This window comes from Ruegeria sp. CG11 (assembly GCF_056537245.1).
The window spans coordinates 1-57,671 of record NZ_JBQFRE010000017.1; the positions used below are offsets into that span (position 1 = coordinate 1).

A 57,671-nucleotide genomic window follows, 5' to 3' on the forward strand; every position below is an offset into this window, starting at 1 on the left:
CCCGTCAACCGCGTCGACAACGCATACGGCGACCGTAACCTCGTCTGCACATGCCCTCCAATGGACGCATACCAAGACGCCGCCGAGTAAAAGGCACACAACGTAAAAGGCACACAACAACTACCCCCCGCCTTGGCGGGGGGGACAAACCCACGAATGGCAGGTGGAGGAACGATGAAACACTATGTCCTCGAAAACGACCACACGCGGCCAGCCAATAGAACGTCTGAAAGAACACGGTATATCGACGTTTTCCTGAATGATCCCACGGCAAAAGCTTCGGCCGAGATGATTGTCGAATTTTTCGACGCTTTGAACGATCTGGCCGAAGATTACTTTTACGTCGTGAATGTCCGATGTGCTGCAACCGGCTCTGTGGGCGCCCCCCTTTATTGGGCGGGTCGCACGGCGATTTTCTGGGGCGACATCCACAAAGCCTGGCCTTGTGACAGCATGGACAAAGCCCGGATATCGCAAGTACTGAACCTCGCGTCGCGGTCCATACTGGTCGGCGGAGCGGTGCTGCTGTTGGCGCAGGCCGGGCGGGCCGTTGAAACAACCGCTGCCATTCATCCAAATTTCGCCGCTGCGGCTCAGGAAATCGGGCTTTCAGACTGCCAAAGCAACACGCACTGGTCATCTGACAACCGCGTGCATAGCGCCGCAACCAAACTGAGTGCGCTCCGGCTGTTGTCGGATTGTGTGGCACTGGATCACGGAGAGCATCTGGCCGATACCTTGCGCGGTTATATCGGCCTGACCGAACCGGAACGCTCCTGCTCCAGCCAGCTTGCCACCCGCCTGATCCAACGGTCCGGGGCCGATCCGATGGTGCGGCAGGCGATCGGGGCAATGTTGGACAACGTGGAAGATCCGTTGAAGATATCGGATCTTTCTCTGGCCGTTGGCGCATCCACCCGCCAACTGCAACGACGGTTTCTGGGCAAGACGGGCGTCAAACTTCTGATCACCTATCGTGAGCTTCGGCTGGAGCGCGCCCACAGCCTGCTGCAACACACCAACATGCCGCAATCCGAGATCGCCACGGCGACCGGGTTTTCCTCCGCCGCTGCGTTGGGGCGGGCGTTTCGGGCGCAGTACAACCTGACCACTGCAGATGTCCGAAACCAGCGATTTGCCGGGGAATTGTCGGGGCACCGCCGCACGCACTAGGCCAAAAGACGGTTTTCTGCATATCTGCACGAAATCTGCACAACTGGTGCGGATTATCTGCAGGCCGCGCGTTCACCTTCGGGGAAACTCGAGCAGGAGAACGACATGCCCAAAGAACTCATCATCCGTGGATTGCCCTGGTCCCTTGCCCATGACGGCTGGTGGCTGGCCAGCGAAAGCGGCCCATCGAATGACCAGGTGCCCCCTTCGGCACCACCGGGCAACATACTGGACCATATCCACCGATTTCCCCGATTTGCCGCGTTGATCCTTCTTGTTCTGCTGGGGGATTTTCTGTTCTGGGGATACTGTCCCGGGCTTTCGTTAGCCCTCTTTGCATGGGGTATCTTTGCGGCGGTCAGTTTCGAAAGCCCGCCCTGCAACAAACAGTGGACCTCTGCCGGAGTGCTGCTGCTGGCGACCCTTCCCATTCTGGAACATGTGCAGCTTCTGTCGCTGATCTTCCTCACCGCCGGGCTGCTTTGTGCCGTGGTCCTGTTGCGCATACCGCCCGAGATCAAGGCACGCGAAAGCCTGCCATGGCTGGCAAACGCTGTCCTGCGTCTGATCAAGCGTCTTCCGACCGCCGGTATCGTGACCTTAGCGGCCCACATCCGGGACTGGCGCACTCGGGCCGCCTCTCACAGCTCGTTAAGCGGGACTTCTGTACGCGCTTTCCTTCGCAACTGGGCGTTTCCGCTGGGTGGTGTAATGGTCCTCAGCGCCCTGCTGATCGGCGCGAACCCCGTGCTTGAACATATGGTGGTGCGAATGCTTCGGGTGGATTTCGATCTGTTCGTACTGCTCCGACGTGCAATGTTCTGGTTCGGATTGGCGCTGTTGGTCTGGCCGGTCCTGACCGCCCCCACCCCGGATGAAGCGATTGCGCTGACCCTACCCGGCTGGAGTGTTCCGCGTCTTCTGAATGCCGGGTCGGTCTTTCGGGCATTGGTTCTGTTTAACCTGATGCTGGCTCTGCAGAGCGTACTGGATTTCTCGATCCTGTTCGGCGGCGCGTCTCTGCCCGACGGGATGAGCTTTGCCACCTATGCCCACCGCGGAGCCTATCCTCTGCTGGTGACCGCCCTGCTGGCCGGAGGTTTTGCGCTGGCCGCGCGCCCGTTTTCGGAACAAAACCCGGCGCTGAAGTCCCTTCTGCTTCTGTGGTTGACGCAAAACGTGCTGCTGACCCTGTCGGCCGCGTTTCGTCTGGACCTCTATATCAACACCTATGGCCTGACCTATCTGCGCGTCTACGCAGTGATCTGGATGGGGCTGGTCGCGATCGGTCTGGCAATGGTGGCGTGGCAGGTGCAGCGGGGCCGATCCTCGGGGTGGCTTTTGCTGCGGGTCGCCGCACTGGGCACGGGGACGCTCTATGCCTGTGCATTCATCAATTTCGCCGCCCTGATCGCAACCGACACGCTGGCGCGCGCGTCGGACTCGGACAACACGATCCCTACAGACTGGCTCTATCTGTGCAGCCTTGGGCATACCGCGGCCAAAGCGATGTCGACACAGGTGGCGCTGCAACCAATCCCCCATATCCCCGACTGGGCGCAAAGCTGTGTGCATCCTGACCCTACCGATCCCAACTGGCGCGAATGGGACTTTCGCACCGCGCGCGTGAATGGCTATCTTGCAGCAAACACGCAAAGCGAGGCGCAATGAAAATCCTGTTGGTTGATGATGACCCCCGCCTGCGCGAGCTGGTAAGTCTGGCGCTGGAACGCGCGGGATTTCAGGTGGTCACCGCCAGCGACGGTCAGATCGCGGTGATCCACGCCGCCCGCGAAGCGCCTGATCTGATCGTTCTGGATATCGGCCTGCCCGAGATGGATGGGTTCGAAGTATGCCGCCGCATCCGCGCCCGGTCCGAAGTGCCGATCCTGTTCCTGACTGCACGGGATGATGAGATTGACCGGATACTGGGTTTGGAAATGGGCGCTGATGATTACGTCACCAAACCCTTCAGCCCGAGAGAGCTTGTAGCGCGGGTGCGGGCAATCCTGAAACGCTCGGCCGGGCAGCGCACCAACGCGATCCTAACCCATGGCCGGATCACGCTGGACCCCAGCGCGCATATCTGCAGGCTGGATGAGGCCACGGTGCCGCTGACCGCGACCGAGTTTACCTTGCTGGCCACGCTGATCGAACGCCCCAGCCAGGTGCACAGCCGGGCGCAGCTGATACAGGCGGTCTGGGGCGCGCTGTCTCAGGTCTCGGACCGCACGTTGGACAGCCATCTCAGGAACTTGCGGGGCAAGCTGGCTCAGGCGGGCTGCTCGGGTGTGATCGAAACCGTGCATGGCGTTGGCATCCGCATTCAAGGCGCCGCGACATGAGACGCAAGTGGCGCCCGAGTCTTGCCTTTGTATTGGGCGGCGCCCTGTGCGGTACCTTGCTTTTGTCGCTGACCGGGCTGGTGGCGTTTCGCTATCTCGGGCCAGAGTTGGGCTATCGCAACGCCGCCGTTTTATTGGCGCTGATCATCACCGCCGCCACGGTCATTCTGGGTTGGCTGCTGGTCCGGTTGTTGCTGCGGCCGATCTTTGCGCTGGAGCGCTTTGCCACTCAGGTCGTACGGCACCCAGCCGACCCCCTTTCGCCACCTGCGCGGTTCGGCACTCAGGAGCTTGGCACTACCGCCCAAAGCGTCATCGATATGGCCGAAACTCTGCGAAATCGCGAGACAACGATCCGCAGTTTCTCGGACCACGTCACGCATGAACTCAAAACACCCGTCGCGACCCTGCGCGCGGCGACGGAACTGCTGCGCGATGATGAAACCCTCTCGGCCGAGAACCTGCGTCTGATTGATCAGATCGCCAGTGCGGGCGTGCAGATGGAGCATCAGATCGACGCCATGCGCCAAGTCGCCCGCGCACGCGAGTCGCGCCATGACGGGGTGACCTCGTTGATTGAACTGCAGGACGGGCTGGGCAGCGACTTCCCCACCCTTGATCTGCGGATCGAGGGCGGTGACGTGACCATCCCGATTGGCCCCAAGGGGCTGCAGGTCGTGCTGCGGCAATTGCTGGGTAACGCGTCTGAGCATGACGCGCAGGTCGTGCAAATGTCAGCCGAGCCAGACGAGGCACGGGTTGTCCTGACAGTGCGCGATGACGGACAGGGCATCTCTGCCGGCAACGCTGCGCGGGTGTTCGACCCGTTCTTCACCACGAAACGTGACCAAGGCGGGACCGGCATGGGGCTGGCCATCGTCCGCAACACGCTGCGCGCGCATGGCGGAGATATTGCCCTGCTGCCCGCCACCAACGGCGCGGCCTTTTCGATCTGGTTCGAGCTCAGATAGGCCGGGGCCGTTTTGCGCCCTAACTCCGGCAACCTCGCATCTGTTCCGCTTTCAGAACAATGGGGAATTCATCGCGCACCCGTGCGTCCTCGGCCCCGAGATAGTTGGGGAAATGCGCGCCCAGAATAGCCTGCGCCTTGTCGTGCGCACGCTGCAACAGATCGACCTTGCCCCCGTTCTCCCACGTATCGGTGCGTTCGCGGTCCATAAGCTGAGGGTATAGGAATTCCGAGTTCATAAAGCTCAGCGTATGCGGGTTGCCCAGAAAATGCCCCGGGTCGATGGCGCATTTGTGGATCACGTCAACGGCCATGGTCTCGTCGGTCACTTCGATGCCGCGCAGGGATCGCAGGATCATGCCGCCAGCCTCATCATCGATGACCATGCTTTCAAAGCTGCACCCCATCAGGCTGCCCAGCATTCCACCAAACTCACAGACCCGGTTGGCCCCTGCATGGGCGGCCAGCGAAAAGGTCAGCGCCTTTTCCAGCCCATATTGCGCGTCGGGCAGCTTGGCATCGGTCATCCCCGCCCCGACCGAGGTCGGCAGGCCGTAGAAATTGCCCATCTGTACCGCGGCGGCCCCGATCAGGGCCTGCTCGCCGCTGCCGCCTGTGAAGGACCCGCTGCGTAGATCGGTGATGAAGGGCCAGGCCGCAAAGCTAACCGGGCAACCCGGTGTGATCAGGTTGGCGATGGCAACGCAGGCCAGCGTTTCCGCCACCGCCTGCACCAGCGTTCCGGCCAGCGTTGCGGGCGCGGTGGCCCCGGCCTGCGGCGGGACGGCCAGATCGACGGTCAGGCCCAGCTTGGCGGTGTCGATCAGGATTTCCATATTCTCGCGCCCGATGCGCAGGGGCGACACGATAGGGCAGCCCCCAAACACCACCGAGGGCTTTTTCAGAAACGATCCCTCACCGCCCGAGGCCAGATCGAACATGCGGATGGCGTGCGGAATGTGACTGCGGTCCCGAAAGGCCAGACAGGCCGGTTTCTGGCTGGCCGACAGCATGGCGTAGACCATGTTCATGTCGTGGGTGAAATCGTCGGTCACATCGGTGGCCAGCACGGTGGCCCCCAGCATGTGGATATTGTCCAGCTTATCGACCAGCCGGGTGAAATCGTAGATATCGCACAGCGTGGACGGGCGATAGGACTTGGTCTGCGCGTCAAAGGTTGTGACTGCGGTGCCAGAGTTGGCGAAATACACGCTTTGCGCCGTGCAGTGCATATCGTCCTTGCCCGCACGCTCACCCCGCGCATGGACGTAGTATTCTTGCGCGGCGTTGGACAGCAGATCCTCGGTCAGCGCGCGGGGAAAGCACAGGCGGTTGTGGTCGTTCAGAACCGCGCCTTTGGGCAGCACCAGATCCAGTAGTTCCGGGAACGGATCGGCTAGGCCGGTCTGTTCCAACACGGCCAGGGCTGCACGGTGAATGGCCTGCATATCGGTCTGTGACAGAGGGCGATAGCGGCCACCGGCCAGCCCGCCGTGGACCGCCTCGTTTCCGGTGCTAGCCTGCTGTTGCGCGATACGTGCCGCGCGACCGCCGCCGCGACGGCGGGTTTTGGGAGCGATGGTCTGGATCATGGTGCCTCCTCTCGCAGGTCGGTGATTTCCCGGCGGAACCAGTCCTGTTCGGCCGCATCCCTGGGGCGTTCAAAGTCGCGCGTGGCGCGGTGGCCGTCGAATACCGCATCGGCAATCAGGCCCGGCGCGGCGGCGTCGCCGATCAGTTCAAGCGTCTTCAGCCCCCTGCCCTGCAACTGATCATAAAGGGTGGTATTGCGCTGCCGTTCGGTCACCAACACGGTCGCCGCGCATTCGACCTGCGACACCCGCCCGGAGTAGACGCAGGCCGTGGTCACACAGTCAGGCGCAATGCGGTCCAGCGTTTGGTTGCAGCGAATATCCACGTCCAGTTCGATCAGCCGCGCCTGAATGCGGTGCTGCTCCAACGTATAGGCCGAGAAGCTCGACACCGTGCTTTCCGGCGTCACGAAAACAACTTCGCATCCCAGTTGCACGAGCTTCTCGGCGATCACACCAGCCAGATAGATATGGTCATCGTCATAGACGACCACCCGGCCTTCGGGCTCGGACCCGGCCATGATGTCGTCCGGCGTGTAGACGAACGCCGAAGGGTCGAACAGCGGCGGTGAGCGGCGCGTATTGCGACCCAAACCGTCGGCGCGCCATGCGGCTCCGGTGGCCAGTAACACATGTTCGATGCCCAGTTCGATCACCTGATCCGCATCCAGTGTGCTTTCCGCGAACATCTGCACATTGGCGCGCTGGCGCAGGTCGTTCAGCCGGTAGTCGGCCACCCGGCCCCATGCGGCCAGCCCCGGCAAATGGCTTTCCCGCAGAACCCGCCCACCAAAGTCCATCGCACCTTCGGCCAGCGTGACTTCGTATCCGCGCCGCGCCAGTTGCATGGCGCATTCCAGCCCGGCGGGGCCGCTGCCAACCACCAGCGTCTGTGTCGCTTGGCCCTTAGGAGCGATGCGCTCGGGGTGCCAGCCGCGCCGCCATTCCTCTCCGATGGTGGGGTTCTGGGTGCAGCGGATCGGAATGCCCAACCCGTCCGAGGCGGCACAGATATTGCAGCCGATGCATTCACGGATTTCGTCGATGCGGCCTTCTTGAATCTTGCGCGGGATAAATGGGTCGGCGATCGACGGACGAGCCGCACCAATCAGGTCAACGATCCCTTTGCGCAGCATCGACAGCATCAAGTCCGGCGAGGTCAGCCGCCCGACCCCCACAACCGGTTTGTCGGTCACCTGTTTGACGTAAGACAGATAGTCGTTCTGATACCCGTCCTGAGGCTGAAACCGGGTAGTCGCGGAATCGTTGGCCCAGTCCGAGACATTCACATCCCAGATATCCGGCAGATCGGCCAGCAGCTCGACCACAGCCCTGCCTTCTTCGGCCACCTGCATCCCGTCGGGGCCGAGCATCTCATCGATCCCGAACCGGAAGGCCACGGCGCAGGTGTCACCCACGGCATCGTGCGTGTCCTCCAGCAGTTCGCGGGTCAGGCGCACGCGGTTCTCCAGCGATCCGCCATACTCGTCGCTGCGCGTGTTCAGATGGGGCAGCATGAACTGTTGGGCCGGCGTTATCCCGTGGCCAGCATAGACATAAATGATATCGAACCCGGCCTCTTTGGCGCGCAGAGCAGCCTCTCGGTGCCAATGCCGCAGCGCGCGGATATCGGTCTTGTCCAGCACGCGCCCCTGTTTCGGCTGACACGCTGAAATCGCCATATCCGAGGGCGCAAGCACCGGCGCGCGGGACAGCAGGTTGGTTGCATGACTGCCGTTGTGGACCAGTTGCACAGCCGCCAAAGCGCCATGTTCATGGACCGCATCGGTCATCAGCCGCAGCGCGGGAATATCGCGGGCGTCCCACAGACGCCCCTCGGCAAAATGAGCCAGGTCCGAGGTCGGGTGAATCTCGGTCTCTTGCGTGGAAACGACGCCCCAGCCGCCTTCGGCCTTCATCCCGCGCAGTGCGGCCTCTGCCCGCGGACGCACATAACCCAAACCGGTACAATGAGGCACCTGATAGAAGCGGTTTTTCGCAGTAACAGGCCCCAGACGAATGGGCTCAAAAAGTGGTGCGTATCTTTGAACGTCCGCCATGACGCGCCCCTTTCCTACGATTTGCCGGGAATGCCCGAGACCTCCGATCCTGCCGCCCCGCATGGGACAGCCCAGTAAAGTTACGCAATCTTCATGAAGCGCGCCCCGGCGGAAAAATTAAGAAAACCTCAGACGAGCTTAACGTTCGGAGGGGCTTTCGTCGTACCGCGCGCGCCGCAGGTCGTTGATCATGGCCTTGCCCAGCGCGACACACATCAGCAACAGGACGACACTGAAAGGCAGCGCGCCGATGATCATCGAATTGGTCAGCGCCTCAAGCCCGCCACCGCCCGCAATCAGCAGCGTCCCGATCACCAGGGTCAGCAAACCGCCCCACAAGATGCGATGCATGACCCCGGTTTCCTCGGCCCCACCCGACATGATCGTGTTCATCACCAGTATCCCGGAATCCGCCGAAGTGACCAGAAAGGTCATCGTCAGCACCACGCACATGAAACTGACGATCACCAGCATATGGCCCGAGATCATCTGGCTGAGGGTCACGAACAACGTGGCCGTGGTCGAGGCCGACAGGATGGCGCCATTGGCGTCTCCGTTCAGTTCCAGATCAATGGCCGAACCGCCCAGAATGGTCATCCACGCAAAACAGACCAGCGACGGCGCGATCACTGCGCCCAGAATGAACTCGCGCACCGTGCGTCCGCGCGAGATGCGGGCCAGAAACAGGCCGACAAAAGGGGAAAAGGCGATCCACCACGCCCAGTAGAACGTGGTCCAGCCCGATTGCCAGCCGAACAACCGACCCGGTGTTCCGGCCTCGTAAACGGCATGTTTCGTGGCATCAGGCAGGGCGGCGGCCTCGTCACTCAACCCGGCCAGAAAACTGTCGCGGGTGCCCCAGGCATCGATGGCACCGGGAAACAACTCGGCCACGAAGGGGGCGGCTTCGGGCGGCAGGGCCGAGGCGAACTCAGCCTCGGACATCGGGCCATAAGCCTGCAGGCTGAGCGGGACGAAATTGATGATGTAATCCACCAATGCCTGCCCATAGGTCGTCAAGGCAAAGGCAAATGAGCCGAAGACGATAAACACCGCCAGCAGGACCAGCGACAGGACCAGATTGAGGTTCGACAGGTATTTCACCCCGCGTCCCACGCCGGAAACCGCCGACAGGGTCGACACCAGCATCACGGTCGCCAGTGCAACGATCAGCCCTGCGGTCGACGGTTTCATCACACCGTCCATCAGCCATTCCGCACTGGTGATCAGAAACGCCCCGTCCACCAGTTGCGACACCCCATACCCGATGGTCACCGCCACCCCGAGGATCGTGGCGACAACGCCCAGAATGTCGATCACATGCCCCGCGATGCCGTTGGAGTATTCCCCTAACAAAGGCGTCAGCGCGGTGCGGATCGTCAGCGGCATATCGCGGGTATAGGCGTAGTAGGCGAGGCTCAGCCCCGTCACCACATAGATGGCCCAGGCATGAAACCCGGTATGCAGGAACGTGTATCGATAGGCCCCCTTGATCGCCTCTTGGCTTTTGGCGGCAACCTCGCCCGAGACGGTCAGCGGATTGGTCTCCCACAGGCCCAGTGGTTCGGCGGTAGCATAGACCATCAGACCAACACCCAACCCGGCCCCGAACATCATCGAAAACCATGAGAAGTTGGTGAATTCGGGCCGTTCGTCATCACCCCCCAGCCGCATCCGCCCGGTTGCCGGGATGATCGCTATGACGATCAGAAAGAACGCGAACAACGCGACCGAGAGGTTGTAGAAAATGTTGAACTCGCTCAGCAGGCCCGATTTCCATGACCGCAAGGTGTCATTGGCGCTCAGCGGCCAGACCAGCGCCCAAAGCACCAGCAGCGACACGGCGATCTTGCTGACCAGCGCAATCGGCAGGTTGTAGCCCTTGTAAAACCCGCTGTCCTGCCGTTCGATTTTCAAGTCCGTAAAGGGGTCTTGCAGCGACATGTTGCTTGGGCCCGCCTCGATTCCGGTGCCGTTCAGCATCCGGCAAACCCTGAAAGACTGCAACAATTTTCAGGCCTTGCGGCGCACCCGCCCAGGATTGACCAGCCATTCCCGCAAGCTTTGGAACGCCGCGTAGAGCACCGGGATCATCAGCAGCCCAAGTGTACTGTCTAGGATCATACCGCACAGAACCGGATAGCCCACCGAGACCCGCGCCGCCGCCCCTGCCCCGCTGGACAGCACCAAAGGCAGGACGCCGACGATGAAGCACAAACCAGTCATAGTGACGGGCCGGAACCGGATTTCCGCCGCTTTCAGGGCTGCTTCACGGATGCTGGCACCGCCTTCGCGTTGCTGGTTGGCGAACTCGACCACCATGATCGCCTTTTTCGCCGCCAGCCCGATCAGCAGCACCATCCCGACCTGCGCAAAGATATTGCTGTTCAGAAACGGCAGTAGCACCAGCGGGATCAGCGCACCCAACAGCGCAAAGACGGCTGAGGTGATGATCGAAAACGGCAGGATCCAGCTTTCATACAGCACCACAAGAAACAGGTATGCCAACACCAGCGCCGATAGCATGATGTAAGGAACTAGCCCCTGTGCTTTCACCTCTTGCTGGGTGACGCCAGACCAGTCGATCCGGAACCCATCCGGCAGGGTGTTGTCGGCAATCGCCTGCATCGCGATGATACCATCGCCGGAACTGACCCCGTCCGCCAGCTGCGCACTGACCGAAGCCGCCGTGAACAGGTTGTAGCGCGGCACCGTATCCGGCGCGAGAACCGGTTCGTTGATGACGAAATTACGCAGGGGCAGAGACTCTCCGGTGCTGTTTTTGACATAGATGTTTTCCACATCGTCCAGCGTCTGTCGGAATTCGGCCTCGGCAGAGATCACCACCCAATAGACACGCTCGTTCAGGATGAAATTGTCCACGAAATAGGAACTCAGATTGGCTTGCAACGCGGTGAAGATATCGGCCACGCTGACGCCCAGCGTCTCGGCCCGGTCGCGGTCCACGGACAGCTTGTACTGCGGGCTTTGGGCCGAGAAATTGCCATGCGCGCGGGAAAACTCGGGCGCGGCGTTCAGGGCGGTGACAAAGCCGGTCATCACCGCATCCAGTTGCGACCCGTCCCCATTGCCGAGATCCAGCAACTCCACCGAAATTCCCCCGGTCGAGCCCAGCCCGTGAATGGTCGGGAATGGGAAGACGTAGGAAACCCCCTCGGGCAGCGCTGCCAGCTTGCGCTCAAGCTGGTGCATGATCGCGAACCATTGCAGATCGGGGCTGGTGCGCTGATCCCAAGAGGTCAGCGTGACGATGACCATGCCCGCGTTGGGGCGCCCCCCGGCCAGCATGGAATGGCCGGAGACAACCGTGACATCCTCAACCCCCAGTGTCTGTTCGATCAGCGCGCCCGCCTTGTCCATGAACGCCTGTGTGCGCTGCAGCGAGGCCCCGTCGGGCAACTCCATCGACGCCATCAGAACCCCGTTGTCTTCCTGCGGGATCAGACCGGTGGGCACAGTTTTGAACAGGTACACCGTCAGACCCACGGCCCCGGCAAACACAAGCAGCGACACCGCCATATAGCTGAGCATCAGCGACACAAGGCGAAGGTACTGACGCCGCACCCAGACAATCACTGTTGGAACGACGGCCAGCGGCCCGATGGGTTTGCTATCGGTCCTCAGCATCATCGCGCAGAGCACAGGGGCCAGGGTCAAAGCGTTCACGGCCGACAGGACAAAGGCAAAGATGATCGTCAGCGCGAACTGAAAATAGATCGTGCCGGTCACGCCGGGGAAAAAGCACACCGGAACAAACACGGCCGCCAGAACAAAGGTCGTGGCGATGATCGGCCGGTTGACCTGCGACATCGCTTTCAGCGTTGCCTCGCGTGGCTCCAACCCCTCGTCCCGCAGGATACGTTCTGCGTTTTCGATAATGATGATCGCGTCATCCACCACCAGAGTAATCGCCAGAACCAACGCGAAAAGGGTGATCATGTTGGCGCTGAACCCGATGGCATAGATCAGCGCTACCGCACCCAGAAGCGACACCGGTATGGCAATGGCTGGAACAATGGTGGCACGCAGGCTCGCCAGAAACAGGAAGGTCACGCCGATCACCAGCCCCGCCGTCAGGGCCAGCGTGGTCATGATATCGCGGATCGACACGCGCACCGCGTCAGTGACGTCATAGGTGATCTCGTACGAGACACCTTCAGGGAACTTCGCCGACAACTCCTTCATCAACACGCGCAGAGTGTCGGAAATCTCAAGCGCGTTGGCGGTGCTTTCCTGATAGACTGCGACAGTAGCCGAGTCCTTGCCGTTCAGCTTGGTCGAGCCGGAATAGGTCGCGGCACCCAGCTCGATCCGGGCGATATCCTCTAACCGAGTAACGGAACCGCTGGGGTCCGAGGCGACGATGATCCGCCCGAACTCCTCGGCATCGCGCAGCAGGCCTTCGGCTCGGAGTTTGAATTGGAAGTCGGTCTGACCTTCGGCAAAAGGCGGCGCCCCGACTTGCCCCGCGGCGGCGATGACATTCTGATCCTTGATCGCGTCGGCAACCTCAGCCGCGGTGATATTCAACGCTGCCATGCGGACCGGATTGATCCAGACCCGCATGCTGTATTCCAACTGGCCGAACTGCGAGACCGATCCCACGCCCGGCAGCCTCTGCAGTGGGTCGTGCAGGAAATCGGCGGCAAAATTGCTGAGATACAACTCGTCCCGCGATCCGTCGGGCGAGGTCAGGTTGATCACCATGATCATGTTGCCTGACCGCTTGGTCACCTCGACCCCTTGCTGCAACACGGCCGAAGGCAACTCGGAACTCGCCAGCGCGATGCGGTTCTGCACTTCAACGGCGGCCACGTCAGGATCGGTGCCCAGCTCAAAGGACACGTTCAGCATATAGCTGCCGTCATTCGAGCTTTTGGAAGACAGGGACAACATGCCCGGAATGCCGTTCACGCGCTCCTCGATCGGAGTTGCCACGGATTCCAGAATGACCTGCGCATCCGCCCCCGGATACGAGGTATCGACGTATATCTGCGGCGGTGTGATGTGGGGGTATTCGGTGATCGGGATCAGGCGCACGCTGACCGCGCCGAACAGAACCATCAGGATCGCGATGACGGCTGCGAAATGCGGCCTGTTGATGAAATAACGCGCGATCAAACCGGCCCCTAACCCTGACTGTCGACCGCTTTCACGACCAGCCCGTCATGTATTTTCTGAAGCCCCTGCACCACCACGCGGTCACCCTCGGCCAGCCCCGACGTGACTTGCGTGCGGGTTGCGGTCTGGGTACCGATCTCGATGTTTTGTCGGTGGACCTTGCTGTTACCGTCGACCGAGAAAACAAAATACCCTTGCTTGTCGAACTGAACCGCGTTGCGCGGCACGGTCAGCACCTTGGGGTCTTCGGACCCCATCAGGCTAACGGTCACAAACTGGCCGGGGATCAGCACTCCGTCAGGGTTGGCGAAGCCGGCGCGCAGTTCGATCGTGTCGGTGTCCTGACTGACGCTGTCGCCGACAAAGATCACTTTGCCCGGGGTGGGATAGGTCTCACCATCAGCCAGCTTGATATCTGTCGTCAGCTTGATGTCACCCGGCGTGATCCGCCCTTTGCGCCGTTCACGCAGCAGAACCGGCTCACTGACATAAAAGCTGACCAGTATCGGATCAACGCTGGTGACCGTTGCCAGAACGCCGGTATCCGAGCTAACCAGATTACCCGCATCCACCGCTGACAACCCGATACGCCCATCAAGCGGGCTGAGGATTTCCGTATAGTCCAGATCAATCTGCGCGATCTTCAGATCGGCCTGCGCCTCATCCACAGCGGCTTTTCCTGCGGCATAGGTCGCCAGAGCCGTATCCAGAACAGCCTGCGGGATATCGCCCTTGTCGAACAATTCCTGCTGCCGGTCCAACGCCGCTTTTTCCAGCTGCGCGCTGGCCTCAGCACTTTTCAACGCCGCATGTGCACTGTTCACACTGGCGGCGTATTTCTTCTTTTCGATCCGGAATAGAATATCGCCTTTGGCAACCGTCCCGCCTTCGATAAAATTGACCTCTTCCAGAAACCCTTCGACGCGGGCCTGCAGATCGACACTTTGATCCGCCACGACACGGCCAACGAACTGGTCCTGTTTCTGCAAGTCCTGCAGTGTCACTGGCGCGACCATGACACTGGGTGGCGCGTCGGACTGGGCCGCTGCCGGGGCGGGCAGAAACAGGGGGATAAATGCGCAAACAAACAGAGCAGAAGGTTTCATGAGACCCTCGGGAGCTTGTAATTGCTTAACTATCCCCACATCCCCGCATTGGCGCAACGGTTTTCTAAGAACGTTCACCTGCGCATTTTCCAGCCATATCAACCCCTTTGACGCAGGGCTTGCCAGTCCCCGGTTCTTGGGATTTTCTGACGCCACACACCAACCAAAAGACCGGACCCGCATGAAACTCGAATTCCACCATATCAACTTTGTGTCCGATAATGTCGACCGGCTGCACCGTTTCTACACTCAGGTCCTTGGGCTGGATGATATCCCGATCGAGAATTTCCCCCGACCCGATGCAACCGAAGACAAGGGCTATAGCGGTAAAATCCGCTTCGCGACCGATGGCGGGATGCAAATGCATCTGGCCGAAAGAAACCTCGACGTCGCGTTCAAACATGGCGAGACGATCAACCCTGTCGAGCGTGGCCATATCGCCTTTCGCACCGACGACATCGAGGCGTTCAAGAAATTGCTGGACGACAACGGCATTCCCTATTCGGACTATGGCACCGCCTTCGCCAAGGAATGGCATCAGCTGTTCTTCCATGACCCCGAGGGTAATATCATCGAGGTTCACCAGGCAGTGTGACTAACGTCGGAGGCGCGTAATGAAACAAGCCGTACTGGTCGTCGATGTTCAACCCAGCTTTGACCCGCCGGACTGGCTGGTCGAGCGCAGCCAGTTGTTGGCATCGAATTTCCCTTCCATCGCCACCGTTGAACGCAATGACGAAGCGAAAGTGCCCTTTTTCCGACAGCTTGGGTGGAAGCCCCGCTCAGTCGATGACAGCCTTGTTCAGGCCGATCGCACCGTTCTGAAATACGGCTATGGCCCACCGCCCGAGGTGATCAACCAGTTTCATGGCTGGAAGGTCGACCGCGTTCTGGTCTGCGGCATTCAGGCCGACACCTGTGTTCTGGCCGCAGGATTCGCCCTATTTGACGCGGGCCTGCAACCGACCATAATTGCGGATACGGTCGTCGGGTCTTCGCTGGATCGCAGCGGCACGCTGGGCGTGGACCTCTGGCGGCATCATTTTGGCCAGGTGATTGAGAAGCACTCGGATATTTTGTGACGGCGCAATCCCTGTCCGTATTGGAGAGGAGAGCCCATTATGACCTCGAAACACATTCTCGGAAGAACGGCCATTACCCTTCTTGTGGCCAGTAGTTTTGCACCCGCACATGCAGAGAGTTTTTCGCTGACCGGCCAGTATGAAGGCATGTATGCCTGCGACAGCACCACGGGTGGTGTGCCGTCAAGCTGGTCAGACCCTATGACTGCAGGAATAGTTCAGGACGGGGATCGCATTTCCATCGATCTGCTTTACACCGACAAACAAGAGCTTGGGGCGGAGTATTCGCTCTATACCGGGTCGGTTGCTCTGGCACCCAATGGCACGCTGGTCAGCGGGTATTTCGAAGCCTGCGGCGGCACTTTTCCATCAAAGGAACTGGCCCGGATATTTCCCGCTGCCACGGATACGCCGTTCAGTTTTTCGGTCACCAGTGTCTGGGCCTCGGATCAGGTGCCAAATCTTCCCGGCCTGACCGTACAGACCTGCACATGGAGCCTGAAACGGGTGTCTACGGATACCCCCAAAGTCAGGCCGTGCGAGACGGCAGAGCGCTAGGCTCAAAACCTCATCTGGACTTATTTGTTAAGTCCAGATGTTTAAATTGGATCCAAAGTGCCCATATAGCGCCCAATCTTGCAACTTAACCGTGCCTGATCGGGAGTATCCATTACCCGGCAGGCCCCCAGTCAAACAGGATGGTCCCGATGAATTTTATTCTACGCGGTAGCCTGGTTACGCAAATCATCATCGGCCTTGTGGCCGGTGCCCTACTTGCCACCCTCTGGCCCGCCGCTGGTTCGGCTGTTGGTCTGTTGGGCGATTTCTTTGTCGACGCGCTGAAAGCCGTTGCGCCCGTGCTGGTGTTGATCCTTGTCTGCGCCGCAATCACCAATCACAAGAAAGACAGTCAGGCCCGTATGGGCCCAGTGGTTCTGCTGTATATCCTCGGCACTTTCGCGGCTGCGCTGGTTGCGGTCGTGGCCAGTTTCATGTTCCCGGTCACCCTGCATCTGACCGGCACGCCCGAGCTGATGGACGCCCCGGACGGTCTGGCCGAGGTAGTGAAAAACATCCTTCTGAAAATCGTGGACAACCCGGTGAACGCGCTGGCACAGGCCAATTATATCGGCATTCTCGCCTGGGCTGTTGGCCTTGGGCTGGTCTTCCGGCACGCCAGCGACTCGACCAAAACGCTGATGTCCGACCTGGACGGTGCCATCACCAAGATCGTGTCTGTTATCATCCGGATCGCGCCGATAGGTATCTTTGGCATCGTGGCTTCGACCATTGCAGAGACCGGCTTTGAAACGCTTGCCAGTTATGGCCAATTGCTGGCCCTGTTGATCGGCTGCATGGCGTTCATGGCGCTAATCGTGAACCCGCTGATCGTATTCCTGCGCATCCGCAGGAACCCCTATCCGCTGGTCTTCACCTGCCTCAGGGAATCCGGCATCACCGCGTTTTTCATGCGCAGTTCGGCGGCCAACATTCCGGTCAACATGGAACTGTGCCGCCGCATGAACCTGGATGAGGAAACCTATTCAGTCACCATCCCCATCGGCGCGACGATCAACATGGCCGGTGCCGCGATCACCATCACGGTGATGACGCTGGCAACCGTGCACACCATGGGCATTCAGGTCGATTTCATGTCAGCCCTGTTCCTGAGCGTCATCGCATCGATTGCCGCCACCGGAGCCTCGGGCGTGGCCGGTGGATCGCTGTTGCTGATCCCGATGGCCGCCAGCCTGTTCGGCATCGACAACGCAACCGCCATGCAGGTGGTCAGCATCGGCTTTATCATCGGCGTCCTGCAGGATTCCGCGGAAACCGGATTGAACTCGTCCACCGATGTGCTGTTCACGGCAGCCGGATCCTACAAACGCGGCGATCCGTACCCGCGCAAACTGCCAACGGAAGAGGTCGCCGCCTAAGCGACCCCTCCCCCCCAACCTTCTCACAACCGCGCGGTTTCACGGCGCGGTTGTGGCCCCCGTACTGACCCACACTGTGCTCAGACATTGGCAACAATGCAGGTCCGTAGAAATTTCCGAGTTAATATCATAATGTTTCAATGTGAGATCGCCCCGCGACATCAACGTGGGGCACGTCTGACGAGGGGGAGGAACATGGAATGAAATTGAATTGGTTGATTGCGCTTTCGACGGGTCTTGCGGCCGCACCGGCCCTGGCACAGGAAAATCCCATTCAACACGATGCGGAGTTTTACATCCTTCAGGCCCAACACGGCGAACAATGGGCGCAGGATGACGCCACCGTGGATGAGGCTCTGGCCGCGTTTCGGGACGGCAACGGGGGCAAGTCCCCGAACATCGTCAGCGTGCTAATTGACGATGTGGGCTTTGGCGACATGGGCATTCCCGAACTGAATGCACTGCGGGGATACGAAACCCCAAGCATGAACGCTTTTTCAGATGAAGCAATGCGGTTGGTCCGTATGTATACCGAACCCTCCTGCACACCTACGCGCGTGGCCCAAATGACCGGACGTTTGCCGGTACGAATGGGGATGGGGAATACGTCGGTCGACATTTCGGGTTTCGGCCTGCCGGGAAGCGAAGTCACCCTCGCCGAAGTTCTGAAGGGTGCGGGTTATGCGACCTCTCATGTCGGAAAATGGCACATGGGCGACATCGTCGAAAGTTGGGCCATGAATCAAGGGTTTGACTACGCTCAACATGCCGTACACCAGCAAGGACAGCTGGACGTTTTCAACGATGACGGCATTCGCGAACAGGTGTCCGTCGGGATCGGAGACTATGACCCAGTCTACACGATAGACAATTGGTTTCGGCCCGATCCCGCCGCGATGGTAACCGTGATCGAAGGCGAGGCCGGCGGTCCCATTCGTGAAATACGGATGGAATCTGGCCAACGTTGGGGCGCAGAAGAATATGACGAAATGAACCAGGCGTTCCAGGATAAAACGCTGGAAGAACTGCAGCGCCTTTCCGCTGGTGACGAACCCTTCTTTCTCCAATACTGGCCCATGATCCCGATTGACAGCACACGCGCCGGACGAACCGGCCCGGATAGTGCCAATGCGGGTCTTTTCGTCGACAAGATGCAATTACTGGACCAGTGGTTGGGCGACCTTTTTGCAGAAATCGACGCTTTGGGTATCGCCGAGAACACAATTGTGGTCGTGATGGGCGACAATGGGCATTTCACCAAATATTCGCCGCAATCCGGATTTTCAGCGATGATATTCCGCGGTGGCAAAGGGGATACCAGCGAAGGCGGCATTCGTGTCGATGCCTTTATCCGCTGGCCCGGCATGATCGAAGCAGACGGAATGCTGAACAGCATCGTTCATGTCTCGGACCTGTATACGACGCTGGCCCGGTTTGCCGGGGCCACCGAACATATCCCTCGAGACCGGCTTGTGGATGGCGTTGATCAATCAGCGGCGATCCTGTTTCAGGACGAACAAAAAGCCCGCCGCGACAGTGTGATCGCGTATTCAATCAACTCTCCCGAAGCTATTATCAAGGACCAGTTGAAACTGATCTTTCCCGGATCGATCGAAAACGCAATTTTGGCGGATTTCTACAACCTCTACCGCGACACACGAGAAGAGTACCCGATATCGACCGAAGTCGGCGCGTGGGGTGGCGCTGAGTTCGTACGCATCCTTGGCCGTCACATGGCGCGGAAAGAGAAATTCCCAGACACACCTCCGGCCTATGGCGTACCCTATGAGGGGATCGAGAACCTGCGCCCCGAAACTCTGCAGGCAGTTGAGGCGTTCATGACCAAACGCGCCTCAACTCAACAATAGAACCCGGATCAGGAGGCACACATGGTCGGCAATATACTCTTCGCTCTTGGCTTGATCATCTCGCTTGGAATCGGGTTCGTCTATTTCCGCGATCTGGGCGACATCTCGCAGATGCTGCTGAAGGTGAAACGCCAGAACATGGTGCGTTTCATCCGGCACGAATACCGTCTGATCGGGATCGGGTTGGGCGCGTTTGCCGTCGCAACGCTGGCGCATTTCATTCTGGGTGGCGGGCCGCTCTGGCTGTGGATCGTCTCTGCGTTTTTGGTGCTGTTTCTTTACGGGTTTCCCTATGTCTGGGTGCATCTGGGCCTACGCAACCAGATGAATGACGCAGCCTTCTTTCCCATCAGTGAAGCCCAGAAATATGTCGGCCCCACGGCGCCGGTCATCGTGATCGAGAACAATGGCCACGCCCGCGCTCATCCCGATGCGCAGATCATGCGGCCTCATCTTGCGGGCGATGTGGACGGGCTGGGCGGTCAGGACGTGGTCATGACCTATTGTGCGATGGCCAATCTTGGGCAGGGCTACGCCCCCCGGATCGAAGGTAAGCGGCTGGACCTCGAAGTCCTAGCCCAGCACGGCAACAACCTGATCCTGCGCGACAATGAATCCGGTGAGCCGATCCAGCACATCTATGGCTTCCGCGAGGTAGACCGCGACCCGAATACCAACGGCCCCGCCTGTCCCGTGCGCCCCGAGGCGCAGATGAAGCCATGGCCAACTTACCGAATGACCTTCCGCGGGTTCCAGAAGGCCTTCCCCGATGGCGAGGTGTTTCTGAACATGCCGTCCTCCAACCCCCTGCTACGGCTGCTGGACATTGTGACAGAGATCACCTTTGGCTGGGGTATCGGCCGCCAGCATCAGGAAGACGCGCCGGTGATGGATAATATGGACCGTTCGGACGACCGGTTGCCGAACAAGACCCATGTCTGGGGGATCACCATCGGAACGGACGCCGCCTGCTGGACCGACGATTTCGTCGTGGACAACAACTGGGTCGTCAACGCCACAGTCGGCGGGCGGGATGTCGTCGTCAGTTTGGACCCGAAATACGAAAGCCTCGGGGTCTGGTACAATGACAGCGGCAAACCCGTTACGCGCTGCGATTTCTGGGGTATGTCGGATCAGGGGCAACTGCACCGGGTAGAAACTCTGCGCGCCGGCGTCTTCTGGCACGTCTGGTCCGAGTTTTTCCCGAACACCGACATCAATCGCGTGGGCTCGCGCGCGGAAACACCTGATACTGTGGCAGCTTAACCCCGCGGGATCTGGCCAACACAGACGACAAAAAACGGAGGGACGGAATGGCACTAAAACAAAGATTGAACGGCTGCGTTGCAGCAGCCGTGCTTGCGTCAGCAGCAACGATGGCTTCTGCGCAGCAATCCGATTGGTCATACGAGGCCACGATTTATCTGTACATGCCCGAAACCGACACCAGCATTGAGACCCCGTCCGGCACGCTTGAAGGGACGCTCAGCTTTTCCGACGCGCTGGATAACCTGGACTTTGCCTTCATGGGCACGATGGCCGCAACAAACGGCCAATGGAGTGTGCTGGCCGACTATAACTACACAAATCTGACCTTCGACAATACCGCACCCGGTCCAGCGGGGGCAGAATTGGAGACCTCGGTCAAGACGCAGTTTCTGACTGCTTTATTAGGATACCGGGTGCGCAATGACCCGTCCTTAAAGGTTGATCTGACAGGCGGCTTCAGATGGTACAGCACCGACACGGAATTCACCCTGACCCCGGGTGGCGCGCCATCGCGGACCAGCTCCGCCGATGCCAGTTGGTTCGATCCGGTGGTAGGTGTACGCGGCCGGTATTTCTTTACCGATGCGTGGTCCGGAACTGCCTATGTCGATTACGGAGGATTCCGCAGCGGCAGTGAAACCTGGTCCGTTCTGCTGACGGCGGATTATGCCATTAATGACAGGTGGTTGCTGCGGGGCGGGTATCGCTATATCTCGTTTGATCACGACATTGACGGCAGCAACTATTCGTTCGATCAGTCCGGGCCACTGATCGGGGCCACCTACCGGTTCTGAAACGCGCGATCAGACGCCTACGTATTTCTCGGAAATATCTGGGGTCAGGTCCGTCATGGCGCCGGACCAGACTGTTCGCCCTTTTTCAAGAATAACGGCCCGGTCAGACACCGCCGCCAGTTCCTTCAGCGATTTGTCGATCAGCAGGATCGCCACGTTTGTTTCTTGCCGCAGGCGGTTCAGGGCTGCCCAGATCTCCTGCCGGACAATCGGGGCGAGGCCTTCAGTGGCCTCGTCCAGTATCAGGAGGCGCGGATTGGTCATCAGCGCCCGGCCAATCGCCAGCATTTGCTGCTCTCCACCCGACAACGAGGCGGCGCGCTGACCCTTCCGCTCTCCCAGCCGGGGGAACAGCTCGGTCACGCGGCGCAGGGTCCAGTCGCCGGGACGCGCGGCCGCAATCAGGTTTTCGCGCACGGTCAGATCGGCAAAACAGCGGCGGCCTTCCGGCACCAGCCCTACGCCCTTGCGGGCTACCTTATGGCTGGGTAGTGCGTGCAGGTCCTGACCGTCCAGCATCAGCGTGCCCTGCGAACGGATCATCCGGCAGATTGCCTTTACCGTGGTGGTCTTGCCCATCCCGTTACGGCCCATCAGAGCGGTCACCTCGCCCTGCGCCATCTGCAGATCAACGCCGAACAGCGCCTGACTGTCACCATAGCTGGCCGTAAGGTTTTCGATCCGCAGCAGGGTCATGCCGCATCCCCCAGGTAGGCGTCGCGCACCTCGGGGCTGGTGCGGATTTCATCGGCCGTACCGGTGGCGATGACCTTGCCGTAAACCAGCACGCTGATCCGATTGGCCAGAGCGAAAACCGCATCCATATCATGCTCCACCAGCAAAATGGGCGCTTCCTGCCGTAAACCGTCCAGAAATCCGGTCAACCGTTTCGACCCTTCGGCACCAAGCCCCGCCATCGGCTCGTCCATGACAAAGGCTTTGGGCGACAGGGTCAGGGCCACCGCCACCTCCAATTGCCGCCGTTGGCCGTGGCTAAGGTTGGCGCAGCGCGCGTCGCGCTCATCGCTAAGGCCCACGCGTTCCAGCGCCGCCTCGGCCCGGTCGCGCAGTTCGGGCCGTTTCAGGGCGGACCGCCAGAAGTGCCACGCCATGCGTTCCGCACCCATCGCGCCCAGCACCACGTTCTCCAGCACCGTATCTTCCATACACAGCTGCGAAATCTGGAAGGTACGCCCCAGCCCGGCCTGCGCCCGCGCCTGTGTAGAATAGCCCGAGACATCCTGACCGTTCAGCAGAACCTGCCCTGAATCGGGTGTCAGCCCGCCGCATATCTGCTGGATCAATGTCGACTTACCGGCACCATTCGGGCCAATGATAGCGTGGATTTCTCCGGCCCTAAGATCAATTGAGACATCGTCGGTGGCCTTGAGGGCCCCAAAGCTCTTGTTCAGGTTCAGCGTGGCAAGAACGGGATCAGACATGCGCCCCCTCTTTCCCGGTCAACAGGCCGATCAGGCCACCACGGGCGAACAGCACGATGCACAAAAGGGCTACGCCCAGATAGACGTGCCAGAAGTCGGTAAGCTCGCCCAGAAAGTGCTCCAACGCGACAAAGACGCAGGCTCCGATGACCGGCCCCATAAGGCGCCCAACCCCGCCGATGATAATCAGCACGATCAATTCCCCCGACAGTTGCCAGCTGAACATCGAGGGCGAGACAAAGCGGTTCAGGTCGGCAAACAGCGCCCCCGCCAGCCCCGTGATCGCGCCTGAGATCACGAAGGCCAGCAGTTTCAGCCGCATCGGGTTCAAACCGACAGTTTCGACCCGCACGGAGGTCTGCCGGGCCGCGTTCAACGCCAGCCCAAAGGGCGAGGCCTGAAGGCGCGCAAACAGAAACAGCACGATACAGAGCAGCATCAAACAGACGGCGTAGAACTGGATCGGCACCAGCGTATTCAGGCCGGGAAAGCCGTTGCGGACATAAATCGACAGCCCATCCTCGCCACCATACTGTGCCCAGGAAATCGCGAAATAGAAAAACATCTGACCAAAAGCGAGCGTGATCATGATGAAGTACACTCCGGACGTGCGCAGCGATAACAGTCCGATGAAGAACGCAACCAGCGCCGACAGGATCATCGCAACCAGCCAGATCACCGGCATAGACTTCGTGCCATCAGTGGCGAACAGTCCCAGATCAAGCGCCGTGTAGGTCTGCGCGTGATAGGCAAGGATGCCCATCGCATAGCCTCCGATCCCGAAGAACACCGCATGGCCAAAGCTGACCATACCTCCGATCCCCAGGATGAGGTTCAGCCCCACCGCCGCCAGCGCAAGGATCACCGCCCGTGTCACCAGCGTAATCGCAAACGGCTGATCCGCCATGACAGCCCAAAGCGGCAACGCCAACAGACCCACGACCACCAGCGCATTCAAGTAGGTTTCATTCAACCTCATGTGCGGGCTCCGAACAGGCCGGTGGGTCGCCAGATCAGCACCAGCCCCATCAGCACGTAGATGCCCATCGAGGCCAGCGCCGATCCGGTCTTTTGCGCCGCGCCGTTGTCCATGAACAGCTTGAACAACTCGGGCAGGAACACCCCGCCCAGTGTATCGGTCAGCCCGACCAACAGCGCGCCAATGAAAGCGCCGCGCACCGAGCCGATACCGCCAATGACGATGACCACAAAGGCAAGGATCAGTACCGGCTCGCCCATCCCCACCTGAACCGACTGGATCGCACCCACCAAAGCGCCCGCCAGTCCGGCCAGTGCCGCGCCCAGCGCAAAGACCAGTGTATAGAGCTTCGAGATATCGACACCCAGCGCCGCGATCATCTCGCGGTCATTCTCACCGGCGCGGATCTGGATGCCTAACCGGGTGCGTTCGATCAGCGCCCAAAGGCCCACGGCCACGGCCAGCCCAATGCCGATCAGGGTCAGGCGGTAGAGCGGGTATTCGATGCCACCGGGCAGAGTAACCGGCCCCGACAGCGCATCGGGAATGTCCAGAAACAGCGGGAACGAGCCAAAGACCCAGCGTGTTCCTTCTGAAAAGATCAGGATCAGCGCAAAAGTCGCCAGCACCTGATCCAGATGTGGCGCGTTATACAGCCGTCGGATCACTACCATCTCGACAATCGCCCCGGCCAGCGCTGCAGCGGCCAGTGCGGCAACCAAAGCCAACAGGAAAGACCCAGTTGCGCCCGCCACAGCCGCCGCCGCAAAAGCCCCCACCATATAGAGCGAGCCGTGGGCCAGATTGATCAGACCCATCACGCCGAAAATCAGCGTCAGGCCAGCCGCCATCAGGAACAGCATGACGCCGAACTGCAGCCCGTTGAGGATCTGCTCGATAATCAGGATCGAGGACATGGAAGCTCCGGTGATCTGCCCGCCCCTCGATCGGGGGCAGGCAGATGGTCAATTACATTTTGCATTCGGCCCCGTAGGCATCAAAATGGTCTTCCAGAGCGACACCGATGATCTTGTTGGTGAAAACGTCACCTTCCTTGATCACTTCGCGGGCATAGATCGTCTGAACCGGGTGGTGGTTCGGGCCGAACTTGAAATCGCCGCGGGTGCTGTCGAACTCGGCCAGACGCAGCGCGTTGCGGAAGGCCCTCGCATCTGAAGGATCGGCCTTGTCCAGCGCAGACAGCAACAGATTGGCAGTATCGAACCCTTGGCTGGCGTAAAGCGAGGGCAGACGACCATATTCGGCTTGGAAACTTTCCACAAACGCCGCGTTGGTCGGGTTGTCGATATCCTTGTTCCATTGCGAGGTGTTCACCACACCCATCGCCGCATCGCCGACCGCCTGCAGAATACCCTGATCAAAGCTGAAGGCCGGACCGACCACGGGCTTGTCGATGCCGCTGTCGGCATATTGCTTCAGGAAAGAAATCCCCATACCGCCAGGCAAGAAGAAAAACACGCTATCCGCGTCGCTGGCACGGATCTGCGCGATCTCGGCTGCGTAATCTGTCTGCCCCAGCTCGGTATAGACCTCACCGGCAAGTTCACCCTCGAAGAACCGCTTGTAACCGGTCAGCGCGTCCACACCCGCCGGGTAGTTGGGGGCCAGAATAAAGCTGTTCTTGTAGCCCGCGCCATTGGCATAGGCGCCTGCGGCCTCGTGCAGGTTGTCATTCTGCCATGCGACGTTGAAATAGTTCTGATGGCAGCCTTTTCCGGCCAAAGGAGACGGGCCCGCGTTGGGCGACAGGTAGAACACGTTCTGGTTCACCGCAGCCGGCACAACCGCCATCGCAAGGTTGGACCAGATGATGCCGGTCATCACATCAACACGTTCAGACTGGATCATCTTGTCGGACAGTTGCACGGCGATGTCCGGTTTGCGCTGGTCATCCTCAATCACGACCTCGATATCATCCCGGCCCGATTGCGCGATCGCCAGCATGAATCCGTCGCGCACGTCGATACCCAGCCCGGCGCCGCCGCCCGAAAGCGTGGTAATCATCCCGACCTTGACCTCGGCCAAAGCGCCGGTGGCGCACAGCGCGGAAACCGCAGCGGCTGCTAGAAACTTCTTCATCTTCATCTCCCTTCGCTGGTCTTTTCGACGCAACTTATGCCCGCCATCACGGCGTTTAGTCTATTTCTTTGACTGAGCGGTCTTTTTCCGCCCGGTCAATCGTCCAAACAATCACCGATCACACCCCCGCCGTCGAGGGCGATTTCAACCTGAACCGCTGAATTTTCCCAAAAAATGGCCCGCCTCAGAAGGCCAGAGTGATCATGATGGCGTAGTTGTCGGCCAGTATCTCAGCATCTGCTCGGTTGAACTTGACCGACGGCAGCGCTTGCATGTCGATCTGCGCCGTCCCGTCGAAGAACTTCGCCAGATCGACGATCAGGTGCACCTCGGGGTCGTCGCTCGCGAAAACGTCCGGCGGCAACGTGAACTCGACCTCGCGGGCGTTTTCGGAAAACCCGACATGATAGACCAGCGGGGATACGTTCTCCCCTTGTTTCAGGGCGCCTTCCACAACCACGAATTTATACCCGACCTCCCAGTTCCATGCCATCTGGCTGTTAGGGTCCAGATCCCCCCGCACCTCGATCGAGCCGTTCGCAGCGGGATCAACCCCGATCAGGAATTGCATGGTATCAACGGATTTCAGGGGCACCTCGGGCAGAGTGATCGAATGCGTCTTATCCTCATTATCAAAGCGTAACAGGTGATAGCTGTCCGGTTCGGCATAGGATTTCCCCCCCTGCGTCAGGGAAAGATTGCTGAGGTAGAACCTGAAATCCCGAACCCTGAACTGCCCGTCCCCGCCCGGGTTGTCATAGACAAACTGATCATAGACCAGAGGCTCATCCCCCATATGCGCGTGAAAGGTCAGTGTGATCGGTGTGGTTTTCCGCTGTCCGGACGTCAGAAGGAACCACCCCGCGATCAGGGCTGCTACGGCCAATACTCCAAGGGTCAGTCTCATCAGGAGCCTCCTTCAAACGGGTCGGAAAACTTCGGGTTGGTCAGAAACGCCTCATCCGTGAGCGTGTGCAGAAAGGCGATGATGGCCTGTATTTCCTTAGGCGTCATGCGCAGCCCGACCGTGCCCTTTGCGGGCTCGGGTGCGTTGTCCGCCTCTAGGATCAGGGGGCTGAGCGTGTCACTGACCACGATGCCGTCATTATAGTGGGCCATGACGTCCTCAAGCGTTTCAAACCGGCCGTCATGCATGTAAGGCGCGGTGACAGCGATGTTGCGCAGGGTCGGAACCTTGAAGAACCCCTTGTGCGCCGGGTTTCCCGTCACAGCCATCAGGCCGTCAGGCAGGGTATCGTCCGGGTCCAGACCGTTGTTGGAGAACCCGTCCAGCGCATCGCGAAAGCCCGAAGTCAGAAACTGGCTGTGGCAGTCGATGCAATTGCCACCCCGCAGCGAGACCTTGGTGTCGGGATGCGCCATGAACAGCTTGCGCCCGTGTTCCTCCTGCGCTGTTAGGCGGGCTTCGCCGCGCAGGTATTTGTCGTATTTCGACTCGGACGAAATCAGCATCCGCATGAATGTGGCCAGCGCCTTAGCCGTGTTTTCCGGTGTGACCGCGCCATAGGCCTGACGAAACATGCGGCGATAGGTGCCAGATGCCTCGAGCTCGGCCATCAGGGCGTCGATATCCTGCCCCATCTCATCCGGATGCTGGATCGGTATCAACGCCTGTTCCTCAAGCGAGGTCACGCGGCCATCCCAGAAAAACCTCTTTTGCCCCCACAGAAGGTTTGCAAGGCTCATGGCACTGAAATCCAGCTCACCCCCTGACAGGGACGGCGATTTCGCGCGCCCGTCGGTGAAGGCCATTGCCTGCACATGGCAGGTGGCGCAGGACACCTGATTGTTGCCCGACAGGATCGGGTCATAGAACAGGTGTCGGCCCAGCACGAAGGCCTCTTCGGTCAGTGGATTGTCGGGCGGCACGGCGAACCGACCGAACACAAACGGTGCCGAGAAGTCGGCAATCGGCGTCGCCACCGGGTGACGCGTGCGATCCCAAATCATCCACCCCGCCACCGCAAGACCTGCAGCGGCGAGGATCAGCAGTACCCAGCGCATAACGCCCTCCGGGCCGCTAGTGGTGGTGAACGAAGCCTGATCCGAACAGGCCTTCTAGGTTCTCTATCCCCTTGTTGTAACGATCCTTGATATTGACCGTGGCCAGACGCTCACCGGTTTCAAGATCATGGACCGAGATCGTGTGGCTGTTCAGACCGGCGATGAAATCCACATCTGTCGGGTCATTTTCAGCGCTGTTGCCCAGATTAAGCAGGTTGTTTTGAATAGCGATTAGGTCCCGCCCCGAGGCCGAGGTGAAAAAGATCATGTGATGCGCGCCGGGATCGGCCACGATGTCCGGCCCGCTGGATACCAGCTCGGGCAAGGCTGCCAGGTCATAACGCTTCACCACGCCGGGCAGAGCGTGTGAGATGAACAGCTCATCCTCGGTGCCGTAGAATTCCAGCGGTACGGCGGTTTCATTGGCTACGCCGCTATAGATCACCTCGGCCTCACCAAAGGTCTTGGAACTGGCATCATACGGCACTTTCCACGTCTCGAACCCAAACATGGTGTTGGCCAGAATGGCCGGTTCGATATCCGGGTGCATATCGGGGCGCGCAAACAGCACCTCGACCGGAGAGGACGGGAAGTTCAGCGGTTTTTCCTTCTCGACCGTGATGTTTTCGATGGGCTCCAGCGTGTTCAGATCGATGATCGTCAGCGCATTGCCGACCCCTGTGGACAGGTCTGGATGCACTGTCGACGTCACAACCATACGGTCGTCAAAGGCCGAGATGCCGTGCGGATACATGATATAGGGCGCGCCCTCGCCCACCTGACTTTTACGCGCTTCGATGACCTTGACGACCTCATTGGTCTGGGCGTCGAATACACCGACCGAGCCGCCGTCATCCCCGCCGGTTCCGCCCAGGAAGGTCACGAACATGTACTCCTGACCGTTCGAGTTGGCCCACATGATATCTTCGCCGACCATCTGCCCCTGCGTGTCCAGACAGTCAAAGCCGGATATCACCGGCGCACCGCCCGCATCGCGGGACAGCCCGACCTCGGCCAGACTGCAGGACGGATCAAGCCCTGTGGAATAAAGCCGGCCATTGGGGCTGTAGTAGAGATGGTGCAGCGGATGAACCATCTCGGGCTGTTCTACTTCGCTGAGGATCTCTCCGAACCGTTCCGATTCCGGGTCCAGTTCGATGATCGCGATGCTGTGGCTGGTGTCCAGCGTCGGAAGCCCGCGCAACAGCACCATGCCCTGACTTTCCTCGCGGTCTTGCGACAGCGCCGGAGACAGGCCCGCCAGTATCAGGCCCGTGCCGATCAGAATGCTTTGTGTAAATTGATTGAGTTTCATGACTTACCCCCTTTGTGATGAAATTTCGAAACATTTCTGAGTGGGATGCGCCGCACCCTTTGTCTTATCATATTTTGGATTTTGCACCAAACCTGCGCATCCCTCGAATGAGGTGTTGACGGAAGGGTCTTTCCTCGCCCAATGTCGCGGTCATCAGACGACGGGGAACTGAAGCTGTGGCAACCAACCTTCGACAACCGATGATGCGTTGCGAAACCGGGTGCGATCTGGTCGCCTGACCCGCGGGGAACAGTCCGTTTTCACCTGACCCGCCTTCGGGTCTGTTCCACCCTTTCAGGCTGATACTCTTATGAATCAAACAGTTGGATTGCGTATGGCAATCGACATCGGCGGCACGTTCACCGATACCGTGCTGCTGGACAGCGCGTCTCAGGTAGTGGCGACCACCAAAACACCCACCACACCGCACCGACCTGCCCTTGGTGCGGTTGCTGGCGCCACGCATGTGCTTGAGGCCGCTGGCGCCAACTGGCGTCGTTTATCCATGGCACCACGCTTGCCACCAACGCTCTGGTCGAACGCCGCGGGGCTGTCACGGCCACAATCACCACGCGTGGGTTCCGCGATATCCTCGAGATCGCGTATGAGCGGCGCTATAGCCAATACGCGATCGATCTGGTCAAACCCGATTTGATCGTGCCGCGCACCCATTCACTGACGATCAGCGGGCGTATGAATGCCAGCGGGCATGAGCTGGAACCGCTGGACGAGGCTGGTATCGGCCCCTTGGTGGCCGAATTGCAGGCGCTCGAGGTCGAGGCCGTCGCCATCTGCCTGCTGCACGCTTATGCCAACCCGGCGCATGAGCTGGCGCTGCGCGACTTGCTGGCGCAGCAAATGCCAGACCTTGTCATCTCTCTCAGCCACGAGGTCAGCCCCGAAGCGCGCGAGTTTGACCGGCTCTGCACCACGATTGCCAACGCCTATGTGCAGCCGTTGATGGCTGGGTATCTGCAGGACTTCGAGGCTCGGTTCCGGCAAATGGGGCTGGCCTGCCCGATCCTGATGATGACGGCGGGGGGCGGCATGACTACGCTGGACACCGCCGCCCGGCTGCCGATCCGTCTGGTGGAATCCGGCCCGGCCGGGGGTGCTGTTCTGGCCGCCCGCATCGCCGAAGCCACGGGTGAGGCCGAAGTGTTGTCTTTTGACATGGGTGGTACCACCGCCAAGCTGTGCCTGATCGACGACTTTCGCCCGCAAACCGCGCGCAAGTTCGAAATCTCGCGGGCCGAGCGCTTCATCAAGGGGTCCGGGATGCCAGTGCGCATCCGGTGATCGAGATGTTCGAAATAGGAGCGGGCGGCGGCTCGATCGCCAGCGTTGATCGTTTGGGCCGTATTCAGGTCGGTCCGCACAGTGCGGGATCAGACCCCGGCCCTGCGGCCTTTGGCAAGGGTGGCGACAAGCCGACGGTTACAGACGCCGACCTTACGCTGGGCCTGATCGAACCGGGTCGGTTTGCCGAAGGGCGGCTGCGGATTGATCCGGATGCCGCAACGCAAGCGATGGCACAGGATGTGGGTGACCCGCTGAGCCTCAGCCCCGATCAGGCCGCTTTTGCGGTCAGTGAGATTGTCGATGAAAGCATGGCCAGCGCAGGCCAGATGCATGCGGTCGAATCCGGTAAGGACTTAAGCAACCGGTTGATGATCGCGTTCGGCGGCAACGGTCCGTTGCGCGCCACCCGCGTGGCCCGACGCGCCCAGATGCGGCGGGTGCTGATCCCGCGTGATCCGGGTGTGGGTTCGGCGGTCGGTTTCCTGTTCGCGCCCGTGTCGTATGAGGTCATCCGGTCACGCTATGCCCGGTTGGACGGTCTGGATATCAACGGGCTGAACCACTTCTTCGACGCCATGCAGACCGAGGCGGAACAGGTCGTCCGTGCGGGAGCACCCAAAGGTGCACTGTCGCAGCGCCGGGTCGCCTATAAGCGGTATCACGGACAAGGGCACGAGATCGAAATCCGTTTGCCCGACCGGGCTTTGACCGCTTCGGACCTCACCGCTTTGCGAGAGGCTTTCGAAACGGAATACAGCCGCCAATTCAGCCGGATCGTGCCCGGCATGACCATCGAAATCCTGAACTGGGGGCTGTCCGTTTCGTCCCCCGCCCCCGCACATGAGGCCTATCCAGACAACCCGGCGAAACACACCGCCACGGCAACCGAACACCGTGAAATCCTGTGCGATGTCACTGGCGCGTGGCGCCCGGCGGGCGTGTTCAACCGCTCTGACCTGAAGCCCGGAGCGGCCCTCAACGGTCCTGCGTTGATCGTCGAGGCCCAGACAACAACATTCGTCAGCGCCGATTTTAGCGCCAGCGTCGACGGCCAGGGCAACATCTGGCTGACCCGGCAAGAGGAGGACAAAGCATGATCCAGTCAGATACACGCCTGCAGGTGATGTGGAACCGGCTTTTGGCCGTGGTCGAAGAGCAGGGGCAAGCGCTTATCCGCGCCGCCTTCAGTCCAATCGTGCGTGAATGCGGTGACATCTCGGCCGGGATATTCGATGCGCAAGGCCGGATGCTGGCGCAGGCCGTCACCGGCACGCCCGGGCATATCAACACCATGGCCGAGGCGGTCAAAACCTTGCGTGCGCGCTTTGCCCAAAGCGACATGAAACCCGGCGATATCTACATGACCAACGACCCGTGGATCGCCTCGGGGCACCTGAACGACTTTCTGCTGATGATGCCGGTGTTCTATCAGGACACGGTAATCGGCTAAACCGCTTGCACCTCACATCTGGTTGATCTGGGCGGGCTGGGCATGGGGCCCGAAGGATCAGATATCTATGACGAAGGCCTACTGATCCCGCCCTGCAAACTGGTCAGCGAGGGTGACGTGAATGCGCTGTTGCTGGACATCGTCAAAGCCAACTCGCGCGAGCCCATCGCCAATGAAGGTGACATCTATGCCCTGATCGCCTGTTGCGAAGCCGGAGCCGAACGGCTGGTGCAGATGATGCAGGAGTTTGGCATCACCGACCTAGATGCGTTGGCCGACTACATCATCGACACCTCCAGACGTGGCACGCTGGACGCCATTGCTGCCCTGCCCAAAGGCACGTGGCACCATGTACTGCGGGTGGATGGCTATGACGACGAAATCGAGCTGCACGCCGCCCTTACCATCGCAGAAGACCACCTGTTGCTGGATTTCGAGGGCACCGCGGCCTGCGTCGGCAAGGGGATCAATGTGCCGCTGAACTATGCCACGGCCTATTCCGTCTTTGCCCTGCGCTGCATCATCGGGGCGGATATCCCGAACAATGCAGGCTCGCTCGATCCGTTTCGGGTGACCGGCCCCGAGGGCTGTATCCTGAACGCACAACCCCCGGCCCCGGTGGCGATGCGGCACACGCTGGGGCAGATGACACCCGATCTGGTCTATGGCTGCCTGTCGCAGACCATGCCCGACAGAGTCCCGGCCGAGGGGGCCTCCTGCATGTACGACCTGCCCCTGCGCCACGCGCCCGAGGCGGTTGACCGCGGCGATGACCTCTTTGCGCTGGAGCTTGTCTTCAACGGCGGTACTGGTGCCCGGCCCCGGCTGGATGGCCTATCGGCCACTGCCTTTCCCAGCGGCGTCTGGGGCAGTCAGGTCGAAACCACCGAGGCCGTCGCGCCAGTCCTGTTTCACCGCCGCGAGCTACGGCCGGATTCCGGAGGAGCCGGGCGTTTGCGGGGCGGTCTGGGGCAGCAGATTGAACTCAGCGCATCCAAGGAACAGGACCTGATGCTGTTTCTGTCAGTCGAGCGGATCAAGAACCCTGCCAAGGGCCGTGACGGCGGGTTGGACGGCGCGCCCGGACGTATCACCGTACAGCCCGGAAACCGCCACCTGCCCGGCAAGGGCGAGGTTCGGATCAAGGCCGGTGAAACACTGACGTTCGAAACGCCCGGCGGAGGTGGGTTCGGTCGGCCCGAGGAACGCTCGGAAGACGCGGTGCAAAACGACCTTCGCGCGGGGTTGGTCACCCCGGACATGGCCCGGACCCAATACCGGAGGCAGACATGACCAGCCCGCATCCACATATCGCGCGCATGTCGCCCTATGCGCTGGCTGACCTTGAAGCGCCCAAGGGCAAAACCCTGATCTCGCTGTCCCAGAACGAGAGCCTGCGCCCGCCCAGCCCAAGGGCGATCGAGGCGGCAGCGCATGCCATGGGTGCGTCGATGCTGTATCCCGATCCGGACTGGACGGACCTGCGAAACGCCTTGGCGAACCTGCACGGGATTGATGCGGATGGGATCTTGTGCGGCAACGGATCGCTCGACCTGATCGGGTGCCTTGCGCGTGTGTACGCCGGACCGGATCGAGCAGTACTGGCGCCGGCCCATGCCTATCCCTTCTTTCAGACGGCGGCGCGCATGGCCGATGCGCGGTTCGACACCGCCCGTGAAACGGATGCCACCGTCAGTGTAGATGCCTTGCTGGCAGCGGTCCGACCGGACACCGGGATCGTCTTTGTTGCGAATCCAGGCAACCCAACCGGCACCCGCATCCCGAAATCCGAACTCGTCCGATTGAGGCAAAGTTTGCGGCCCGACATCCTGCTGGTGATCGACGAGGCCTATGGTGAGTTCTCAGACCATCTGGGTGAGCGGTGTTTTGACATGGTCGCCGAGGGCAACACGGTCGTGCTGCGCACCTTTTCCAAGGCCTACGGCATGGCCGGGTTCCGCGTCGGTTGGGGGCTTTTTCCCCCTGCTATCGCAGCAGAGATGCGCAAGGTGATGAACCCAAACAACATCCCGGCCAGTGCACAAATCGCCGCCGCGGCGGCGGTGCAAGACGACGCCTATATGCGTGAAACTTGCGAGATGACGGCTGCTCTGCGCGATCAGGCGGCAGTCACGCTGAGGGACGCTGGTTTTACCCCTTACCCCAGCTTCACCAACTTCCTGCTGTTGAACATGGGCAGCCCCGAGGCCGTGGCAAGTGCCGACCGAATGCTACGCTCCGAAGGCGTCTTCTTGCGCCCGCAGGGCGGTGCGGGTCTGCCGCATACCCTGCGCATGACCGTCGGACCGCAAGCTTCAATGAACACAGCAATAGAAATCCTGACGCAATGGAAACAGGAGGGTCAGCCATGAGCACATCCCGAGGCCGCGCCCGGTTCGGGGTTCTTGTCCCCTTTACCAACACCAATCTGGAACCCGATCTGGCGTTGATGGCCCTGCCGAGTATTTCGCTGCACGTGGCCCGGATGGGTGGATATGACGAAGATGAAATCCCTGACGAGGCCCAGATGCACGATCTGGGGGCCGCCGATCTGGACGAACCCCTGCGCCTGTTGATGGGGGCAAAGCCGGATGTGGTCTTCTACGGATGCACCTCGGCCACCCTGACCCACGGCCCGGAGTTTGACCGTGATCTGGCCACACGGATCAGCGCCGCCAGCGGGGCCAAAACGGTCACTGCGGCCGGGGCTTTGGTTCATGCTCTGACCACGCTGGGCGCCCGGCGCATCGGGTTTGCCTCGCCCTATGTGCCCGCGATTAACGATATGGCGATTGGCTTTCTGTCCGAGCTGGGCTTTGAGACCATTCAGCGCTCCGAGGTGACCGAGGCACTGGACAACGAAGGCCAGGGCGCGTTGGACCCCCAGGCGGTCTTTGAACTGGGCCGTGCGGCGGATCATCCCGAGGCCGACGCGCTGGTTCTGTCCTGCACCGACATGCGCAGCGTCGAGGCTCTGGCCCGGCTTGAGGAGAAGGTCGGCAAACCGGTGATCAGCTCAAACCAGGCAATGCTGTTTCAGGCACTGCAGTTTTTGGACATCAAAGAGCCTATCATCGGGTTCGGTCAGCTATTGGAACAGGCGCGGTAAAACGGCCCTGAAGGCGCGGAAGAAGCATAATTTCCGCGCCTTGATTTCCTCACGCCTGAACGGCCTTCATGAACCGATCACGGATCACCACCGGGTCCATCGTGATCGGCGGCATCTTGGCGTTGCCGCTTTCACACTTGCTGACGATGATAGTCATCTGAGTGGCATCCAACGCCTCTTGCAGCACCCGCCCGGTGTCTTCGGCGGGGCATTCGATCACGCGATCGCAGCCTGCGGCCTCGGCCATTTTCGCCAGCGAGGTTTTCCGCCCCGCATAGGTCGGCTGGTCCCCGGTCGACCCGTAAGAGCCGTTGTCGATGATCAACAGGATGTAGTTGTCGGCCACATTATTCGCGATGGTCGGCAAGGTGCCCAGATTGGTCAGCACAGACCCATCCCCATCAATCACGATCACCGGCTTCGGCTGCGACAGCGCTAGCCCCAGCCCGATGGATGAGGCCAGACCCATCGTGCCCAGCATATAGAAATTGGTCGGCTGATCATCGATGGCGTGCAACTCCTGGCTGGGGATGCCGATATTGCAGACCACCAGTTGATCACGCAGGATCGGGGCGATTTCGGTCAGGATTTCAGAACGGATCATTGGTCGCCATAGCCTCCCCAGAAATTGGCGTCGGTCAGGATGGCGACCGGCTTGTTGCACATGAATGTGTATTTCAGGATCGCATCCAGCTCGGCCACATCCGACTGATGGTGAAAGTGGTAGGTCGGGATGTTCAGCTGCGCCAACAGGGCCTTGGTATGCACCGCCATTTCCACCTGACAGGCGATGGGTTCACGCAGCTCTCCGCGATAGGAAATCAACATGGGCAGGGGCATCCGGTAGTACTGGATCAGCGTCGCCAGCGTGTTGATCGTCACGCCGATGGCGGTGTTCTGCATGATGATGGCGGGACGTTTGCCGCCCATCCACGCCCCCGCGCATAGGCCCATGCCCTCGTCTTCCTTGTTCGAGGGGATGTGATAGATGCCGTCGCGCTTATCGATTTCATCGATGACCCCGGCCAGCTGCTTGCACGGCACGGTGGTGACAAACGAGATATCGTTTGCGACCAGATCATCCGTGATCTTCTTGTCTATGTTCATATCCGGTCTGTCCGTCCTGCTTGGGGCGCCGGGGCGCGATTGTGGGTTCAGATCCTGCGATGCACATGCACGGCACAGCCGGCATGACGCACCACACGCGATGCGGTCGAGCCCAGGAAATAGTCGCTGAGCCCCGGCTTGTGCGAGCCGATGACGATGCAGTCAAAATCATTGTTGTTGGCATAGTCGATGATGGTCCGGGCAGTATGACCCTTGACGATTTCGGGCTGGATGCCTTCGAGTTCCTCAGTCTTTTCGCGCAGCAAGCTGGCCGCAGCGCGAAACCCGTCGGCCACAGCGTCCTTGTCCAGATAGGCACTGACCGACCCCTGCGGCATCTCGTAGACATGCAGCGCAACAATTTCGCTGTCCGCTGCCGACAGCGCACGGGCCACTTCCAGCGTGTGCTGCGAAATTCCGTGATCCAGCGCCATGGGAACAAGAATTTTCTTATACATGAGTCCCTCCGTTTCTGTTGGACCTTGGCCCACAGACGGCCTTCAAAATGACCCGCACGGTCTGTTGGAAATCCTCGGCCGTATTTGCATACGGTGCCGATAAAAGTGATTTCCCGCAAGGTATTGCGGCGTGATTCCGGCCTTAGGTACCTGTGGCGGCTGGCTGAAGAGCATCCGGCTCACCCATCCGCCTGCAGATCAAACTGTTCGTCGGGGAAGTACTTGGCCAAACGCACATCCGCGGCGCGGGCGTGACCCTCCATGCCTTCCAGACGGGAAATACGGGCGGTTGCAACGGCCACGGACTTTGATCCTTCGCGCGTCGCCCGCTGCCAAGTGACGATCTTCATGTATTTGTGGACGCTCAACCCCCCCGTATAACTGGCCGCCCCCGACGTCGGCAGAACGTGGTTGGTGCCGGTGGCCTTGTCGCCGTAGGACACGGTGGTTTCTTCACCCAGAAACAGTGAACCGTAGCAGGTCAGCCGGTCCAGCCACCAATCCAGATCCTCGGCCTGAACGGTCAGATGCTCGGGGGCGTATTCATCCGAACAGGCTGCCATTTCCTCACGATCCGAACAGACGATCACCTCGGCATAATCGCGCCACGCGGCGGCGGCGTTTTCACGGTTCAATTGGGGCAGGTCATCGATAAGCTTTGGCACCAGCACCATCACCTTCTGCGCCAAATCGCGGTCATCGGTCACCAGCCAGACGGGCGAATTGTAGCCGTGCTCAGCCTGGCTGACCAAGTCGGTGGCCACCACATGCGCATCCGCACTGCTGTCGGCAAGGATCAGGCTGTCCGTGGGGCCTGCGATCATGTCGATGCCGACCTTGCCGTAGAGAATGCGCTTGGCCTCGGCCACGAACTGGTTGCCCGGGCCTACCAGGATATTGGCGCGCGGCAGACCGAACAGGCCATAGGTCATCGCGGCCACGCCCTGAACCCCGCCCATGGCCAAGATGCTGTCAGCCCCGCAAATATGCGCGGCATAGACAATCGCAGGCGCAACCCCTTCGCCCGGGCGCGGCGGGGAACAAGCGGTGATGTGGCGGCACCCGGCAACCTTGGCCGTGGTGACTGTCATGATCGCGCTGGCGATATGGCTATAACGCCCGCCGGGCACATAGCAGCCCGCCGCGTCCACCGGGATCGCCTTTTGACCAGCAACAAACCCCGGAACGATCTCGGTCTGCACGTCGGCCACGGTCGCCTTCTGGGTTTCGGCAAAGCGGCGCACATTGTCGTGGGCAAAGCGGATATCGGCCTTCAGCTTTTCCGGAACCCGTGCGATGGCGGCGTCGATCTCGTCCTGCGTCATCAGGACATTGCCGTCGTACTTGTCGAACTTGGCCGCATATTCCAGCGCTTTTGCATCCCCGCCCACCTCGATATCGGCAAGGATGGTCCTGACCGTATCGTGCACCTCAGAGGCGTGGGATTGCGCCGTCAAAGTCGCTTTTTTCAAATAGTCACGAGGCATGGGCAGCGGCTCCTATTCTCTGGCCTTTTCCCGGATTCGGCTCATCAAGGTTTGTAAGCGCTTACATCAAAAATGCAAGCGCTTACATTTCCACTTTTCTTAAGTTTCACTTGAGGTTAGGCTTTTTGGCAAAAGCAAATCTCAGGTTTGAAAATGCCGAAACTTCGATCCGCGCCCACACTGGATGATGTCGCCAAAATGGCTGGCGTTTCGACAGCGACCGTATCGCGCTGTCTGAATGATCCCGACCGGGTGGTTGAGGCGACGCGTCAGCGCGTCTTGTCAGCAGTGGACAGGCTGGGATACACGCCGAACTTTGCCGCGCGTGTGATGGCGGCCAAGCGATCCTGGACGATCGGCGCGATTATTCCCACCATGGAGAACGCAATCTTTGCACGGGGTCTGCAAGCCTTTCAGGAAGAACTGCATCAGCGCGGTTACACGCTACTGGTCTCAAGCTCGGCCTATGATCCCGCCCTTGAAGAAGAGCAGATCCGGACTTTGGTTGCGCGCGGTGCGGATGGGGTGCTGCTGATCGGACATGACCGCAATCCGAAGATTTACGAGGGCCTCGCGCGCCGCAACATCCCGGTGATGATCGCGTGGTCTTTTCTGGCAGATGCACAGGTTGCCTCGGTCGGCTTTGACAATCGCGCGGCGATGGCCGAGCTGGCAAACCGTGTGATCGGGCTGGGTCACAAACGGATCGGCGTGATTTCCGGTATCACCGCAGGCAATGACCGAGCACGTCTGCGGGTCGAGGGGATACAGGATGCAGTCAGGCAACACGGCCTTGCGTCATCGGATTTGACGATCCTCGAAACCCCCTACCAGATCGAAAACGGTGCCGAAGCGTTTTCCAAGCTGATGTCACAGGGCGTCCGACCCACAGCGATCCTGTGCGGAAACGACGTGCTGGCCGTCGGCGCGCTGCACCGGGCGCGCGAGATGGGATTGAACGTGCCAAAGGATGTGTCCGTCACCGGGTTTGACGATATCGAGCTGGCCCGGATCGCCACACCTGCGCTGACCACCGTACATGTGCCACACCGGGACATGGGCCGCCGGGCCGCGCAGGCACTGATTGATATGTTGGAAAACCGGACCCCGAACAGTGGCACGCGACTGGCCACGCATATCGTCGAGCGTCAATCCTTTGGACCGCCGGCCAGCGCCTAAGCGGCCTCGGCCTCCATGGTGCGGAAATCATCCCTCAACCAGGAATGCGCCTCACACATCGGGTCGGTGAAATGCTGCCGGATCAGCTTAGCCATTACCTTCTGGATCAGCTTCGAGGTCGTCTCGGGGTACACCTCGGTCGTAAACAGGGACACCGTGCGCACGAAGTTTCGCCCCGGGAACGGAAGCGCCCGGACGCTGTCATGGAACCTTTGCGCGCGGTGGAAACAGGCGGCGGTCGTGATCGCCCAGCCGCTGCCCTCGGCTACCAGACCGATGATCGACTGGTTACACTCCATTTCGAACCGGTTGGGTAGATTGTATTTGCTGCGGGTCAATTGAATTTCGATCTGCTTACCGATCATGTAGTCCCGCGAATAGCGTAACAGGGGTAATTCAGCATCCGGCTTTAGCAGGTCTTCGGGTTCGCCGCGGAACGTGTTGGGCAGGATCACGATAAATGGGTCGCGCATCAGCGGGTATTCGATCAGCCCCTCGGTTCGATCCGAGGGGCGCGTAGCGACCCCAGCGTCCAGCTTATGCTCTTGGAGATTGGTGATGATCTCATGACTGGGGCGCGTGTAGTGGCGAAAGCTACAGCGCGGCAGAGCTTGTGCCAGAAAACGGAACAGGTCCGGCGCGATCTGGTTGTCGAAGTCGTCGATCAGGGCCAGCCGCAGATCCGTTGCGTGCTTCCAGTTGCCGGAACGAATTTCAGCCTCGCCCCGCTTCAGCACCGTTAGCCCATCGCGGACATAGCGTGCAAACACCTCGCCCGCCGGAGTCAGCCCCATCGGACGCCGGCCGTGATCGACCAGATCAACGCCCAGCGCACCCTCAAGACTGCGCAGATGGTTTGAGACGGTGCTGATCGACAGCCCCGTTTCCGACGCGACCTGTTGGATCGATCCCGATTTGGCGACCAGTCGGAAGACTTCCAGCCAGCGAAGGCTCAGAGATTTGGACACCGCACACCCGTTGTTTCGATTTCTTCGAAACAAACCAAGCAAAGATTGATGCAAACGGCAATGGTGAAGTTGGCTGAGGGGTCAAGCTTTCATACGGTTAAAGCTCGGATCATAAGGCGATGGCGGTATGACTGTCGCACGCACGCGCAGGCCGCAGGAATCCAACTCCATCTCGGTCCCGACATCGGCCAGTTCGGGCCGCACGAACCCATGCGCAAGGTTCAGGCCGGTACGATGCCCCCAGTCGCCCGAGGTAATCGTACCCACGACCAGTTCGCCCTGCATCAACGACGCCCCGGGATGGGCAGGTTGCTGCGTGGCGTGAGTTTGCAAGGCGACCAGCTTTTTACGTGACCCCCCGGCCTGCCGCCGCAACAAGGCATCTCGTCCGATGAAGTTACCCTTTTCCAGTTTTACAAAGCGGTCGAGGCCGGTTTCAAACGGGTCGAATTCCGTGATCAGATCGGCTTTCCAATGCAGAAAGCTCTTTTCCATTCGCATGGACTCCACCGCCCGCGCACCGAACAGTTTCAGCCCATGGGCTTCTCCGGCCTGCCGCAACGCCAGATAGGCGGCATAGAGCGAGGCGTTGGGGGCATGGATTTCATAAGCCAGCTCACCCGAGAAACTGACGCCCATCACCGTTGCCGGGGCGATCCCGACGAAGCACTCGCGCACGCTGAGCCACGGGAAAGCTTCGGCGGACCAGTCGCCGCGCGCGCAGGCGGACAGGACATCGCGCGCCTTGGGCCCGGCCAGCACCAGAATGGTCTGGTCGTTGGTCAGGCTGCGCAACTGCACGTCCTCGTCGGCCCGCAAGTGCTGGGTCAACCAATCCATGTCATGAAACTCGCTGGCCGCGGCGGACCCGTACCAAAGGCGGTCCGGCCCCCGGTCGCTGGCAGGCAGGTTGGCAATTGTTGCTTCGGCCTTGATCATGCCATGGTGGTTCAGCAGATAGCCAAGCCCGACCCGACCATCGCGCCGCGTGATGGTGCCGCAGAACATTCGGCCCAGAAAAACATGCCGGTCCGCGCCAGTGATCTCGATCCGGTTGAACCCGTTCACTTCGGCCAACCCGACGCCGTTTTGCACATTGGCCACCTCAGCCGCGACCAGATCGAATGTTTCGTCAAAATCGAAACTGAGGGACGGTGAGAAATCAGGGGTGGGCTTGATGTATTCCACCCTCTCCCACCCATTGACCACGGTGAACTCCGCGCCCTCAGCGGCCAGAATGGGGGTCAGAGGCGTTGTCTTCGCCGGCCGTCCGGCAGGGCGGTGTTCGTGCGGGAAGTGAAAGCGGAACTCGTTCTGATAATCTTCGATGGCCTTCAGCGCCGTCAGTTCCACATTTGCATGGCCGGTGAACCGGCGTGGATCGAGACACCACGTGTCATAACACGCTTCGCCATGCACGATCTGCTGGGCCAGCAGCCAGCCGTGGCCGCCACCCTCACCTAGCCCAGCGCGCAGGCCAATGATACAGAACGCATTACGTTTGCCCGGGATCGGTCCGACCAGAGGTGCACCGTCGATCGTATAGGTTATCGGCCCGTTGACGACTGTGTGGACCCCGACCTCCATCAATGCGGGCATCCGGGCAAATGCGCCCTCCAGCACATCGGTCACCCGATCCAGATCATCGGGGCAAAGGGCGTTGACGAAATTCGGATCAATCCCGTCCATGCCCCATGTCTTGCAATCCTGTTCATAGAACCCTAGCAGCAACCCATTCTTTTCCTGTCGGCAATAGTAGTCGCTGATCGGGCACCGCAGCAGAGGCATCCTGTGGCCCGCATCCCGAATGGCCGGGATTTCTTCGGTCAGGAAATACTGGTGCTCCATAGACGAGACCGGATGATGCACCCCCATCATCGCGCCGACTTCGTTCACCCGGTAGCCGCAGGCATTCACAACGATATCGCAGTCGATATCACCATGTTCGGTGTGAACGGTCCAGGTGTCGTCGCTGTGTTGGGTCAAGCCAACGACAGGCGTGTTGCGGTACACTTCAGCCCCGGCCTTGCGCGCCCGGCGCGCCAGCGCCTGACACAGCTGCGCCGGGTCGATATCCCCATCCATCGGGTCCCACAAACCGCCAATCAGGTTCTCAGTCGAGATCAGCGGGTGGCGGCGGGCGCATTCTTCGGCGTCGATCACTTCGAACTGCACATCCATCCCGCGCGCCATCGAGGCGAAATGGCGATAGCCCTGCATCTGCGCCTCGGTATTGGCCAGACGGATGCCGCCATCCCCGTGGTGGTAGTTGATCGGATAATCCGGGTCCTCGGCCAGTTCCTTGTACAGCCGGATCGAGTGCGACTTCAGCCCCACCATCGTTTGGTTCATGCCGAAGTTCGTCACCTGCGCCGCAGAATGCCATGTCGTGCCCGAGGTCAGCTCGTTGCGCTCGACCAGAACCACATCCGTCCACCCCTCTTGCGTCAGGTGATACAGTGTCGAACAACCGGCTATCCCGCCTCCGATCACAACAACTTTGGTGCGCGACTTCATTGGCTCTGCTCCCTCTGACCCGGGACAAGTTTTGCGGAAGAATGGACCAAGCCGACAATATGGGCAGTGACTGTATTGAAAAATCGAAACTGCGATTGAGGATTCTGATATTCGCAGTTCCCCTTTGCGGCAGGGCAGAGTTGCCGCTTAGTGTGCCCGAAGGAATTGCGGGAAAGGATTGGGATGTCCTCGGAAGGTGGCAAACGAAGCGGTCGGCGGGCACGGCACACCCAGCGCGCGGCCAAACCTGTGGTCGATCCCTGCCCGCCCGGTCAAAAGGGGGGCACATTCCAACCTCTCACGCCATCTGAGATCGAGAAAATCTACGACACGGCCCTGCGCCTGTTAGAGACGCTTGGCATGGGCAACGTGCCGGATCGGCTGGCTGCTGACCTGCAGGCGGCGGGCGCGCAACCGGGTCAACAGGATCGGCTGGTCTTTCCTCGCGAGATGGTAGAGCGCACGATCCAGAGCGCCGCCAAGACATTTACTTTTCACGGCCGGGACGAAACCCGCGCCATTCAGGTGGGTGGGGACCGCGTATACTTCGGCACCGGAGGCGCCGCCGTGCAGACCTTGGATATCGACAGCGGGCTCTATCGTCCTTCCACGCTGGTCGATCTGCACGACTTCACCCGGTTGCAGGACACTCTGGCAAATGTTAGCTGGTTTACCCGCTGCTGCGTGGCGACCGATGTACCCGATGTACGCGATCTGGACGTCAACACGGCCTATGCGTTGGTGCGCAACACCACCAAACCGGTGGCCACTTCGTTTACATTGGCTGAAAACGTCGCGCCCATCGTCGAGATGCTGGACATCGTGGCCGGTGGACCGGGCGAATTCGCCAAGCGGCCCTTCCTGAAGGCCCATATCAGCCCGGTGATTTCTCCGCTGCGCTATGGTGAGGATGCGGTGGACGTGGTCTACGAATGCGTTGCCCACAACATCCCCATGTCCTGCATCACTGCCGCGCAGGCCGGCGCGACGGCCCCCGCCACTCTGGCCGGGTTTCTGGCACAGTCTCTGGCAGAAACGCTGGCCAGCCTTGTGATGGTCAACGCGATTCAGCCCGGTTTTCCGATGGTGTTTTCCAACTGGCCGTTCATCATCGATCTACGCACCGGGTCTTTCGCTGGCGGCAGCGGAGAAACCACCATTCTGAATGCAGCCTCGGCACAGATTACCAATTGGCTGGGTCTGCCCTCGGGCGTGGCTGCCTCAATGACGGACGCCAAAGCCATCGACGCGCAATATGGTGCTGAGAAAGGGATAACCTCTCTGGCCGCCGCGCTGGCCGGGGGCAACCTGATCTATGAAAGTTCAGGTATGACGGCATCTCTGCTGGGGGCCAGTTTCGAAGCGTTTGTTCTGGACGACGAAATGCACTCTCACACCTACCGGGCCTTGCGTGGGATCGAAGTGACCGAGGAAAACCTGGGTTTTGACGCAATCTGTCAGTCGGTTCTGGGGGATGGGCATTTCCTTGGCAGCGCCCACACCTATGCCGCAATGGAGCGGGACTATTTCTATCCAACCCTTGCCGACCGGAATGAACCCCGGACTTGGCAGGAGGAAGGCGCAACCGACGCGTGGTCTGCCGCGCGTGAAAAAGCCAAAGAGGTTCTGGCCACCCATCACCCCAAATACCTGACCGACGCGCAGGACGCCGAAATCCGCAGGCGCTTTCGCATCCTGATCTAAGTGCACCATCCCATTTCCAAGTCACGAAACTGCCGCTAGGCTCGCGCCAGAGTCAGCAAGGGGGAACCACATGACCAATTCGTTTTTTCAGCCGGTATCGGCGATGGAGCTTGCCCGGTTTGCTGGTATCCCCACCTTCATGCGCCTACCCAGCCTGACGCTGGACCACGACCGTATTGCAGAGGTTGAGCTAGGTCTGGTCGGTATCCCGTGGGACGGCGGCACCACCAACCGCCCCGGCGCCCGACATGGGCCACGTCAGTTGCGGGACTATTCGACGATGATCCGCGCAATGAACCCGGTGACCGGGGTTGCGCCTTTTTCGATGGTTAATTGCGCCGATCTGGGCGATGTCGCGCCGAACCCGGTGGATATCCAGGATACACTGGACCGGGTGACCAGTTTCTACGCCGAGCTGACAGCGCGCGGCATCACCCCTCTGACCGCCGGGGGCGATCACCTGACCACCCTGCCCGTCCTGCGTGCGCTGGCCAAATCCGGCCCGCTGGGGCTGATCCAGTTCGACAGCCACACCGATCTGTTCGACACCTACTTCGGCGGCCACAAATTCACCCACGGCACCCCATTCCGCCGCGCGGTCGAGGAAGGGTTGGTGGACCCCAAACGCTTTGTTCAGGTCGGCATTCGCGGCACCGCCTATAACACGGAAGACATCGAATGGGGCGAGGCGCAGGGTATCCGCATCATCCGGATTGAGGAACTGTTTGATCGGGGTATCAACGACGTTATGGCCGAGGTGCGCAGCATCGTCGGCACCGCGCCCACCTATTGCACCTATGATATCGACTTCGTCGACCCGACCTATGCCCCCGGCACCGGCACGCCCGAAATAGGCGGCCCGAACAGCTTTCAGGCGCAGCAGATCATTCGCCAGATGGCAGGCGTTAATCTGGTTGGCGCCGATCTGGTCGAGGTCGCACCGCCTTTCGATCCCGAGGGCGGCACGGCCTGGCTGGGCATCTCGCTGATGTTCGAACTGCTCTGCGTGTTGGCACAGGCCGTGGATGCGCGGCGCTAACCCACGTTTTCCGCGATCATCGAGATCATCTCGAACATCACCGCTGCTGCTGTCAGCGCGGTGATGTTGTTCGGACTGTCCTTGGTGGGCATCATGCAGACGACATCTCCGCCCACGATATTCAGACCCCGCGCAGCCCTCAGAATGCCGACCGCCTCATCAATGTCGAAGCCTTTTTCGCCGGGTTCCAGATTGGACACGGCAGGCGCAACGGTCGGATCGAGGCAATCCAGATCGAAGGTAATATAGACCGGACGGTCGCCCAGAACCTCTTTGGTCTGCGCCACCACGTCCTCCAGTCCGCGCTGCCGGAATTCGCGCATGGTGACGATGTTGTAACCATAGTCATACGACGGTTGCAGCCAATCCAGACTGCGCGGATGCCCTCTTAGACCGATCTGCATGGATCGCGTCGGGTCGACCTGCCCTTGGTCCGCCAGGTACGCCCCCCAATGGGCCGCCGATTTCTTGGCGCCCAGAAAGTGGTCGACCTTGGTGAACACATCCGTGTGCGCGTCCAGATGCAGGAAGCTGACCGGTTCTCCGCCCGCGAGCTTGCCGTTGCCCAGCGCCTGCACGATCCCGCCGGTGATCGAGTGATCGCCGCCAACCGAGACCGGTCGTGCGCCTGCTGCGTCGATATCCTTGTAAAAGGCCGTGATGCGTTCGATGCAGTCTTCGTTGTCGTTCGCACGCGGAAACGGCACGTCACCCACATCGGCAATTTTCGCACTGTTCCACGGGTCGATCCCGAACACCGAATGCACCCGGCGCTGCACGGCCGAGACATGTCGCAGGGCACGCGGGCCCAGATGCTGATCCCGCTCGGTCGTGCCGTTGCCTGTGGAATGCGGCACACCCACCAGCGCAATATCCTGACCCTCAGGGCCCACATTGGGGCAGCGAAACAAGGTGGGCACGCCCCACCAATAAAGATTGTCCATCATGGACTGTTCATAACGATCGGTCATGGTCTTCCCCGTTCAAAGAAAAACGCCCCCGACGGCAACCGGGGGCGGGTTTGTTTAGATTTTCTCGTCTTCTCGCCGGAAGGCGCCCTGAACGATCCGGTCCATCACCATGGCAAGGAACAGGATTGCAAAGCCACCCAGCAGACCCGGTCCCTTGGCGGCGTATTGCAGCGCCTCGAGGATTTCCTTGCCCAGACCGCCCCCGCCGATCAGCGAGATGATCACCACCATGGACAGGCACATCAGGATGGTCTGGTTCACCCCGGTCATGATCGACGGCAAGGCCAGTGGAATTTCCACATCCTTCAGAAGCTGCCACTTGGATGCCCCAAAGGCGACTGCGGCCTCCTTGATGCTTTCCGGCACCCCGCGCATCCCAAGCGCTGTCAGTCGGATCACCGGCGGCATGCCAAAGATGATCGTGGCCAGAATGCCCGGCGGGTTACCGGTGCCAAAGAAGGCGATGATCGGGATCAGATAGACGAAAGCTGGCAGCGTCTGCATCAGGTCCAGCACCGGTTCCGCCGCGCGGTATGCGCGTTGAGATTTCCCGAACCAGATACCCAGAGGGATGCCAAACACCACACACAGCAACACTGCGGCACCGACTAAGGCCACCGTCTCCATCGCCACGTCCCAATAGCCCAGCAGGGCAATATAGGCGAGCGAGGACGCGGTGAAGATCGCCACGCGCGGTCCAGCCGCGCGCCATGCAGTCACGCAGATGACCAGCATCACCACCGGCCACGGAGACCCAATCAGAGCGATCGTCAAAGCATCCAGAACCGAGCGGACACCGGCGACAATACCGTCAAACACATCGCCCCCTGCGGCGGCGGCGGCGTCGATCTGCGCCTCCATCCAACTGGCCAGATTCGAGAAGATCGTGCCCTCGCCCTCACCCAGTATCAATGCAGACACCTCTTGTTCCGGGAAGGCATCCAGCATTGCCAACGACGCGTTCACCGTGAACTTGTAGATAATCAGCGGTGCAATCGCGGCCACCAGAACGGCGCCCAGCACCGTGTTCCGCGTGGACCGGCCGCTTTCGGTGCTGGTCGGATCAATCCGCCATTTCGAGTACTGCTTTTCATAGACCCGGTCCGCATAGAACCCCTGAGCCAGTTTGAACACCAACAACATCAGAAGCCCGGTGATCATGATCCCCGATGCCTCGGCCTGAGCCGCCTGAGCTTGCGCCAGACTGTTGTCCGCCGCCTTCTGGATATTCTCGGCCAGCCGGTTGAACCGGTCTATGTCGGCCTGCTCGGTTGCGGCTGCTGCGCGTTCCAACAATTCGTTGGCTCGGGTCTGCTGACGTTCGGCGCGTTCGGCCAGATCAGCACCGGGATTGCCCCAAGCCCCACGTCCGATCTGAACCCAGGCGATGATTTCCAGGATCAGGAAGGTCCAGAACATCCCCCAGATCGCCCGTGACGCCGACCAGAACGGACCCAGCACCGCCGCCCAGATGTTGAACGTGTTGGGCACCGCGCTGGTGGCATCGTGGATCTTGTGGAAGGCGGTGACGTAGTAGTCACCGTTCGGGCCGACAAATTCGTGAATGGATTGGTCTAGCGCCTCGCGGTCTACCTCGATATCCGAGGCGGCCGTGACTTTCATTTCCATTGCTGCATCAGTCATTTTTGCCTCCCTGAATTCCGCGCAGCAGACGCGGCTTGGTCACGATGCCAACGTCGCTGCCTGCATCGGTGATGACGACCGGCATATCGGTATTCACCGCCAGATCGATCAGCTGATCCAGATCCGCCCCCTCATCCGCGCGCGGCGCGCCATCAAGCGGGCCGGAATAGCTACCCATCGGCTCCATGATCGAATGCGCCTTGACCAGTTTCAGTTTCGAGATGCCCTGAACAAACTCGCGCACGTAGTCATCCGCCGGGTTCATGACGATGTCTTCCGGTGTGCCGATCTGCACGATCACACCGTCTTTCATGATGGCGATGCGATGACCGATGCGGATGGCCTCGTCCAGATCGTGGGTGATGAACAGCGTAGTCTTCTGCAGCTGCGCCACCAGCGCCTTGAACTGGTCCTGCAATTGCAGACGGATCAGCGGATCAAGGGCCGAGAACGGCTCGTCCATCAGCAGGATTTCCGGGTCTGAGGCAAGCGCGCGGGCGATCCCCACCCTCTGCTGCATCCCGCCTGACAACTCTTTGGGCAGACGATCTTCGTAACCGGTCAGGTCCACCAGACCCAGCGCGTGATCCGACACCGCCCAGCGCTTGGATTTGGACACTCTGCGAATTTCCAGCGGATAGGCCACGTTGTCGCGCACCGAGCGGTGCGGCATCAGCGCCATGTGCTGGAATACCATCCCGATCTGCTGCGCCCGAATGCGGCGCAGCTCGGCTTCGGATATCTTCGACACGTCATGGCCCAAAATCTCGATTTTGCCCGAGGTTGGTTCGATCAAGCGGTTCACGTGCCGCACCAGCGTGGATTTGCCCGAGCCCGACAGGCCCATGATGCAGAAAATCTCGCCCCGCGGCACTTCGAAGGTGGCCCCCTGCACACCCACGACACAATTGAATCTCTCCAGAACTTCCGGCTTTCCAATGCCTTCGCTCCGCACGGCTTCCATGGCTTCTTCGGCGCGCGCCCCGAAGATCTTCCACACATCCGTCAGTTTTACGACTGTTTCGATCATTTTTGTCCCTTTGATGCAAAACAGGCCGCCGGACATGTCCGACGGCCTGTCCGGTTTTCAATTCCGGTTGGCGTCAATCACTGAGACATCCAATCCAGAACAGCATCTTCGTTAGCTGCCACCCATTCCTCGGCATAGGCGGCGGGCTCTTTGCCTTCGATCACTAGCGCATAGGTCATGGCGGAAACCGTATCGGTGTCCAGTTTCATGTTCGCCAGCAGCTGGGCAACTTCGGGGAACTCATCCTCAAGGGTTTTTGCATAATGCAGGTGCAGATAGGCCAAATCCCAAGCCACACCGGCCTCGGATTTCTCAAGCCAATCCGGATCGTCGGTGGGCTGCAACACGTTCCACTTGGACGCGTCATAGGCCGGCTCTTCCAAAATCTGCATGTCATGCAGGGCAAAGACATAATGCGGCGTGTAGCAGAACCCGACCCACGGATCGCCCGCCTTGATCGCGTTGTCGAGGTTGGCATAGGCCACCGTCTCGTCAATCTCGGTCAGTTCCATCACCTGATCATAGCCATAGGACTTGGCGCGGATTTTCTCGACATTGGTCGAGGCCCAGCCCGGCGCGCCGATCCAGACCTCACCCTGACCGTCGCCATTGCTGTCGAACAGCGCGGCAATATCGGGGTTGGTCAGATCGTCAATCGAGCGGATATCATTGGCATCTGCAGTCGCCTTGTCGACACACATGCCCTGAAACGCCTCAACGCCGTTGGGGTTGAAAGCAACGGTACCTTTGTCGGTGACATAGGTATCATGCAGGTTCTGCTGGTTCGGCATCCAGACCTCGGGGTGGACATGCATGGCGCCGGAATCCATCGCCTCGAACACGATCGGGTTGGTTCCGTTCTGCAGCTCGACCTCAAGCCCGAGGTTCTGTTCGATCGCCACCTTCAGAATATGGGCCGTGGCATTCACCGACGGCCAGTTCGGCACACCGATCACGATATCCGCAGCCATTGCTGGCCCGGCGACCGCCATCGATGCGCCTCCCAGTAGCATTGCAATTTTTTTCATCTGATATCTCCATGTTGGTCGTCCGTGGCGCTTGTTTTTTGCCCTTTTCGGGCATTGGCGCACCTTGTGAACAATAGCGGGAAGGCCAAGCTTTCCCGTCCTCTGGGCCAGCGGCTTACTGCGCCAGGTTGGCCCCAAAATTGAAACATGCCAGCACGCCGCCCTTCAAGAAATACGTTCGACAATCAGTTCTATGCGGCATTATCGTAGTTTAGTTTCGCTTTTTTGCAAATTAGCCCCCCCTAGGGTGAGGACTCGTTCTTGTTTCATAGCCAAAATATGACGATTGCGGCGAGAGCGATGGCTGAGAGAAAGACCTTTGAGCATCTATCGTACCGGGTTGCTACACGCCGCCAATCCTTGAGCCTGCCGAACATAATCTCGATCCGATTACGCTGCTTGTAGCGGCGTTTGTCAAATTTCACAGTGGCCTTGCGTTGCTTCCGACCGGGGATACAGGCGCGGTTCCTCTTGTCTTTCAGTGCGTCTCTGAACCAATCGGCGTCGTAACCTCGATCTCCGAGCAGCCAGTCGACATTTGGCAGGCTGATCAAAAGGACCTTGGCCCCGATGTAGCCACTCACCGGCCCGAAGGTAACAAAGAGGCTCAAAGGTCGCCCCGTGCTGTCACAGATGGCGTGCAACTTGGTGTTCAGGCCGCCTTTGGTTCTGCCAATTAGGCGACCGCCCCCCCATTTTGACGACCAAACTGGACGCTGTACGGTGGGCCTTCAGATAAGTTGCATCGATCTTGGCCGTTCGTTCTTCGCCATGCTGAGCAGGCAGGCCAACCAGCATCTGGGCAAAGATGCCTTTGTCACTCCATCGCTTCCAGCGGTTGTACGGCGTCTTGTGCAGCCCGTATTCCCTGGGTGCGTCCCACCACCGTAAATCATTGCGGTTAATAAAGATTATCCCAATCAACGTACGCCCGACATCAACCCGTGGCTAGCCGTGGGACTTAGGGAAATGGGGCTCCAGACGCGCCATCTGCGCATTGCTCAGCCAGAAAAGATCAGACATGGCACCGTTCGTTTTTCGAACGATGAATCACGCCGCCCGACGGAAATCAATGGGTCCTGACCCTAGGCGCGATGTAATGTCGGCCGACGCCAGTATCCTGACACCACCTCAGGACAGCGTGAGATGTCATTTCCGTTCCATTGCCAGAGACGATCATGTCCGGCTGGCCGCGCCGGCGGATCAGTTCCTCCAGTTCACGGGTCATCCGCGCCCCAGAAAACGAGCGATCCATGACGGTTGCCAAAGCCTCTCGATTGCAATCATCCACGATACACAATACCCGGCAACCGCTGACCGTCTTCGAAGGCGTCGGACACAAAGTCCAACGACCATCGTTGGTTGGCTCGAACCGGCACGAGAACAGGCCTGCGCGTGCCCAATACCTGCTTGCGCGACCGTCTGCGACGCACCGCCAGCCCTTCCTCGCGATACAGACGGAACAGCTTCTTGTGGTTCACCTCAAAGCCGTCTCTGGCCAACAGAATGCTAAAACGCGTCATGGTTTTTATCAACGGATCACGCGCGAGCCCGGATCAACAGCTGGAGGCATGATTACAATGAAAACAGGCCGCATTCTTCGCTCGGAAACTTGACGCCGAGGGAATTTGCGGCCCAACTAACCGAACCCCGAAAAGTCGCATAAAAACCAGACCAGATACGGGGTGAGTTCCAATTTGAAGGATGACCAACACGTCAATGGCCTGATGCCAGGGGACTGGGCCAGGTGAAACAAAAGACGGGTTCAGTGTTTGAGCGGACAATTGTCGTTAGCTCGACCATGGAAAAACACTTGCCCGGCAGGAGCAAACAAGCCGTGATCTTCGATTTCATGCTTGAGGCCGTCAAACAACCGTTCCTCCTCCGGCCTGGGACCTGACTGTCTGACGTCAGTGCCAATGGGACAGTTTAGATTGATATGACAACAGAGGGTTTCTGGCTCATTGCAACCGCCAAGGAGTGGAGATGAGATGAGTCAAAGCGTTAAGCGTTTGATCCAGTGGATCAAACTTAGCGCATGACCGGAGCCCAGCCGAGCCACGACGAGAAAGTTGTTGAAGACATTCGCCGTGCGATGCGCAAACAGTATTCGATTGAAGAGAAGATTAGGATCGGTGGGGCGGCCTGAAGGGCGAGGTCAGCACTGCGGAGCTGTGCCGTCGTGAAGGCTGGGATGCGGTGATACCCGATGTCCAAACGGCTGGCTGCAGCAATTGGGTATTTCAGTTGATCGACCAAGGTCAACAGGTGGCTGGCCCGGCCCAGCAATCGCTACAGAAGCAGCGCAACCGGCACATGTGCACCCGAAATCAAAATCGGAACTGCTTATGCCATCACACCTTCACCGAAATGGCCACCATGGACGGAGCCTCATTTGTAGAATTAGTCAACCCAACCCCACATCCACAGAGTTTACAAGCGGGCAACGACGCAGGGCCGGACGTATTGCTCAAGTCTTAGCGGTCCGTGCGCGCTGGTTCTCAGGGGACAATTTGACAGAACACGAAGTCGATGTTTACCTGAGCGCAGCGCGATGCAGGTAGTCTGAATTTCCAAGATTTATCAGCGTACTGAGACGTCTTTCACGGCGGCATTAAGGCCAGAATTGAAACCTGGAGAATTTGAGATGGAATTGATCGCAGAACAGCTTCGCGCCTTTCCGATCATGGCGCTGTTTCTTTGTCTGGGTCTGGGTTATGGCGTCGGCAAGTTCCGGGTCGGAAAGTTCGAACTGGGCGGTATCGCCGGGACCCTTCTGGTGGCGGTCTTCGTAGGTCAGATCGGCGGCATCAACCTGAGTACCGATGTTCAGAACGTCTTTTTCTCGCTGTTCATCTTCATGGTCGGCTATAATGGCGGGCCGCAGTTCTTTGCGGCCCTGAACCGAACCGCCCTGACCAAGCTGCTGGCCGCGTTCTTGATGACCCTCTGGGGGCTGTTCTTTGTCATCGTCGTCGCTCGATTGGCCGGTCTGGACAAAGGGCTGGCGGCGGGGCTGGCCGCTGGTGGCCTGACGCAATCGGCCATCATCGGCACTGCCGGCAACGCCATCGACCTGTTGGGACTGGCCGCGGATGAGGCCGAAAAGCTCAAGACCAACATCGCGGTGGGGTATTCAGTCACTTATATCTTTGGCTCGATCGGCCCGATCCTTGCCGTCAGTGTTATCCCGATCATCATGCGCGTCGACTTGCGGCAAGAGGCGATCAAGCTGGCCCAAAAACTCAGCGGTGGTGGCCGCAAGCTGGAGGAAGGCGAGTTCCTTCCGATGAACCGCTTCGATGCCCGCGCCTATCAGGTGAATAACGACGCCTCAATTGCGGGCCAATCGGTGAAGGCGATTGAGGGTGGATACGACGGCGATCTGATCGTCGAGAAGGTGCTGCAAAACGGCGCCCCGGTTGATCCGACGCCCGAAACTGTCGTCAACGCCGGGGACGTAATCGTCGTGTCGGCGCTGGTTGCAACACTGACACAGTTCGAGGGCACCGCAAGTGGGGAGATTGGAGAATACCCGCCCGAACTGACCGTTGTGGAAGAACGCCGCAACATCGTCATCACCAACCGCAAGCTGGCGGGCAAGACCCTGTCACAACTGCGCGAGGCACTGACAGCGGATCAGCGGCGCGGGGTCCATATCTCGAAGATCACGCGCATGGGTCATGACGTGCCCGTCCTGCACAACACCGAAATCCACGCAGGCGATGAGGTTTCAATCGTCGGCCACAAGGACGATCTGAACCGGGTGTCGAAAGTGGCAGGCTATGTGCCGCCCTCGGCCTCGGTCACGAATTTCATTGCGCTGGGGATCGGTGTGGCCGTCGGCTATCTGATCGGCGAGATCAGCTTTGTCATCGCGGGCACGAAAGTGGCTCTGGGGTCGGGCCTTGGTTGCCTCGTGACCGGATTGATCATCGGATACCTGCGTATCCGGAGGCCCAAGATCGGTGGGATCAACCGGGGTGCCGCGAATTTCCTGCAGAGCTTTGGTCTGGCTGTTTTTGTCGGAGTTGTTGGCCTGAACGCAGGCAAGCCCGCGCTGGAGGCGATTCAGGAATACGGCATTACCCTGTTGCTGCTGGGCGTGGTCGTCACGCTGATGCCGATGATCGTTCAGTTCCCGATCAACTATTTCGTGCTGCGCATCAAAAACCCGGTCGAGGCCTGCGCGGTGGTGACCGGGTCACGCTCGGGCAATCCGGGTTTTGCGACGCTGCTGGAAAAGACCGGAAACGCGACCCCGACGCCTGCCTTCACCATGACCTATGCGGTGGCGAACATCTTCCTGACTTTGTGGGGGCCGCTGGTCGTAGCGTTTGTGCCCTAGGCTACATCAGCAGGATCACGATGACCGAACCCCACAAGGCCAACAGCACGTTGCCGACAGCGTAACCCAGGCCGTAGCCCAGCGTCGGAACCTGGCTTTGCGCGGCCTCTTGCACGGCGGCCAGACCGGGGGCCGACGTCCCTGCCCCGCAGCACGTGCCGGCCAAAACGCCCTCGTTTATGCCAAAAACCTTGCGGCCCACAAAAACCGCGGACCCGTGGGCCAAAAGCACAATAGCGACCGAGCCAAAGATCAGCGACGGCCCGCTTTCCATCACTCCGGTGACAAAACTGGGGCCCGAGGTGATGCCCACACAAGCCACAAACACGCACAGCCCCAGCGAGTCGAAGATCCACAGCGTCGCCTCGGGCACAAAGCCAAATGTCCGGTGGGTCGAGCGCAGCCACCCCGCCACCAGACCACCCAAGAGCACCCCGACTGAAGTGCCCAAACCCAGCTCAATCGCGCCGTACTTCAGCGCGGGGATGCCGATCAGCCCACCCAGCAGGATAAAAAAGGCCACAAAGACCATGTCGGTCTTGTTGGCTTCGCGATCCAGATAGCCCAACCGATTGGCGGCATCTTCGATATGGCTGCGGGTGCCCGATACGGTCAGCACATCGCCCTTGTGCAGGGTCACGCCGCGAAAGATCGGCAGCCGCTCACCGCTGCGCATGATACCGCGCAGATAGATGGTGCGCGCCTCGGGGCGGGCGGACAGTTCGGCCAGGGTTTGGTTGACCACCTCTTTATTGGTCACGACGATATCATTGGTCTGAACCGGAAGATCGAGAAGTTCGGGGTCTTCGACCTCTTCCCCCAACATGGCGGTGTGATCGATCAGATAGGACCGCACGCCTGCGATGGCGGCGATGTCGCCCTCTTGCAGCACCATATCGCGCGAGGTTGGCAGGATTCTGCCCCCGCGCCGCACCCGGTCGAAATAGGCGCGGACATGGTCCGGCACGCGGGCCTCAAGCTCGGAAATTCTGTGGCCGGCAAATTCAGGATTGATGCGATAGGCGCGCGCCTCAAAGTCGCGATGTTCCGACACCATAGGGGCACCGTTGTTGTTCAGCTCGGCCTCATGTTCCGCGCAGGCCTCTTTCAGCGACCGGCCATAGAACCGGGGGGCCAGTTGAGTGTGGAAAAAGATTGTGGCGATCACGCCAACGAAATAGGCCACGGCGAAACCGGTGGCGATCTCTCCATCGAAAATCTGCTGCGCCGCCTCGTCCGCCCCGGTTTTGGCAAAGGCATCAATGGCCACGCCCAGCGTAGCACTTTCGGTCACACCGCCCGCCAAAAGACCCGCTGCAATCCCCACTGACAGCCCCATCAGCGTGGCCAAAAGCAGGGCGACGACCAGCGCCACAACACACAGCAGCACGGTGACGGCAATCTGTGGTAAAGCATGCAGGTTCAGGGATCGAAAGAACTGCGGCCCGGTTCGGTAGCCGATGGAAAACAGGAACAGCAGAAAGAAAGCCTGTTTCAGATCATCCGACACCACTACTCCGGTCTGCCCGACCAACACGCCAGCCAGCAGGCACCCCGCCACCGAACCAACGGTGAACGAACCGACGGTGATTTTGCCTAGCGCATAGCCAAGGGCGAGGCTGCAGAACAGAGCAAGGGCGGGATGATGACCAAAGATCGACCCGATCAGTTCCAAAGCAGCAGCCTCTCCGCAGTTCCGCCTTAGCCGTGCAGCGGCAAGCCTTTCGAGGCGCGATAGGCCTGCACATAGCCAATGGCCACAGCCCGCACCGCGCGTCCGATCTGACAATAGGCGCTGTCATCAAGATTGGCGAAAGACACCCGCGCCGACCAGTTCGGGGCATCAAAACCCGATCCGTTCAGTAGCACGATCCCGTGGTCCTGCGCCAGCTTGAAGGAAATATCCAACGGGTGGACGTTTTCCTTGATCCACTCGACCACCTCTTCGCCGACATATTTGCGTAGCCAGTACTCGAAATCGATGATGCCGTAATACCGGTCGAACAGCGGGTTGTCGGGGACCTCGATGCCCATCCCATCAACCAACTCATCAAAGCGGTGCTTCAGGATACCCCAGCAGAACTTCTGATAGCCTTTGTCCTCGTCCATCAGTTCCACCAGCGAAAACAGTGTCATCATCACCTGCTGCGGCAGCGACAGGCCCGCCGTGTGGTTCAGCGCGACGTCACGACTGTCGGCGACAATCCGGTCGATAAATTTGAACGAGTCCGGGTCCGGGGTCAGCGTCTCGTACCGCGCATTCACAACGGCTTTGGTCTCGGCCGGGGCCTCGGCGATCATCTTGTCGAAGATGTTGTTCTCGGCCACCAGAATCGCGCCCAGCCGCCAGCCGGTGCAGCCGAAATACTTGGAGAAAGAATAGACCCCGATTGTATTCTCAGGCAGATGCCCCATCACAGACTGAAAGTTCGGAATGAACGTGCCATAGACGTCGTCAGTCAGGATGATCAGATCCGGACGGCGTGTTTTGACGAACTCGACCAGCCGGGCCATCACCTCGGAGCTGATCGCGACCGAGGACGGGTTACCCGGGTTCACTAGGAACAGCGCTTTGACTTTCGGGTCAGACAGTTGCTCCAGATCGTCATCGGTCAGCTGGAAATGGTCCTCCTCTTCCGAGGATACATCCACCACGTTCAACCCGTAATCTTCCAGCACCGGCATTTCCAGGTAAGGCGTGAAGATCGGTGTGCCCAAGGCGATGGTGTCACCCGCATTCAGCAGTCGCTGGTTCTTGAGCGCCTTGAAGATATAGCACATCGCGGCGGTGCCACCTTCGACCGCGTAGATGTCGAACTTTGCGTTGGGCCGATGCCCCGCACACATCGCCCACATCACGTATTCATGGACGATCGCTTCGTTGTGCTTCATGCACCGGTCCGGCATCGGATAGTGGTCGCCTACGACGCCGTCGGTCAGTTCCAGCACGAAATCGTCCGGCGTGAAGCCGAATTTCTCAATCGCAAAGTCCACGAGGGCGGCCAGAGTATCCGCGCCCGGAGGGCCGTTCTTATCAACTGAGTCCACACAATACGCCTTGAGCCTATCATGGCACCCCGGCCCCTGCGGCATCCCGGACAGCCCAACCTGCGGTTCATTGCGGTGACGTT

At 60.0% G+C, this 57,671-nt stretch carries 44 protein-coding genes and 6 pseudogenes (1 of these 50 running past the window's edge); 23 read left to right on the top strand and 27 right to left on the bottom strand.

All coding sequences use genetic code 11. The annotated features are described in order from the left end of the window. Positions 1-174: 174 nt before the first annotated feature. From ACR0KW_RS20375 to ACR0KW_RS20390, 4 genes are all read left to right on the top strand, one after another. On the top strand, positions 175-1,173 hold the full coding sequence (locus tag ACR0KW_RS20375) for a helix-turn-helix domain-containing protein (protein ID WP_480806635.1): 999 nt from the start codon (positions 175-177) through the stop codon (positions 1,171-1,173). A 105-nt stretch (positions 1,174-1,278) separates the two neighbouring features. Next, the gene (locus ACR0KW_RS20380) at positions 1,279-2,844 is read left to right on the top strand and encodes a DUF4153 domain-containing protein (RefSeq protein WP_480806636.1); all 1,566 of its coding nucleotides are present in this window, start codon (positions 1,279-1,281) and stop codon (positions 2,842-2,844) included. Beyond that, complete coding sequence (locus ACR0KW_RS20385; protein ID WP_480806637.1) at positions 2,841-3,518, top strand: response regulator transcription factor; 678 nt, start codon at positions 2,841-2,843, stop codon at positions 3,516-3,518. The genes ACR0KW_RS20380 and ACR0KW_RS20385 overlap by 4 nt, the downstream gene beginning before the upstream one ends. Continuing rightward, complete coding sequence (locus ACR0KW_RS20390; RefSeq protein ID WP_480806638.1) at positions 3,515-4,489, top strand: sensor histidine kinase; 975 nt, start codon at positions 3,515-3,517, stop codon at positions 4,487-4,489. The genes ACR0KW_RS20385 and ACR0KW_RS20390 overlap by 4 nt, the downstream gene beginning before the upstream one ends. Before the next feature lie 19 nt (positions 4,490-4,508). Here ACR0KW_RS20390 and ACR0KW_RS20395 read toward each other — a convergent pair whose 3' ends face one another. The 5 genes from ACR0KW_RS20395 to ACR0KW_RS20415 all read right to left on the bottom strand — a co-directional run bounded on the left by ACR0KW_RS20395 (position 4,509) and on the right by ACR0KW_RS20415 (position 14,388). Further along, the gene (locus ACR0KW_RS20395) at positions 4,509-6,080 is read right to left on the bottom strand and encodes a trimethylamine methyltransferase family protein (protein WP_480806639.1); all 1,572 of its coding nucleotides are present in this window, start codon (positions 6,078-6,080) and stop codon (positions 4,509-4,511) included. Further along, positions 6,077-8,140: an oxidoreductase gene (locus ACR0KW_RS20400; protein WP_480806640.1), complete on the bottom strand. Its 2,064-nt coding sequence runs from the start codon at positions 8,138-8,140 to the stop codon at positions 6,077-6,079. Before ACR0KW_RS20400 ends, ACR0KW_RS20395 begins: the two co-directional genes overlap by 4 nt. A gap of 138 nt (positions 8,141-8,278) precedes the next feature. Next, positions 8,279-10,084, bottom strand: coding sequence for a BCCT family transporter (locus ACR0KW_RS20405; protein WP_480806677.1), 1,806 nt, complete (start codon positions 10,082-10,084; stop codon positions 8,279-8,281). Between the two features lie 69 nt (positions 10,085-10,153). Then, entirely contained in the window at positions 10,154-13,282 is a 3,129-nt protein-coding gene (locus ACR0KW_RS20410) for an efflux RND transporter permease subunit (protein WP_480806641.1), read from the bottom strand. Positions 13,283-13,290: 8 nt separating this feature from the next. Beyond that, positions 13,291-14,388 carry an efflux RND transporter periplasmic adaptor subunit gene (locus ACR0KW_RS20415; protein WP_480806642.1) on the bottom strand — a complete coding sequence of 366 codons (1,098 nt, stop codon included), beginning with the start codon at positions 14,386-14,388 and terminating at the stop codon, positions 13,291-13,293. 181 nt (positions 14,389-14,569) lie between these two features. On the opposite strand from ACR0KW_RS20415, the gene ACR0KW_RS20420 reads away from it, so the two are divergent. The 7 genes from ACR0KW_RS20420 to ACR0KW_RS20450 all read left to right on the top strand — a co-directional run bounded on the left by ACR0KW_RS20420 (position 14,570) and on the right by ACR0KW_RS20450 (position 21,338). Further along, the gene (locus ACR0KW_RS20420; protein WP_480806643.1) at positions 14,570-14,983 is read left to right on the top strand and encodes a VOC family protein; all 414 of its coding nucleotides are present in this window, start codon (positions 14,570-14,572) and stop codon (positions 14,981-14,983) included. 19 nt (positions 14,984-15,002) lie between these two features. Then, positions 15,003-15,470 (top strand): isochorismatase family protein, encoded by a 468-nt coding sequence (locus ACR0KW_RS20425; RefSeq protein ID WP_480806644.1) that lies wholly within the window; start codon positions 15,003-15,005, stop codon positions 15,468-15,470. A gap of 39 nt (positions 15,471-15,509) precedes the next feature. Beyond that, entirely contained in the window at positions 15,510-16,028 is a 519-nt protein-coding gene (locus ACR0KW_RS20430; RefSeq protein WP_480806645.1) for a hypothetical protein, read from the top strand. A gap of 149 nt (positions 16,029-16,177) precedes the next feature. Beyond that, positions 16,178-17,407 carry a serine/threonine transporter SstT gene (sstT, locus tag ACR0KW_RS20435; protein ID WP_480806646.1) on the top strand — a complete coding sequence of 410 codons (1,230 nt, stop codon included), beginning with the start codon at positions 16,178-16,180 and terminating at the stop codon, positions 17,405-17,407. A 200-nt stretch (positions 17,408-17,607) separates the two neighbouring features. Continuing rightward, positions 17,608-19,275: a sulfatase-like hydrolase/transferase gene (locus ACR0KW_RS20440; protein WP_480806647.1), complete on the top strand. Its 1,668-nt coding sequence runs from the start codon at positions 17,608-17,610 to the stop codon at positions 19,273-19,275. A 21-nt stretch (positions 19,276-19,296) separates the two neighbouring features. Further along, positions 19,297-20,541, top strand: a complete 1,245-nt coding sequence (locus tag ACR0KW_RS20445; RefSeq protein WP_480806648.1) for a DUF3179 domain-containing (seleno)protein — start codon at positions 19,297-19,299, stop codon at positions 20,539-20,541. A gap of 47 nt (positions 20,542-20,588) precedes the next feature. Further along, a complete protein-coding gene (locus ACR0KW_RS20450) occupies positions 20,589-21,338 on the top strand; it encodes a porin family protein (protein ID WP_480806649.1) in 750 nt (249 codons plus the stop codon). Between the two features lie 9 nt (positions 21,339-21,347). Here the strand turns inward: ACR0KW_RS20450 and ACR0KW_RS20455 are convergent, their stop codons facing one another. The 8 genes from ACR0KW_RS20455 to ACR0KW_RS20490 form a co-directional block, all read right to left on the bottom strand. After that, entirely contained in the window at positions 21,348-22,034 is a 687-nt protein-coding gene (locus ACR0KW_RS20455) for an ABC transporter ATP-binding protein (RefSeq protein WP_480806650.1), read from the bottom strand. Beyond that, entirely contained in the window at positions 22,031-22,780 is a 750-nt protein-coding gene (locus tag ACR0KW_RS20460) for an ABC transporter ATP-binding protein (protein WP_480806651.1), read from the bottom strand. Before ACR0KW_RS20460 ends, ACR0KW_RS20455 begins: the two co-directional genes overlap by 4 nt. After that, positions 22,773-23,759 (bottom strand): branched-chain amino acid ABC transporter permease, encoded by a 987-nt coding sequence (locus ACR0KW_RS20465; RefSeq protein WP_480806652.1) that lies wholly within the window; start codon positions 23,757-23,759, stop codon positions 22,773-22,775. The genes ACR0KW_RS20460 and ACR0KW_RS20465 overlap by 8 nt, the downstream gene beginning before the upstream one ends. Next, complete coding sequence (locus ACR0KW_RS20470) at positions 23,756-24,676, bottom strand: branched-chain amino acid ABC transporter permease (RefSeq protein ID WP_480806653.1); 921 nt, start codon at positions 24,674-24,676, stop codon at positions 23,756-23,758. Before ACR0KW_RS20470 ends, ACR0KW_RS20465 begins: the two co-directional genes overlap by 4 nt. 52 nt (positions 24,677-24,728) lie before the next feature. Then, the gene (locus tag ACR0KW_RS20475) at positions 24,729-25,859 is read right to left on the bottom strand and encodes an ABC transporter substrate-binding protein (protein WP_480806654.1); all 1,131 of its coding nucleotides are present in this window, start codon (positions 25,857-25,859) and stop codon (positions 24,729-24,731) included. Positions 25,860-26,043: 184 nt separating this feature from the next. Continuing rightward, positions 26,044-26,766 carry an MbnP family protein gene (locus tag ACR0KW_RS20480; protein ID WP_480806655.1) on the bottom strand — a complete coding sequence of 241 codons (723 nt, stop codon included), beginning with the start codon at positions 26,764-26,766 and terminating at the stop codon, positions 26,044-26,046. Continuing rightward, positions 26,766-27,884: a cytochrome-c peroxidase gene (locus ACR0KW_RS20485; protein ID WP_480806656.1), complete on the bottom strand. Its 1,119-nt coding sequence runs from the start codon at positions 27,882-27,884 to the stop codon at positions 26,766-26,768. Before ACR0KW_RS20485 ends, ACR0KW_RS20480 begins: the two co-directional genes overlap by 1 nt. Before the next feature lie 16 nt (positions 27,885-27,900). After that, positions 27,901-29,199, bottom strand: coding sequence for a hypothetical protein (locus ACR0KW_RS20490; RefSeq protein WP_480806657.1), 1,299 nt, complete (start codon positions 29,197-29,199; stop codon positions 27,901-27,903). A gap of 334 nt (positions 29,200-29,533) precedes the next feature. Between ACR0KW_RS20490 and ACR0KW_RS20495 the strand changes: the two are divergent. The 6 genes and pseudogenes from ACR0KW_RS20495 to ACR0KW_RS20520 all read left to right on the top strand — a co-directional run. Beyond that, positions 29,534-29,991: pseudogene (locus ACR0KW_RS20495) on the top strand (hydantoinase/oxoprolinase N-terminal domain-containing protein); the annotation flags it as partial. A 168-nt stretch (positions 29,992-30,159) separates the two neighbouring features. Beyond that, positions 30,160-30,498, top strand: a complete 339-nt coding sequence (locus ACR0KW_RS20500; RefSeq protein WP_480806678.1) for a hydantoinase/oxoprolinase family protein — start codon at positions 30,160-30,162, stop codon at positions 30,496-30,498. Positions 30,499-30,503: 5 nt separating this feature from the next. Then, positions 30,504-31,598, top strand: a complete 1,095-nt coding sequence (locus tag ACR0KW_RS20505; protein WP_480806658.1) for a hydantoinase/oxoprolinase family protein — start codon at positions 30,504-30,506, stop codon at positions 31,596-31,598. Beyond that, a pseudogene (locus ACR0KW_RS20510) lies at positions 31,595-33,244 on the top strand (hydantoinase B/oxoprolinase family protein). Before ACR0KW_RS20505 ends, ACR0KW_RS20510 begins: the two are co-directional and overlap by 4 nt. After that, complete coding sequence (locus ACR0KW_RS20515; RefSeq protein WP_480806659.1) at positions 33,241-34,323, top strand: pyridoxal phosphate-dependent aminotransferase; 1,083 nt, start codon at positions 33,241-33,243, stop codon at positions 34,321-34,323. The pseudogene ACR0KW_RS20510 and the gene ACR0KW_RS20515 overlap by 4 nt, the downstream one beginning before the upstream one ends. Beyond that, the gene (locus tag ACR0KW_RS20520; RefSeq protein ID WP_480806660.1) at positions 34,320-35,060 is read left to right on the top strand and encodes a maleate cis-trans isomerase family protein; all 741 of its coding nucleotides are present in this window, start codon (positions 34,320-34,322) and stop codon (positions 35,058-35,060) included. The genes ACR0KW_RS20515 and ACR0KW_RS20520 overlap by 4 nt, the downstream gene beginning before the upstream one ends. Positions 35,061-35,109: 49 nt before the next feature. On the opposite strand, the gene comE is transcribed toward ACR0KW_RS20520, so the two are convergent. The 4 genes from comE to hisD form a co-directional block, all read right to left on the bottom strand. Further along, complete coding sequence (gene comE / locus ACR0KW_RS20525) at positions 35,110-35,664, bottom strand: sulfopyruvate decarboxylase subunit beta (RefSeq protein ID WP_480806661.1); 555 nt, start codon at positions 35,662-35,664, stop codon at positions 35,110-35,112. Beyond that, on the bottom strand, positions 35,661-36,167 hold the full coding sequence (gene comD, locus ACR0KW_RS20530; RefSeq protein WP_170327916.1) for a sulfopyruvate decarboxylase subunit alpha: 507 nt from the start codon (positions 36,165-36,167) through the stop codon (positions 35,661-35,663). Before comD ends, comE begins: the two co-directional genes overlap by 4 nt. A gap of 47 nt (positions 36,168-36,214) precedes the next feature. Further along, a complete protein-coding gene (locus tag ACR0KW_RS20535) occupies positions 36,215-36,625 on the bottom strand; it encodes a universal stress protein (RefSeq protein WP_170327917.1) in 411 nt (136 codons plus the stop codon). A gap of 179 nt (positions 36,626-36,804) precedes the next feature. Next, positions 36,805-38,112 (bottom strand): histidinol dehydrogenase, encoded by a 1,308-nt coding sequence (gene hisD / locus ACR0KW_RS20540; protein WP_480806662.1) that lies wholly within the window; start codon positions 38,110-38,112, stop codon positions 36,805-36,807. Between the two features lie 153 nt (positions 38,113-38,265). On the opposite strand from hisD, the gene ACR0KW_RS20545 reads away from it, so the two are divergent. Then, the gene (locus tag ACR0KW_RS20545) at positions 38,266-39,291 is read left to right on the top strand and encodes a LacI family DNA-binding transcriptional regulator (protein WP_480806663.1); all 1,026 of its coding nucleotides are present in this window, start codon (positions 38,266-38,268) and stop codon (positions 39,289-39,291) included. Here ACR0KW_RS20545 and ACR0KW_RS20550 read toward each other — a convergent pair. Next, positions 39,288-40,259: a LysR family transcriptional regulator gene (locus tag ACR0KW_RS20550; RefSeq protein ID WP_480806664.1), complete on the bottom strand. Its 972-nt coding sequence runs from the start codon at positions 40,257-40,259 to the stop codon at positions 39,288-39,290. The genes ACR0KW_RS20545 and ACR0KW_RS20550 overlap by 4 nt on opposite strands. Before the next feature lie 81 nt (positions 40,260-40,340). Then, the gene (locus ACR0KW_RS20555) at positions 40,341-42,776 is read right to left on the bottom strand and encodes a GcvT family protein (protein WP_480806665.1); all 2,436 of its coding nucleotides are present in this window, start codon (positions 42,774-42,776) and stop codon (positions 40,341-40,343) included. 183 nt (positions 42,777-42,959) lie between these two features. On the opposite strand from ACR0KW_RS20555, the gene ACR0KW_RS20560 reads away from it, so the two are divergent. Both ACR0KW_RS20560 and ACR0KW_RS20565 read left to right on the top strand, forming a co-directional pair. Then, entirely contained in the window at positions 42,960-44,480 is a 1,521-nt protein-coding gene (locus ACR0KW_RS20560) for a trimethylamine methyltransferase family protein (RefSeq protein ID WP_480806666.1), read from the top strand. A gap of 70 nt (positions 44,481-44,550) precedes the next feature. Then, on the top strand, positions 44,551-45,519 hold the full coding sequence (locus ACR0KW_RS20565; RefSeq protein ID WP_480806667.1) for an agmatinase: 969 nt from the start codon (positions 44,551-44,553) through the stop codon (positions 45,517-45,519). On the opposite strand, the gene ACR0KW_RS20570 is transcribed toward ACR0KW_RS20565, so the two are convergent. The 6 genes and pseudogenes from ACR0KW_RS20570 to ACR0KW_RS20595 form a co-directional block, all read right to left on the bottom strand. After that, positions 45,516-46,490, bottom strand: coding sequence for an arginase family protein (locus ACR0KW_RS20570; protein ID WP_480806668.1), 975 nt, complete (start codon positions 46,488-46,490; stop codon positions 45,516-45,518). The two genes, ACR0KW_RS20565 and ACR0KW_RS20570, sit on opposite strands and share 4 nt — an antisense overlap. Positions 46,491-46,544: 54 nt before the next feature. Continuing rightward, the gene (locus ACR0KW_RS20575; RefSeq protein WP_480806669.1) at positions 46,545-48,134 is read right to left on the bottom strand and encodes an ABC transporter permease; all 1,590 of its coding nucleotides are present in this window, start codon (positions 48,132-48,134) and stop codon (positions 46,545-46,547) included. Continuing rightward, a complete protein-coding gene (locus ACR0KW_RS20580; RefSeq protein ID WP_480806670.1) occupies positions 48,127-49,164 on the bottom strand; it encodes a quaternary amine ABC transporter ATP-binding protein in 1,038 nt (345 codons plus the stop codon). The genes ACR0KW_RS20575 and ACR0KW_RS20580 overlap by 8 nt, the downstream gene beginning before the upstream one ends. A 77-nt stretch (positions 49,165-49,241) precedes the next feature. After that, complete coding sequence (locus ACR0KW_RS20585) at positions 49,242-50,192, bottom strand: ABC transporter substrate-binding protein (protein WP_480806671.1); 951 nt, start codon at positions 50,190-50,192, stop codon at positions 49,242-49,244. A gap of 266 nt (positions 50,193-50,458) precedes the next feature. Next, positions 50,459-51,215 (bottom strand): annotated as a pseudogene (locus ACR0KW_RS20590) (IS5 family transposase). Positions 51,216-51,279: 64 nt separating this feature from the next. Then, positions 51,280-51,709, bottom strand: a pseudogene (locus ACR0KW_RS20595) (DDE-type integrase/transposase/recombinase); the annotation flags it as partial. On the opposite strand from ACR0KW_RS20595, the pseudogene ACR0KW_RS20600 reads away from it, so the two are divergent. The 3 genes and pseudogenes from ACR0KW_RS20600 to aspT (ACR0KW_RS20610) form a co-directional block, all read left to right on the top strand. Further along, positions 51,706-51,834 (top strand): annotated as a pseudogene (locus ACR0KW_RS20600) (integrase core domain-containing protein); the annotation flags it as partial. The pseudogenes ACR0KW_RS20595 and ACR0KW_RS20600 sit on opposite strands and share 4 nt — an antisense overlap. 396 nt (positions 51,835-52,230) lie before the next feature. Beyond that, positions 52,231-52,382: pseudogene (locus tag ACR0KW_RS20605) on the top strand (IS3 family transposase); the annotation flags it as partial. 457 nt (positions 52,383-52,839) lie between these two features. Further along, entirely contained in the window at positions 52,840-54,540 is a 1,701-nt protein-coding gene (gene aspT / locus ACR0KW_RS20610) for an aspartate-alanine antiporter (protein ID WP_480806672.1), read from the top strand. 1 nt (position 54,541) lies between these two features. On the opposite strand, the gene aspT (ACR0KW_RS20615) is transcribed toward aspT (ACR0KW_RS20610), so the two are convergent. Next, complete coding sequence (aspT, locus tag ACR0KW_RS20615; protein ID WP_480806673.1) at positions 54,542-56,215, bottom strand: aspartate-alanine antiporter; 1,674 nt, start codon at positions 56,213-56,215, stop codon at positions 54,542-54,544. Between the two features lie 26 nt (positions 56,216-56,241). After that, positions 56,242-57,671: the 3' portion of a bifunctional aspartate transaminase/aspartate 4-decarboxylase gene (locus tag ACR0KW_RS20620; protein ID WP_480806674.1), read on the bottom strand. The gene runs 202 nt beyond the window's last position; 1,430 of the gene's 1,632 nt are visible here — the last part of the coding sequence; the start codon falls outside the window, past its right edge; its stop codon occupies positions 56,242-56,244.

Excerpts from the sequence above, each read along its gene's own strand:
- ACR0KW_RS20375 (WP_480806635.1), top strand. The coding sequence starts at position 175 with ATGAAACACTATGTCCTCGAAAACGACCACACGCGGCCAGCCAATAGA.
- ACR0KW_RS20380 (WP_480806636.1), top strand. The coding sequence starts at position 1,279 with ATGCCCAAAGAACTCATCATCCGTGGATTGCCCTGGTCCCTTGCCCAT.
- ACR0KW_RS20385 (WP_480806637.1), top strand. The coding sequence starts at position 2,841 with ATGAAAATCCTGTTGGTTGATGATGACCCCCGCCTGCGCGAGCTGGTA.
- ACR0KW_RS20390 (WP_480806638.1), top strand. The coding sequence starts at position 3,515 with ATGAGACGCAAGTGGCGCCCGAGTCTTGCCTTTGTATTGGGCGGCGCC.
- ACR0KW_RS20395 (WP_480806639.1), bottom strand. The coding sequence starts at position 6,080 with ATGATCCAGACCATCGCTCCCAAAACCCGCCGTCGCGGCGGCGGTCGC.
- ACR0KW_RS20400 (WP_480806640.1), bottom strand. The coding sequence starts at position 8,140 with ATGGCGGACGTTCAAAGATACGCACCACTTTTTGAGCCCATTCGTCTG.
- ACR0KW_RS20405 (WP_480806677.1), bottom strand. The coding sequence starts at position 10,084 with ATGTCGCTGCAAGACCCCTTTACGGACTTGAAAATCGAACGGCAGGAC.
- ACR0KW_RS20415 (WP_480806642.1), bottom strand. The coding sequence starts at position 14,388 with ATGAAACCTTCTGCTCTGTTTGTTTGCGCATTTATCCCCCTGTTTCTG.
- ACR0KW_RS20420 (WP_480806643.1), top strand. The coding sequence starts at position 14,570 with ATGAAACTCGAATTCCACCATATCAACTTTGTGTCCGATAATGTCGAC.
- ACR0KW_RS20425 (WP_480806644.1), top strand. The coding sequence starts at position 15,003 with ATGAAACAAGCCGTACTGGTCGTCGATGTTCAACCCAGCTTTGACCCG.
- ACR0KW_RS20430 (WP_480806645.1), top strand. The coding sequence starts at position 15,510 with ATGACCTCGAAACACATTCTCGGAAGAACGGCCATTACCCTTCTTGTG.
- sstT (WP_480806646.1), top strand. The coding sequence starts at position 16,178 with ATGAATTTTATTCTACGCGGTAGCCTGGTTACGCAAATCATCATCGGC.
- ACR0KW_RS20440 (WP_480806647.1), top strand. The coding sequence starts at position 17,608 with ATGAAATTGAATTGGTTGATTGCGCTTTCGACGGGTCTTGCGGCCGCA.
- ACR0KW_RS20445 (WP_480806648.1), top strand. The coding sequence starts at position 19,297 with ATGGTCGGCAATATACTCTTCGCTCTTGGCTTGATCATCTCGCTTGGA.
- ACR0KW_RS20450 (WP_480806649.1), top strand. The coding sequence starts at position 20,589 with ATGGCACTAAAACAAAGATTGAACGGCTGCGTTGCAGCAGCCGTGCTT.
- ACR0KW_RS20455 (WP_480806650.1), bottom strand. The coding sequence starts at position 22,034 with ATGACCCTGCTGCGGATCGAAAACCTTACGGCCAGCTATGGTGACAGT.
- ACR0KW_RS20460 (WP_480806651.1), bottom strand. The coding sequence starts at position 22,780 with ATGTCTGATCCCGTTCTTGCCACGCTGAACCTGAACAAGAGCTTTGGG.
- ACR0KW_RS20465 (WP_480806652.1), bottom strand. The coding sequence starts at position 23,759 with ATGAGGTTGAATGAAACCTACTTGAATGCGCTGGTGGTCGTGGGTCTG.
- ACR0KW_RS20470 (WP_480806653.1), bottom strand. The coding sequence starts at position 24,676 with ATGTCCTCGATCCTGATTATCGAGCAGATCCTCAACGGGCTGCAGTTC.
- ACR0KW_RS20475 (WP_480806654.1), bottom strand. The coding sequence starts at position 25,859 with ATGAAGAAGTTTCTAGCAGCCGCTGCGGTTTCCGCGCTGTGCGCCACC.
- ACR0KW_RS20480 (WP_480806655.1), bottom strand. The coding sequence starts at position 26,766 with ATGAGACTGACCCTTGGAGTATTGGCCGTAGCAGCCCTGATCGCGGGG.
- ACR0KW_RS20485 (WP_480806656.1), bottom strand. The coding sequence starts at position 27,884 with ATGCGCTGGGTACTGCTGATCCTCGCCGCTGCAGGTCTTGCGGTGGCG.
- ACR0KW_RS20490 (WP_480806657.1), bottom strand. The coding sequence starts at position 29,199 with ATGAAACTCAATCAATTTACACAAAGCATTCTGATCGGCACGGGCCTG.
- ACR0KW_RS20500 (WP_480806678.1), top strand. The coding sequence starts at position 30,160 with ATGGCTGGGTATCTGCAGGACTTCGAGGCTCGGTTCCGGCAAATGGGG.
- ACR0KW_RS20505 (WP_480806658.1), top strand. The coding sequence starts at position 30,504 with ATGTTCGAAATAGGAGCGGGCGGCGGCTCGATCGCCAGCGTTGATCGT.
- ACR0KW_RS20515 (WP_480806659.1), top strand. The coding sequence starts at position 33,241 with ATGACCAGCCCGCATCCACATATCGCGCGCATGTCGCCCTATGCGCTG.
- ACR0KW_RS20520 (WP_480806660.1), top strand. The coding sequence starts at position 34,320 with ATGAGCACATCCCGAGGCCGCGCCCGGTTCGGGGTTCTTGTCCCCTTT.
- comE (WP_480806661.1), bottom strand. The coding sequence starts at position 35,664 with ATGATCCGTTCTGAAATCCTGACCGAAATCGCCCCGATCCTGCGTGAT.
- comD (WP_170327916.1), bottom strand. The coding sequence starts at position 36,167 with ATGAACATAGACAAGAAGATCACGGATGATCTGGTCGCAAACGATATC.
- ACR0KW_RS20535 (WP_170327917.1), bottom strand. The coding sequence starts at position 36,625 with ATGTATAAGAAAATTCTTGTTCCCATGGCGCTGGATCACGGAATTTCG.
- hisD (WP_480806662.1), bottom strand. The coding sequence starts at position 38,112 with ATGCCTCGTGACTATTTGAAAAAAGCGACTTTGACGGCGCAATCCCAC.
- ACR0KW_RS20545 (WP_480806663.1), top strand. The coding sequence starts at position 38,266 with ATGCCGAAACTTCGATCCGCGCCCACACTGGATGATGTCGCCAAAATG.
- ACR0KW_RS20555 (WP_480806665.1), bottom strand. The coding sequence starts at position 42,776 with ATGAAGTCGCGCACCAAAGTTGTTGTGATCGGAGGCGGGATAGCCGGT.
- ACR0KW_RS20560 (WP_480806666.1), top strand. The coding sequence starts at position 42,960 with ATGTCCTCGGAAGGTGGCAAACGAAGCGGTCGGCGGGCACGGCACACC.
- ACR0KW_RS20565 (WP_480806667.1), top strand. The coding sequence starts at position 44,551 with ATGACCAATTCGTTTTTTCAGCCGGTATCGGCGATGGAGCTTGCCCGG.
- ACR0KW_RS20570 (WP_480806668.1), bottom strand. The coding sequence starts at position 46,490 with ATGACCGATCGTTATGAACAGTCCATGATGGACAATCTTTATTGGTGG.
- ACR0KW_RS20575 (WP_480806669.1), bottom strand. The coding sequence starts at position 48,134 with ATGACTGATGCAGCAATGGAAATGAAAGTCACGGCCGCCTCGGATATC.
- ACR0KW_RS20580 (WP_480806670.1), bottom strand. The coding sequence starts at position 49,164 with ATGATCGAAACAGTCGTAAAACTGACGGATGTGTGGAAGATCTTCGGG.
- ACR0KW_RS20585 (WP_480806671.1), bottom strand. The coding sequence starts at position 50,192 with ATGAAAAAAATTGCAATGCTACTGGGAGGCGCATCGATGGCGGTCGCC.
- aspT (WP_480806672.1), top strand. The coding sequence starts at position 52,840 with ATGGAATTGATCGCAGAACAGCTTCGCGCCTTTCCGATCATGGCGCTG.